61 protein-coding genes, 1 tRNA gene and 2 pseudogenes (2 of these 64 cut by a window edge) are annotated in these 57,671 nt (G+C 34.7%); 31 read left to right on the top strand and 33 right to left on the bottom strand.

The annotated features are described in order from the left end of the window. The 4 genes from ABWU32_RS00575 to ABWU32_RS00560 form a co-directional block, all read right to left on the bottom strand. Positions 1-138: the 5' portion of an acyl-CoA carboxylase subunit beta gene (locus ABWU32_RS00575; protein ID WP_015589410.1), read on the bottom strand. It extends 1,389 nt beyond the left edge of the window; 138 of the gene's 1,527 nt are visible here — the first part of the coding sequence; it begins with the start codon at positions 136-138; its stop codon lies off the left edge, out of view. Positions 139-245: 107 nt separating this feature from the next. Beyond that, positions 246-548, bottom strand: a complete 303-nt coding sequence (locus tag ABWU32_RS00570) for a hypothetical protein (RefSeq protein WP_231115838.1) — start codon at positions 546-548, stop codon at positions 246-248. A gap of 24 nt (positions 549-572) precedes the next feature. Continuing rightward, positions 573-929 (bottom strand): hypothetical protein, encoded by a 357-nt coding sequence (locus tag ABWU32_RS00565; RefSeq protein ID WP_227738564.1) that lies wholly within the window; start codon positions 927-929, stop codon positions 573-575. Between the two features lie 32 nt (positions 930-961). Next, positions 962-1,096, bottom strand: coding sequence for a hypothetical protein (locus ABWU32_RS00560; RefSeq protein ID WP_255324782.1), 135 nt, complete (start codon positions 1,094-1,096; stop codon positions 962-964). A 154-nt stretch (positions 1,097-1,250) separates the two neighbouring features. Between ABWU32_RS00560 and ABWU32_RS00555 the strand changes: the two are divergent. Next, positions 1,251-2,394, top strand: a pseudogene (locus ABWU32_RS00555) (transposase). A gap of 9 nt (positions 2,395-2,403) precedes the next feature. On the opposite strand, the gene ABWU32_RS00550 reads toward ABWU32_RS00555, so the two are convergent. After that, entirely contained in the window at positions 2,404-2,613 is a 210-nt protein-coding gene (locus tag ABWU32_RS00550; protein WP_015589377.1) for a hypothetical protein, read from the bottom strand. 131 nt (positions 2,614-2,744) lie between these two features. On the opposite strand from ABWU32_RS00550, the gene der reads away from it, so the two are divergent. Genes der through ABWU32_RS00535 form a run of 3 tightly spaced genes read left to right on the top strand, consistent with a single transcriptional unit; the run spans position 2,745 to position 5,105 of the window. Then, positions 2,745-4,070 carry a ribosome biogenesis GTPase Der gene (gene der, locus ABWU32_RS00545; protein ID WP_010963041.1) on the top strand — a complete coding sequence of 442 codons (1,326 nt, stop codon included), beginning with the start codon at positions 2,745-2,747 and terminating at the stop codon, positions 4,068-4,070. After that, positions 4,067-4,588 carry a disulfide bond formation protein B gene (locus ABWU32_RS00540; RefSeq protein WP_015589379.1) on the top strand — a complete coding sequence of 174 codons (522 nt, stop codon included), beginning with the start codon at positions 4,067-4,069 and terminating at the stop codon, positions 4,586-4,588. The genes der and ABWU32_RS00540 overlap by 4 nt, the downstream gene beginning before the upstream one ends. Beyond that, positions 4,563-5,105 (top strand): demethoxyubiquinone hydroxylase family protein, encoded by a 543-nt coding sequence (locus tag ABWU32_RS00535; RefSeq protein WP_006279362.1) that lies wholly within the window; start codon positions 4,563-4,565, stop codon positions 5,103-5,105. Before ABWU32_RS00540 ends, ABWU32_RS00535 begins: the two co-directional genes overlap by 26 nt. Positions 5,106-5,603: 498 nt before the next feature. Here ABWU32_RS00535 and ABWU32_RS00530 read toward each other — a convergent pair whose 3' ends face one another. Together ABWU32_RS00530 and ABWU32_RS00525 are read right to left on the bottom strand one after the other, a co-directional pair. Beyond that, positions 5,604-6,239, bottom strand: coding sequence for a transposase (locus ABWU32_RS00530; RefSeq protein ID WP_265027790.1), 636 nt, complete (start codon positions 6,237-6,239; stop codon positions 5,604-5,606). Further along, a complete protein-coding gene (locus ABWU32_RS00525; RefSeq protein ID WP_141456678.1) occupies positions 6,223-6,552 on the bottom strand; it encodes a transposase in 330 nt (109 codons plus the stop codon). The genes ABWU32_RS00530 and ABWU32_RS00525 overlap by 17 nt, the downstream gene beginning before the upstream one ends. A 223-nt stretch (positions 6,553-6,775) precedes the next feature. Between ABWU32_RS00525 and mraY the strand changes: the two genes are divergently transcribed. Both mraY and ABWU32_RS00515 read left to right on the top strand, forming a co-directional pair. Further along, positions 6,776-7,756 (top strand): phospho-N-acetylmuramoyl-pentapeptide-transferase, encoded by a 981-nt coding sequence (gene mraY / locus ABWU32_RS00520; protein WP_007548592.1) that lies wholly within the window; start codon positions 6,776-6,778, stop codon positions 7,754-7,756. 6 nt (positions 7,757-7,762) lie between these two features. Continuing rightward, the gene (locus ABWU32_RS00515) at positions 7,763-8,359 is read left to right on the top strand and encodes a ribonuclease HII (RefSeq protein ID WP_015589381.1); all 597 of its coding nucleotides are present in this window, start codon (positions 7,763-7,765) and stop codon (positions 8,357-8,359) included. Positions 8,360-8,362: 3 nt separating this feature from the next. Here the strand turns inward: ABWU32_RS00515 and virB9 are convergent, their stop codons facing one another. The 3 genes from virB9 to ABWU32_RS00500 all read right to left on the bottom strand — a co-directional run bounded on the left by virB9 (position 8,363) and on the right by ABWU32_RS00500 (position 10,103). After that, positions 8,363-9,145 carry a P-type conjugative transfer protein VirB9 gene (gene virB9, locus ABWU32_RS00510; RefSeq protein WP_015589382.1) on the bottom strand — a complete coding sequence of 261 codons (783 nt, stop codon included), beginning with the start codon at positions 9,143-9,145 and terminating at the stop codon, positions 8,363-8,365. A gap of 185 nt (positions 9,146-9,330) precedes the next feature. Next, positions 9,331-9,786, bottom strand: a complete 456-nt coding sequence (mlaD, locus tag ABWU32_RS00505; protein ID WP_007548591.1) for an outer membrane lipid asymmetry maintenance protein MlaD — start codon at positions 9,784-9,786, stop codon at positions 9,331-9,333. Positions 9,787-9,788: 2 nt separating this feature from the next. After that, positions 9,789-10,103 (bottom strand): NADH-ubiquinone oxidoreductase subunit NDUFA12 family protein, encoded by a 315-nt coding sequence (locus tag ABWU32_RS00500; RefSeq protein ID WP_007548590.1) that lies wholly within the window; start codon positions 10,101-10,103, stop codon positions 9,789-9,791. Positions 10,104-10,167: 64 nt separating this feature from the next. Between ABWU32_RS00500 and ABWU32_RS00495 the strand changes: the two genes are divergently transcribed. Genes ABWU32_RS00495 through purF form a run of 3 tightly spaced genes read left to right on the top strand, consistent with a single transcriptional unit; the run spans position 10,168 to position 14,202 of the window. Further along, on the top strand, positions 10,168-11,634 hold the full coding sequence (locus tag ABWU32_RS00495) for a proton-conducting transporter membrane subunit (protein WP_015589384.1): 1,467 nt from the start codon (positions 10,168-10,170) through the stop codon (positions 11,632-11,634). A 53-nt stretch (positions 11,635-11,687) separates the two neighbouring features. Then, a complete protein-coding gene (gene rodA, locus ABWU32_RS00490; protein WP_174516924.1) occupies positions 11,688-12,791 on the top strand; it encodes a rod shape-determining protein RodA in 1,104 nt (367 codons plus the stop codon). A gap of 25 nt (positions 12,792-12,816) precedes the next feature. After that, positions 12,817-14,202 carry an amidophosphoribosyltransferase gene (gene purF / locus ABWU32_RS00485; protein ID WP_353278680.1) on the top strand — a complete coding sequence of 462 codons (1,386 nt, stop codon included), beginning with the start codon at positions 12,817-12,819 and terminating at the stop codon, positions 14,200-14,202. A gap of 21 nt (positions 14,203-14,223) precedes the next feature. On the opposite strand, the gene ABWU32_RS00480 is transcribed toward purF, so the two are convergent. From ABWU32_RS00480 to rsfS, 7 genes are all read right to left on the bottom strand, one after another. Beyond that, positions 14,224-14,730 (bottom strand): DNA-3-methyladenine glycosylase, encoded by a 507-nt coding sequence (locus ABWU32_RS00480; protein WP_141456676.1) that lies wholly within the window; start codon positions 14,728-14,730, stop codon positions 14,224-14,226. A gap of 116 nt (positions 14,731-14,846) precedes the next feature. Then, positions 14,847-15,659: a hypothetical protein gene (locus ABWU32_RS00475; RefSeq protein WP_353278678.1), complete on the bottom strand. Its 813-nt coding sequence runs from the start codon at positions 15,657-15,659 to the stop codon at positions 14,847-14,849. A gap of 77 nt (positions 15,660-15,736) precedes the next feature. Further along, on the bottom strand, positions 15,737-16,717 hold the full coding sequence (gene ruvB, locus ABWU32_RS00470; RefSeq protein WP_015589389.1) for a Holliday junction branch migration DNA helicase RuvB: 981 nt from the start codon (positions 16,715-16,717) through the stop codon (positions 15,737-15,739). Further along, a complete protein-coding gene (ruvA, locus tag ABWU32_RS00465) occupies positions 16,714-17,295 on the bottom strand; it encodes a Holliday junction branch migration protein RuvA (RefSeq protein WP_141456674.1) in 582 nt (193 codons plus the stop codon). The genes ruvB and ruvA overlap by 4 nt, the downstream gene beginning before the upstream one ends. A gap of 862 nt (positions 17,296-18,157) precedes the next feature. Next, the gene (locus ABWU32_RS00460; protein WP_007548583.1) at positions 18,158-18,487 is read right to left on the bottom strand and encodes an SWIM zinc finger domain-containing protein; all 330 of its coding nucleotides are present in this window, start codon (positions 18,485-18,487) and stop codon (positions 18,158-18,160) included. Positions 18,488-19,450: 963 nt separating this feature from the next. After that, the gene (gene tyrS / locus ABWU32_RS00455; protein ID WP_007548582.1) at positions 19,451-20,701 is read right to left on the bottom strand and encodes a tyrosine--tRNA ligase; all 1,251 of its coding nucleotides are present in this window, start codon (positions 20,699-20,701) and stop codon (positions 19,451-19,453) included. Positions 20,702-20,932: 231 nt separating this feature from the next. Further along, the gene (gene rsfS, locus ABWU32_RS00450; RefSeq protein WP_015589391.1) at positions 20,933-21,250 is read right to left on the bottom strand and encodes a ribosome silencing factor; all 318 of its coding nucleotides are present in this window, start codon (positions 21,248-21,250) and stop codon (positions 20,933-20,935) included. Positions 21,251-21,423: 173 nt separating this feature from the next. Between rsfS and ABWU32_RS00445 the strand changes: the two genes are divergently transcribed. From ABWU32_RS00445 to ABWU32_RS00435, 3 genes are read left to right on the top strand one after another with little or no spacing between them, the layout of a single operon-like run. Beyond that, positions 21,424-22,041, top strand: coding sequence for an AAA family ATPase (locus tag ABWU32_RS00445; protein WP_141456671.1), 618 nt, complete (start codon positions 21,424-21,426; stop codon positions 22,039-22,041). Continuing rightward, positions 22,034-22,522 (top strand): RNA pyrophosphohydrolase, encoded by a 489-nt coding sequence (locus tag ABWU32_RS00440; protein ID WP_006279569.1) that lies wholly within the window; start codon positions 22,034-22,036, stop codon positions 22,520-22,522. Before ABWU32_RS00445 ends, ABWU32_RS00440 begins: the two co-directional genes overlap by 8 nt. Continuing rightward, complete coding sequence (locus ABWU32_RS00435) at positions 22,519-23,286, top strand: TatD family hydrolase (protein WP_006280340.1); 768 nt, start codon at positions 22,519-22,521, stop codon at positions 23,284-23,286. Before ABWU32_RS00440 ends, ABWU32_RS00435 begins: the two co-directional genes overlap by 4 nt. A 27-nt stretch (positions 23,287-23,313) precedes the next feature. On the opposite strand, the gene mdh is transcribed toward ABWU32_RS00435, so the two are convergent. From mdh to ABWU32_RS00400, 7 genes are read right to left on the bottom strand one after another with little or no spacing between them, the layout of a single operon-like run. Beyond that, complete coding sequence (gene mdh / locus ABWU32_RS00430; protein WP_007548577.1) at positions 23,314-24,264, bottom strand: malate dehydrogenase; 951 nt, start codon at positions 24,262-24,264, stop codon at positions 23,314-23,316. Positions 24,265-24,267: 3 nt separating this feature from the next. Continuing rightward, positions 24,268-24,840, bottom strand: a complete 573-nt coding sequence (locus ABWU32_RS00425; protein ID WP_007548576.1) for an NADH-quinone oxidoreductase subunit C — start codon at positions 24,838-24,840, stop codon at positions 24,268-24,270. After that, the gene (locus ABWU32_RS00420) at positions 24,833-25,339 is read right to left on the bottom strand and encodes a NuoB/complex I 20 kDa subunit family protein (protein ID WP_006279574.1); all 507 of its coding nucleotides are present in this window, start codon (positions 25,337-25,339) and stop codon (positions 24,833-24,835) included. Before ABWU32_RS00420 ends, ABWU32_RS00425 begins: the two co-directional genes overlap by 8 nt. Before the next feature lie 3 nt (positions 25,340-25,342). Further along, complete coding sequence (locus tag ABWU32_RS00415; RefSeq protein ID WP_006279576.1) at positions 25,343-25,696, bottom strand: NADH-quinone oxidoreductase subunit A; 354 nt, start codon at positions 25,694-25,696, stop codon at positions 25,343-25,345. Positions 25,697-25,714: 18 nt separating this feature from the next. Beyond that, positions 25,715-26,083 (bottom strand): HIT domain-containing protein, encoded by a 369-nt coding sequence (locus tag ABWU32_RS00410; RefSeq protein ID WP_015589394.1) that lies wholly within the window; start codon positions 26,081-26,083, stop codon positions 25,715-25,717. A gap of 3 nt (positions 26,084-26,086) precedes the next feature. After that, positions 26,087-26,344, bottom strand: coding sequence for a hypothetical protein (locus ABWU32_RS00405; RefSeq protein ID WP_006279579.1), 258 nt, complete (start codon positions 26,342-26,344; stop codon positions 26,087-26,089). Between the two features lie 16 nt (positions 26,345-26,360). Next, positions 26,361-27,140 (bottom strand): hypothetical protein, encoded by a 780-nt coding sequence (locus ABWU32_RS00400; RefSeq protein ID WP_015589395.1) that lies wholly within the window; start codon positions 27,138-27,140, stop codon positions 26,361-26,363. A gap of 183 nt (positions 27,141-27,323) precedes the next feature. Between ABWU32_RS00400 and ABWU32_RS00395 the strand changes: the two genes are divergently transcribed. Beyond that, entirely contained in the window at positions 27,324-28,853 is a 1,530-nt protein-coding gene (locus tag ABWU32_RS00395; RefSeq protein WP_015589396.1) for a UDP-N-acetylmuramoyl-tripeptide--D-alanyl-D-alanine ligase, read from the top strand. A 50-nt stretch (positions 28,854-28,903) separates the two neighbouring features. Continuing rightward, on the top strand, positions 28,904-29,854 hold the full coding sequence (locus ABWU32_RS00390) for a complex I NDUFA9 subunit family protein (protein WP_015589397.1): 951 nt from the start codon (positions 28,904-28,906) through the stop codon (positions 29,852-29,854). 8 nt (positions 29,855-29,862) lie between these two features. On the opposite strand, the gene ABWU32_RS00385 is transcribed toward ABWU32_RS00390, so the two are convergent. Next, positions 29,863-29,936 (bottom strand) — tRNA-Arg (locus tag ABWU32_RS00385). 1,080 nt (positions 29,937-31,016) lie between these two features. Between ABWU32_RS00385 and terL the strand changes: the two genes are divergently transcribed. The 3 genes from terL to ABWU32_RS00370 all read left to right on the top strand — a co-directional run bounded on the left by terL (position 31,017) and on the right by ABWU32_RS00370 (position 36,426). Further along, positions 31,017-32,468: a phage terminase large subunit gene (terL, locus tag ABWU32_RS00380; protein WP_015589398.1), complete on the top strand. Its 1,452-nt coding sequence runs from the start codon at positions 31,017-31,019 to the stop codon at positions 32,466-32,468. A gap of 391 nt (positions 32,469-32,859) precedes the next feature. Beyond that, positions 32,860-35,310 (top strand): type I DNA topoisomerase, encoded by a 2,451-nt coding sequence (topA, locus tag ABWU32_RS00375; RefSeq protein ID WP_141456668.1) that lies wholly within the window; start codon positions 32,860-32,862, stop codon positions 35,308-35,310. 57 nt (positions 35,311-35,367) lie between these two features. Continuing rightward, on the top strand, positions 35,368-36,426 hold the full coding sequence (locus tag ABWU32_RS00370; protein ID WP_353271520.1) for a leucine-rich repeat domain-containing protein: 1,059 nt from the start codon (positions 35,368-35,370) through the stop codon (positions 36,424-36,426). Positions 36,427-36,467: 41 nt separating this feature from the next. On the opposite strand, the gene ABWU32_RS00365 is transcribed toward ABWU32_RS00370, so the two are convergent. Continuing rightward, entirely contained in the window at positions 36,468-37,274 is an 807-nt protein-coding gene (locus ABWU32_RS00365; RefSeq protein WP_265027903.1) for a rhodanese-related sulfurtransferase, read from the bottom strand. A gap of 129 nt (positions 37,275-37,403) precedes the next feature. On the opposite strand from ABWU32_RS00365, the gene ABWU32_RS00360 reads away from it, so the two are divergent. Beyond that, entirely contained in the window at positions 37,404-39,002 is a 1,599-nt protein-coding gene (locus ABWU32_RS00360) for an ABC transporter permease (protein WP_015589402.1), read from the top strand. A gap of 10 nt (positions 39,003-39,012) precedes the next feature. Here the strand turns inward: ABWU32_RS00360 and ABWU32_RS00355 are convergent, their stop codons facing one another. Together ABWU32_RS00355 and apaG are read right to left on the bottom strand one after the other, a co-directional pair. Continuing rightward, the gene (locus ABWU32_RS00355; RefSeq protein WP_015589403.1) at positions 39,013-39,906 is read right to left on the bottom strand and encodes an Rpn family recombination-promoting nuclease/putative transposase; all 894 of its coding nucleotides are present in this window, start codon (positions 39,904-39,906) and stop codon (positions 39,013-39,015) included. 234 nt (positions 39,907-40,140) lie between these two features. Continuing rightward, the gene (gene apaG / locus ABWU32_RS00350) at positions 40,141-40,542 is read right to left on the bottom strand and encodes a Co2+/Mg2+ efflux protein ApaG (RefSeq protein WP_174516854.1); all 402 of its coding nucleotides are present in this window, start codon (positions 40,540-40,542) and stop codon (positions 40,141-40,143) included. Positions 40,543-40,641: 99 nt separating this feature from the next. Between apaG and ABWU32_RS00345 the strand changes: the two genes are divergently transcribed. Continuing rightward, positions 40,642-41,706, top strand: a complete 1,065-nt coding sequence (locus ABWU32_RS00345; RefSeq protein ID WP_141456665.1) for a 5-(carboxyamino)imidazole ribonucleotide synthase — start codon at positions 40,642-40,644, stop codon at positions 41,704-41,706. Between the two features lie 964 nt (positions 41,707-42,670). Here ABWU32_RS00345 and ispD read toward each other — a convergent pair. Further along, on the bottom strand, positions 42,671-43,864 hold the full coding sequence (ispD, locus tag ABWU32_RS00340; protein ID WP_015589406.1) for a 2-C-methyl-D-erythritol 4-phosphate cytidylyltransferase: 1,194 nt from the start codon (positions 43,862-43,864) through the stop codon (positions 42,671-42,673). A 263-nt stretch (positions 43,865-44,127) separates the two neighbouring features. Between ispD and ABWU32_RS00335 the strand changes: the two genes are divergently transcribed. The 6 genes from ABWU32_RS00335 to ABWU32_RS00310 all read left to right on the top strand — a co-directional run bounded on the left by ABWU32_RS00335 (position 44,128) and on the right by ABWU32_RS00310 (position 49,742). Then, complete coding sequence (locus ABWU32_RS00335; RefSeq protein ID WP_141456664.1) at positions 44,128-45,192, top strand: AI-2E family transporter; 1,065 nt, start codon at positions 44,128-44,130, stop codon at positions 45,190-45,192. A 129-nt stretch (positions 45,193-45,321) separates the two neighbouring features. Beyond that, a complete protein-coding gene (locus tag ABWU32_RS00330) occupies positions 45,322-45,957 on the top strand; it encodes a DnaA ATPase domain-containing protein (protein ID WP_006280257.1) in 636 nt (211 codons plus the stop codon). 365 nt (positions 45,958-46,322) lie between these two features. Further along, positions 46,323-47,309 carry a tyrosine recombinase gene (locus ABWU32_RS00325; protein WP_174516851.1) on the top strand — a complete coding sequence of 329 codons (987 nt, stop codon included), beginning with the start codon at positions 46,323-46,325 and terminating at the stop codon, positions 47,307-47,309. 55 nt (positions 47,310-47,364) lie between these two features. Next, a complete protein-coding gene (locus ABWU32_RS00320) occupies positions 47,365-48,090 on the top strand; it encodes a lysophospholipid acyltransferase family protein (RefSeq protein WP_010963063.1) in 726 nt (241 codons plus the stop codon). 51 nt (positions 48,091-48,141) lie between these two features. Then, positions 48,142-48,411: a 30S ribosomal protein S20 gene (gene rpsT / locus ABWU32_RS00315; protein WP_012673338.1), complete on the top strand. Its 270-nt coding sequence runs from the start codon at positions 48,142-48,144 to the stop codon at positions 48,409-48,411. Between the two features lie 80 nt (positions 48,412-48,491). Beyond that, positions 48,492-49,742, top strand: a complete 1,251-nt coding sequence (locus ABWU32_RS00310) for a citrate synthase (RefSeq protein WP_015589409.1) — start codon at positions 48,492-48,494, stop codon at positions 49,740-49,742. 189 nt (positions 49,743-49,931) lie between these two features. On the opposite strand, the pseudogene ABWU32_RS00305 reads toward ABWU32_RS00310, so the two are convergent. After that, positions 49,932-51,075, bottom strand: a pseudogene (locus ABWU32_RS00305) (transposase). A gap of 296 nt (positions 51,076-51,371) precedes the next feature. Next, the gene (locus tag ABWU32_RS00300; protein ID WP_010963040.1) at positions 51,372-51,764 is read right to left on the bottom strand and encodes a TraR/DksA family transcriptional regulator; all 393 of its coding nucleotides are present in this window, start codon (positions 51,762-51,764) and stop codon (positions 51,372-51,374) included. A 106-nt stretch (positions 51,765-51,870) separates the two neighbouring features. Between ABWU32_RS00300 and ABWU32_RS00295 the strand changes: the two genes are divergently transcribed. Continuing rightward, positions 51,871-52,518: a heme exporter protein CcmB gene (locus ABWU32_RS00295; RefSeq protein ID WP_015589376.1), complete on the top strand. Its 648-nt coding sequence runs from the start codon at positions 51,871-51,873 to the stop codon at positions 52,516-52,518. Between the two features lie 476 nt (positions 52,519-52,994). Here the strand turns inward: ABWU32_RS00295 and trmB are convergent, their stop codons facing one another. Beyond that, entirely contained in the window at positions 52,995-53,660 is a 666-nt protein-coding gene (trmB, locus tag ABWU32_RS00290; protein WP_012673367.1) for a tRNA (guanosine(46)-N7)-methyltransferase TrmB, read from the bottom strand. A 139-nt stretch (positions 53,661-53,799) separates the two neighbouring features. On the opposite strand from trmB, the gene ABWU32_RS00285 reads away from it, so the two are divergent. The 3 genes from ABWU32_RS00285 (at position 53,800) to ABWU32_RS00275 (ending at position 56,159) form a co-directional block, all read left to right on the top strand. Beyond that, the gene (locus ABWU32_RS00285; protein WP_015589375.1) at positions 53,800-55,452 is read left to right on the top strand and encodes a 30S ribosomal protein S1; all 1,653 of its coding nucleotides are present in this window, start codon (positions 53,800-53,802) and stop codon (positions 55,450-55,452) included. 29 nt (positions 55,453-55,481) lie between these two features. Beyond that, complete coding sequence (locus ABWU32_RS00280) at positions 55,482-55,760, top strand: HU family DNA-binding protein (RefSeq protein WP_010963035.1); 279 nt, start codon at positions 55,482-55,484, stop codon at positions 55,758-55,760. A 72-nt stretch (positions 55,761-55,832) separates the two neighbouring features. After that, complete coding sequence (locus tag ABWU32_RS00275) at positions 55,833-56,159, top strand: cell division protein ZapA (RefSeq protein ID WP_010082086.1); 327 nt, start codon at positions 55,833-55,835, stop codon at positions 56,157-56,159. Here the strand turns inward: ABWU32_RS00275 and ABWU32_RS00270 are convergent. Next, the gene (locus tag ABWU32_RS00270; protein WP_006279484.1) at positions 56,134-56,412 is read right to left on the bottom strand and encodes a succinate dehydrogenase assembly factor 2; all 279 of its coding nucleotides are present in this window, start codon (positions 56,410-56,412) and stop codon (positions 56,134-56,136) included. The genes ABWU32_RS00275 and ABWU32_RS00270 overlap by 26 nt on opposite strands. Before the next feature lie 99 nt (positions 56,413-56,511). Here ABWU32_RS00270 and rseP point away from each other — a divergent pair, with 99 nt between their 5' ends. Further along, positions 56,512-57,630 (top strand): RIP metalloprotease RseP, encoded by a 1,119-nt coding sequence (gene rseP / locus ABWU32_RS00265; protein ID WP_265044538.1) that lies wholly within the window; start codon positions 56,512-56,514, stop codon positions 57,628-57,630. Between the two features lie 8 nt (positions 57,631-57,638). Then, a protein-coding gene (gene bamA / locus ABWU32_RS00260) for an outer membrane protein assembly factor BamA (protein WP_015589374.1) crosses the window boundary here: on the top strand, positions 57,639-57,671 show its start. 2,304 nt of this gene lie beyond the right edge of the window; only the first 33 of its 2,337 coding nucleotides appear in the window; it begins with the start codon at positions 57,639-57,641; its stop codon lies off the right edge, out of view.

Raw genomic sequence — 57,671 nt, 5'->3', positions numbered from 1 at the left:
ATCGAGCAATATACTGAGCCTTTCTCTAGCAGTTAATTTCCCTTTTTCATGTTGTTTGGTAATCCTGTCAGAACCGCCTCCTTTTTCAGCTTCTAGTGCTTTGGTTTTTAGATTTTCTAGTATTTTAAAGTCTTGCATACAATAAAGTAGTTTTCAAATTAGTTGTAGACTTTATTAAGTTTACAAACCCTACTAACTATACACATACACTATTGCTATATGCAACAATGTATGTATGATAATTGTTAATGCTCTGGTGATTCATGGTCACTACTTTGAAAATGTTGCGATGTGTCAACACTTTTCATATTAGAAAGAGGTGGACTAACTGCACTGCTTTTTGTTTGTGCAAAACTTTTAGCAGCTTCAACAACCTTGCTTATACGAGGTTCTTTTTCTAGCTCTTTTAGGTACTTTGAGAAGATTTCACAACTTTTGTCATCCATATGTACCATTATTTTACCAAAACTTTCAGCTTTTTCAGAAGATAAAATCATTTCGATCTTTTCATCGCCTACCCTAAAGGTCATTTTTACTTTGCCTTGCATATCATGATATTGCCAGCTTTTTATTCAGATTAGATTATCTCCTTCTCCTATTCGCAATGCACCATATTCTAAGTCCTTAAATTCCGGGGAGTTCATAAATTTTGCAGGAGTGATCACACTTTTTTCTGGACACTGTACATAATAAAATTTATTATCTCTTTCTACTACAATTTCTTTTTTTTTGTCATTTTCAATACTATCACTTACAATTTGTTTTAGACGTGACAAATATTCGCCGCGTTCTTTCAGTATATCTTCTGGCAATAATCTCCGAACTTCTTGGCTCACATCAGTGCCTGTTGAAACTAGATTAAACATTTCTAACATAAGAGGCCGTAGTTTTTCTTTTCCAGTCTCAGTAACATTTTTATCTTGCTCCATGAGGTGGTATAAGATCAGTATCGAATAATCTATTATTGATGACTTTTTTCTCCTTGGAATACATCAACACTAAACATGACCTTGTGCTTTTTTGCATCGTCTATAGATTTTTGAAGTCTCTTTGCTATGTTTTCGATAGCTTCATCATTAGGTAAGTGTTCAGGCAATGGCGTCAACTTAAGGAAAAATATCAGCGATAGTGTATAAAATTTCTCTCTAAATTTTTTATCATTAAATTATCCAAAGAGTGCAAGGGACAGCACTTTTGTTTCTGTTTTATTTCAACAAAGAAGTCTAAAATGTGTCCTTTTTAGGTGAAATATGCAAAAAGGAAAAAACCTTATTCTACAAATTAAAAATATAATATACTCGAAAACTTTTCAGAAAATCCATTGTGTTGAGTTTTACACGAACAAGAAAACTTCCTTTTTCGACAGTATTTTCTATGATTTTAAAGTTAGTTAAAAAAAGTTTGGGAATAGAATGTGAACTTATGGAGCCATTGACATGTACCCTCAAAGCAAGCTTTTTCTAAAGCAAGGTATAAGATTTGCCATACAGGCTTTCAAGAATTTAAGCATCCAAACAGCCTATCAGGATGAACCTGAGTTGGAGAGGCTATAGACTTATTGCAGAAGATGGTTCTGGTATGAGATTACCCAGCTCTGGGGAAATTGTATCCGAGTTTGAACCAAATGGAACAACAGGCACCATTGGCAATTTGTTTGTTGATTTGTGTACTTCGCTAATTTGTAGTGCTCGTCTTGCAGCTTGGAATATAGGTGAACAAACGTTGGCGGCAGAGCAATTACCCGAAGTTATCACTCAAATGCGTTTATTAAATCAAGAGAAATTATTATTTATCTATGATCGTCTTCAGTAAAATTCATTCAGCAGCATTATGATTTGGAAGTAGATTTTATTTTTCGCTTGCAAAAAAGAAATTATAGTAAGCTATGGGAACGCTGGCGAATTAGATTTTGATTTTATATTAGAAAATGAAAAGCTAAAAAATAAAATGAAAGGACAGAAAGTAAGAGTTATAGTGCTGACATTAGCCAACTGAGAAACAGAGTTTTTGACCGAGACTTTGGAGCAAAGCTTATGTGTTAAGGTGGCACATAGAGGAGTGCTATAAACGACTCAAAGTAGGAGCAGAGTTAGAGAATTTTTCTGGAGAGGCTGTATTACAAGAATTTTGGGCAAACTTGGTCATGTGCAATATATTATCGCTTCATATGTGTGATGCACAAGGGCCTTGGAACCCAGATCAAATTACTGAGTATCGTTTAAATTTTTCAGTTTTATTTGGTGTAATGAGGCAGAAACTCTATCAGGTACTTATTGCGCCAAAAAACTTTCAAGCCCTTTTTAAGTATACGCGCTAAAGTTAAAATCCGACCGGGACAGCCGCAATAAAGTAGATAAGCCTAAACGCCATCATGTCTTTAGGAGAGTTTGCTAATGAAAGTTCTTAAGTTGACGTCATTGACTGTTCCGATTCGTTATATGACATAAGAGCATCATATATTTCATGCAATGTATTTGAGATGTTTTTTTCCATATGTTGATTAATATGCCCATATATTGTCGTCTCTTCCGAACACTCTGTATCTTTATGTATATGATTTTGTTGCTTTAATTCTTCTCTATCTACACTCTCTATTTGCTCTGACACTAGCATAACTACCCCATATTTTACATAACGAAATAAAAAAATTCTAACTGTAGTATGCTTATATAATCTACGAAGTCAATAGTTAAATTGAAAAGTTTCGGTTATAATTTACTTCATATAGAACATGCCCTTGAATTATGCTAAAAATCGCCATAGTAGGCCTACCAAATGCTGGAAAATCGACCCTATTCAACAGATTAGTAGGAAGAAAAGCAGCAGTAGTGAGTAACATTCCAGGAGTGACAAGGGATAGGCGAGAGGGAATGGGGAGAATTAGCGATTTGGAGTTTAAAGTTATAGATACAGGAGGATGGAACGACCAAACTAATTTTTCACTACAAGTTATTGAACAAATCGAATTTTCTTTATCCAATTCAAACATAATTTTCTTTCTTGTTGATGCAAAAGTGCAAAATGAGCGAAATGAAGAGTTTGCAAAGTGGCTGAAGAGAAAAATAAATAAACCTGTAATACTAGTAGCAAATAAATGCGAGAGTCATAAATCCGAAAATGTTGATTATTTGCAGTTTTTTGATTTTCTTGGCCCGGTGTATATCTCTGCCGAGCATAATCTTGGCATGGTTGATCTTTATGATGCATTAGCTGGTGTTATTGAAAATTTTAACGAGAACACTGAGTTACCTAACAATGAACTGAGTAGGCTGAGGATCGCGATCATCGGCCGTCCGAATGTTGGAAAATCAACTTTTTTAAATGGTTTACTTGCAGAAAACAGACTAATAACAAGTTCAGAGCCAGGTACCACACGTGATTCTGTGGATATTACATATGATCATGATGGAGAGTTAATTACTCTAATTGACACTGCCGGAATCCGCAGAAAGGCGAATGTTGTAGATGGCTTAGAATCAAGATTTGTTGAGAAAAGCATGGAATCAATCAAGCGCTCTCATGTGGTAGTTTTAATGCTAGACTCCCTAGTTGGTATTGAGCAGCAGGATTTATCAATTGGTGAAGCTGCAATTAAGGGAGGGAAAGGGATTATTGTTGTTTTAAATAAGTGGGATTTAATAGGTAAGGATGACAGAAGCAGGTTAATAAAATTTGTCAAACAACAGGAAGTAACCAGGTTATTCTTGGAAGTGCCAACTATAACAATTTCTGCGTTAAAAGGCATGCGCTGCGGTGATGTGATAGATAAGTGTCTTGAAGTGAGTGAATCCTTGAACAAGAAGATCAGCACTGCAAAACTGAATAAGTGGCTCATAGATGCTGTAGGAAAACATTCTCACCCTCTTGTAAAAGGCAAAGCAGTTAAAATGAAGTATATCGCTCAAATTGGTACTAAACCTCCAGCTTTTTCTTTGATATGTAACATACCTGAAAGTGTTGATGAAAGTTACAAACGCTATTTAATTAACGATCTCAGAAAAAATTTCTTTGCAGACGGTGTGCCAGTTAGATTGCTTTTGAAAAAAAATAAAAATCCCTATGTAAAATGAATACTCTGCTTTATACTTTCAGGGATAATTTACTTAAAGTTATGTGTAATAATTCCAGAATTCCTGCAATCTTTCTGCTGTCGAGTGCCGCTGCTCTAATTTTTGCATATGTGCTAGAATATTTTTTCAACATGCTGCCATGCAAGTTATGTACATACGAGCGAATAGTTTACTATATCGCCGGATTACTTGCAGTAGCGTGCATGCTTAAAGACAACAAAATTCTAATCTATGCAATGTTTTGCAGCTACCTCATAGGTGCAGTAATATCTTTTTATCATATAGGTCTTGAACTCCACTTATTTCATGATGTTTTAGGTTGTACAGAGCAAGCAAGTGGTAACGTTAGTATAGAAGAGCTCAGAAATAATCTACTAAATCCTAATTACTCTCCATCTTGTGACAGACCTCATTACGTTCTAGGTGTTTCCTTAGCAACATGGAATCTAATTTATCTCATAGTAGCTCTGTTCGTATCAGGTAAGGTGTATTGTGGAGAAAGAAAGAAATCTAAATAATTTAAGGTACAGCAACAATCAGTTCTTGCAACAGGCAATTAGAGTAGATCACGCTGGAGAATATGGAGCTATTTGCATTTATTCTGGTCAAAAATTTATTCTTAAGAAATCTTCTATAATCAATGAAATAATTGAAATGGAAGAGCAGGAAAAAAAGCATTTTCACTATTTTAATGAGAAAATCAAAGAGCAAAAAGTTCGTCCTACTGTTTTGTTGCCTGTTTGGCGTGTTTTAGGAGTGTCGCTTGGCGTTGCAACTGCCATTATGGGCAAAAAAGCTGCTATGGCTTGCACTGCTGCAGTTGAAGAAGTTATCGGGGAGCACTACAAAGAGCAAGTTTCACATTTAGAAGATGGGGAATTAAGAGAAACTATAAGTAAATTTCGCGACGAGGAGTTAGAGCACAAAGATATTGCAATTCAGCACAATGCTGAAAGCGCATTTGGCTACAACATTTTATCATCATTCATAAAAACAGGCTGCAAAACTGCTATTTACTTGTCTAAGTTAATTTAACTAAGCAGCTTTCTTAAAGTGTTTTAAATGTTCTGATAACAACAGAAACCAGGAAGGAATTCAAGTGTAACAATTATTTTATAACTATATTTACATATCACCATTATTAATAAATAATTAGTATTTGTAAATTAAATACATCTAAAGTATAGACTGCAAAGGAGGCAAAAGTGCGTTTTAATTTAGAAGAGGGAAATGCTCTTATGTAATACCTGCCACAGGTTCACAACTGTACGAACATTCATTTTTGAAGGTAAATTGCACAGCAAATGGTGTCATTCCAGTCTGGAATCCAGAAATTTTGCTTATAACTGAGCTGATAAGCTAAAGGTAATTGTCTTACACTAAAACAAACGTTTTTAATTAAGTTGCATAGAACCAGTGTCTGGGCACTGGGATGACACCCCACTGGTGGTCCAAACTACAACGTTCGTACAGTTGTGGATTCCAGACGGCTTTGTTGCATCACACTTTATGAGATGGTGATTTATGGTAAATTCATGTAACTATCTCAAATTTAGCCATACCAATATCAGTGAATTTATTAAGCAAATAGCATTTGATTAGCAGTTCTTTTTCTCGATTTATCTCAGATTTATTCCTCAAACTAAATCCGAATATTTGCTTTAATCTTGAGAAAAACCCTTCAATATAAGATCTTTTCCCATAATTTACTTCTTTTTTCCATTCTTTCATGCCATCTTCACCGTATAATTTTATTAACCTAATAGCAGCATTCCTGTCAGACATATAATCTATTTCTGGATGTTCTGCCGCATTGTTTATTGGTGGAATTTTTGTCTTTATATCATATTCGTTACACAACTTATAAAACTTGTGCCTATCACATGCTCTATCTGCATATAGTGCTTTTATGGCATGCTGAAAATCAACTTCTTTTAGCAAATCACAAGCTCCATAGTGATCAGAGTAGACACCGTTACTGTATTTTACAGCTATGGCTTTTTTGTTGTTTATATTCAACATTACGTGCAATTTTCTCGTTTGCTCATAGCCACGATATTTTCTGTCAGTGCTATTTTCCTTGCTGTGACCAGGAGTGTTGTTGTATATACTAATTCCTGTACTGTCTATAGCAATTTCGATATCTTCCATATTATTTTCTGCAATCATTTATCTTAATATTAAGTTTCTTAAACCTTCTTGATGCTTGTGAATAGCTGATAACTGCCAAATCTCTTCCTATTTGTTGCAAATACCCTTTTATAAACCCGACTGTTTGTCTTAAACCAATTCTAAAGAAACTGACGATTATATGCACCAAAATCACAACTTTATCACTATAAATATAGTTGCCGCCCTGCATTTTTGGACAATTCTCGTACCAATTTTCTATGGCGTCATTGATATAACAAAAAATGCTTCCTCTTTCTTGGAGAAATTTGTTATATTCATGGCAGTTACTGACTCTCATTTTTTGTGGCATATTTTTTCTTCAACAGTTAAATGGCTATTTATAATGAATTTTGTCAGTAACTGCCAGTTCTTTTCACTTGAGCGATGCAACAAAGCCATTCCAGACTGGGATGACACCCTACTGATGGGCCCAAATCACAATGTTCGTACAGTTGTGGGTCAGGCTATAGGATGACAGAAATTGACTTTATTAGCTATAGGTGGTATGACACTCAGTCAATTTAAGTAAGCAGATGATCTTAGCTACAAAAGTATTTTTTACCTCATTTGTTTTTGGGTTTATTCTTTTTCCCTATTTTATAAAGCTTCTAAAAAAAATAAGCAAAGATGGGCAACCAATTAGATCATGTGGACCAGAAAGTCATTTAATAACAAAAAAGAATGTACCACCTATGGGCGGAATAATAATACTGACTTCTTCTTTATTACCAATTTTACTCTGGGTTCAGTTAACACCAGAAATTTTGCTGCTGATATTGATAACTCTATTTTTTGCTCTACTTGGATTTATTGATGATTATTTAAAATTGAAGACAAATCACTATCGAGGTTTAAGTGCAAAAACCAAAATACTTATTCAGTTTATTGTTGCTCTGGTTGGTGTGTTTATACTTAAGCTATACTCTGCTGAATGTTTTACAAAAACGTCCCTATTTAAAGGAGTAATAATAGATTTTGGCTATCTATATGTTCCGTTTGCTGCGTTTGTAATTGTCGGCTCTTCTAATGCTGTGAATCTCACAGATGGTTTGGATGGCCTTGCTGCAACTCAAGTCATCACTTCCTTTGCTTTTTTGGGGCTAATTGCATATATAACTCAAGCAGATATGAATATTACTTTATTCTGCATTGCATTTATAGGAGCTATTCTAAGTTTCTTGTGGTTTAACACACATCCAGCAAAAATATTTATGGGTGATGTTGGTAGCTTGTCGGTAGGCGCAGCCTTAGGGTTAACTAGTGTCCTAATTAAAAGAGAAATGCTTTTTGCCGTTATTGGAATAATTTTTGTAATAGAGACTCTATCTGTTATTATTCAGATATCATATTTTAAATATACAAAGTTTAAATATGGAGAAGGAAAAAGAGTTTTCCTTATGGCACCAATGCATCATCACTTTGAAAAGAAGGGATGGTCAGAAAATGTAATCGTTATGAAATTTTGGATAATTTCTATTATCTGTTCAGTTTTTACTATAACTTTCTTATTATAAAAACCTATGAAATACCCAGACTTTACATTAGAAAATAAATTATCAGGAGTGATAGCAGGAGTGGATGAAGTTGGAAGAGGTCCGCTAGCTGGTCCAGTAATATCCGCAGCCGTAGTGTTTATTGATAGAAATACAATTATTGATGGAATCAACGACTCGAAAAAGTTGACTCCTCAATGTAGGCAAGTCCTATATGAAAAAATAATATCCGTTGCAAAATTTGGTATAGGAATGGCAAGCGTAGAAGAAATAAATTCATACAATATCTTGCAAGCAACAAAACTTTCAATGAAACGTGCGTTGATAGACTTGGACCTAGAATTAGATTATGTGCTAGTTGATGGTAATCAACCACCTGAAGTGAAATGGCAAGTGAAATCCATAGTAAATGGTGATAATTTGAGTACATCAATTGCAGCAGCTTCAATCGTTGCAAAAGTTACGAGAGATCGGCTTATGCAAGAATTGCACAATAAGCATCCTGAATATAATTGGTATAAAAATAAAGGATATGGGACAAAAGAGCACCTTAACGCTATTGGCCTTTATGGAATTACAGAACATCATAGAAAAAATTTTGCACCCATATCTCGGGCATTATAGCCTTTACCCTTTTTTGAAAGGTATGGTTTCATTAAATAGGCAAACTGTACTCGATCCATTCCTTAAGGTAAACACTGAACTTACCCTTTCGATTATCAGGTAGTTATCAACTGTACGGAAATTTACTAAAGACTCATATCCTGCAGAATCAACCATAAAAACTGCCGGAAAATCAGAGTTTATTTTATTGAATTGTAGATATGTAAATTTTCCGTCATCAAAAACCTTAATTGGTATTATTGACTGACTACCTTTGACGTGCGAGATGGAATAATTAAAATTTAATCCCTTCTTTACAACTTCAATATCATTGATATCAGGAATAATGGTATGACTAGCTTGTTCGAAGATATCACCGTTATTTGTTGTGTAAATCTCATCACTGCTAAATAGTGGATAAAGAAACCTTACTTCATATGCTAATCTTGGATCATCTAGTCCAGTTGCTTCTTCAGCATGAAGTTCAAAGTAATAAACTCTTTTATTGGTAATTATAGTTGCATTAGTATCAGCAATATCATCTATGGGCTTAATAAACAATCTGTTACCTTGAGGAAGAAGTTGCCAACCAGTTGAATCACCCATTGAAAGGTTTTGTATTATCTCCCCTGGTTCAAACAATATACTGGACTGATAACCATAAAAACCCGTATACTTATGTATAGCCTGTGGGTTATAATTTATTACCTTTATGTGATTATCTCCAGCTATTGAACGTGGCTCCTGTTTTGCAAGTGCATCACTACCACAGAGGAACAATAGTACGGCAAACAGTAAACCAATCATAATATCAAAATGAATTAATCTTCATTTTATCATTAATAGACATGCACTGCAACTGTTAAGGCACTTTCTATACTATAAACCCCAAAGCAAGCGGTAGAAAAGGCAAGAAATAAGGTAAACTCCTTAAATACTTTAGAACTACAGGAGGCTTCACCTGAACGGTTACACTTGGAATCCTGCCATTTTCACTTCGTAAACATACCAAGAATTCTGTCCATTATTCCACCCATGTTTGCTTCAGCTTGAGTATACTCTATTTTACCACCATGCAAGATTAGTTTAATATCTGATCCAGGTGATATATTAACAAATTTACTGCCAACAACTCCACTGCTAGTGATCAGAGCTGAACTATCAATTGGCAATTTTATGTCTTTGCTTATACACATATCGATTCGTGCTACGTAGGTAGCTTTGTCAAGTGATACACCAGTTATGCTTCCAACATCTACACCAGAGATCTTGACACTATCACCAACTCCTATACCGTTAGCGTTAGCAAAAAGACCATATATTTTATAGCAATCCTTATAGTTTTTCTTTATGTAAGATAGCTTATCAATAGCAAAGAAAATCAGAAAAATAGTAAAAATTAATACAAATAATCCAGCGGTTATTTCAAGTATATTTGACCTTCGCATCTTTAGTTATCAGGACTCCAGCTTTTATAGTAATTTTTCACTTTTTGGTTTGGATAGTATGCATCTTTTGTACCCGTTAAATTAGGAGTATGTTTTACTTTTCTTTTTTTATTATTAACTGGTACTACATTATCAGTATAGTGAAGCCATATATGCCATTCCGGAGGCACTGTTGTAGGCTCAGAAACACTGCTATACATAACCCACCTTTTTCCTTTACTTGATTCATAGTAAGAATTTCCATTTTCATCTCTTCCTACAAATTTATCTTCTCTTCGTAATAGGCGTTTTATTGCATTACAAATTTTAGATAACATAAGGGTATTAAAACAAAAAGTATTATATATACTAATACTTTAACGATATATTAACAACAATTTAATGCAATTACCAATCTTACAAGTTATTATCCCAATAATTGCATCAATGTTTTGCTTTCTTGCCAAGAAACACAAGGTATCTTGGTTTATTTCTTTTATTGCAACAACAATCACTCTTATCATTTCATCAATACTACTCATTAAAACATATAAAGGTGAAATTATAACTTATCACCTTGGAAATTGGGCTCCTCCGTATGGAATAGAGTTAAGAATCGACGTGTTAAATTCCTTAATTCTAACCCTAGTGAATTTTATAGCGCTGATTAGTGTGCTTTATAGCTTTTATATTAACGAAAAAGAGATTAGCAAAAACAAAATCACTGGTTTTTACTCTCTATTTCTACTGTGCTTAAGCGGACTGCTCGGGATTCTAGTAACAAACGACATATTTAACCTTTACGTTTTCTTGGAAATTTCATCTCTTTCTTCTTATGTATTAGTTTCAATGGGAAGGGATAAAAAAGCCTTGGTTGCAGCATTTGAATGTCTAATTAGTGGAACAATAGGTGCAACATTTTATTTATTTGGCATCGGGCTCTTGTATTCAATGACTGGAACGCTCAATATGTCTGACATGGCTGAAAGAATAGTTCCATTATACGATAACAACATCATAAAACTTGGCACGTTGTTCATTTTTGTTGGTCTCTCAATCAAAATGGCACTGTTTCCATTAAGCAGGTGGCTGGTTAATGCATATAGTGAGGCGCCAAGTTTCATTAGCATATTCTTTTCAGGCACAGTGACAAAAGTGATGATATATGTTTTCATCAGAATCTTTTATACTGTTTTTCATCAAAATTTTTTCTTGTTTAAGCCGCTACTGGACAATGTGATAATTATCCTCGCACTTTGCGCTATTGTATTTGGGTCGATATTTGCAATAACCGCAAAAGACATAAAAAGACTGCTTGCTCACTCTAGTATTAGCCAAATTGGTTATATAATTTTAGCACTGAGTTTTAACTCAAAAACAGGTGTATTTGCAGCAATTCTTCACATAGTAAACCACAGCATAATAAAAACATCTTTATTTATGGCTGCAGGATGTATTTCTTACAAATTTGATACAACAAAAATAGAGAATTTATCGGGACTCAAGAAATCAATGCCTTATACAGCACTTGCGTTCACTCTATTCAGTTTAGCATTAATCGGTATGCCTTTAACAAATGGCTTTATAAGCAAGTGGTATATAATGAAAGCAATTATCGAATCTCATGCGTGGATTTCCCTTGTAACATTTGCTGCTGGCTCTTTCCTTGCATTGATATATATGTGGAAGATGGTAGAGAAAATGTATTTTGAAAATGATGCAACGTCACGCACTGGAATGACACCGGACAAAATTAATGATGTGCCATTTCCTATGCTTTTCTGTCTATTGTTTATGGCAGCTTTAACAGTAGTAACTGGAATATATAGTACTTCAATTCGGTTAGTAGTTGAGAAGTTGGTTTTTTGATTTTTATCTTTGTTTCATATTTTACTATACTTTAAGGTTATAAGGTCTTTATTGTGGATAGGCTGAAGAAGATTCATTGGTTGTTAGTCATTAACGTGATAGCGCTGTTTTGCGTTGGCATTGTTGTTCAATACTCTTCTGCTGGAGGAAAGTGGGTGCCATTTGCGATTCACCAACTGGTCATATTCTCCTTCTTTTTCCTATTCGCTATAGCTATGTCATTCATAGAGCTAGATTTTTACTTGAAGTACGCCTACTTTTTTTATATAGCAGCAGCGATTTCGCTATTAGCAGTAAATTTTTTTGGCTCACACATAATGGGTGCAACAAGGTGGATAAGAATTGGATCAATTAGTTTGCAGCCATCAGAATTTGCAAAAGTAGGCTTAATACTTGCGCTTGCTCGCTATTTTGATAAGCAGAGTGTATATAAAATGATGGAATTTAAAATATTGCTTAAGGCACTTATAATTATTTTCTTACCCGTGTTCTTGGTGTTAAAGCAACCTAATTTAGGCACAGCTGTGATAATGTTATTTATAGGGATATCAATTATATTCACAGCAATAATAAAAAGATCTCATTCGGTAATATGTGGAACGCTTGGCATTTTTGCAGTACCGGCTATTTGGCCTTTTTTACGTCCTTATCACAAGCAAAGGATATTGTCGTTTTTGGATTCATCAGTGGATCCACTTGGGATAGGTTATAATGCGCAGCAATCTCAGATAGCTATTGGTTCAGGAGGTTTGCTTGGTAAGGGCTTTGTTAACGGAAGTCAAACTCAACTTGGATTTTTGCCGGAAAAGCGTACAGATTTTGCTTTTGCAGTGCTGAGTGAGGAGTGGGGCTTTTTAGGTAGCATGGCTTTAATTTTGCTTTATACCTCATTACTTGGCATAATTTTCTCTATCGCTTATAGGTCGAAAAATTATTTTTCTAAGTCGTTATCTATCGGCATTTTCGCCTTTTTTAGCGCTCATTTTTTTATAAACATCGGAATGACAATGGGCCTCTTACCTGTGATAGGCGACCCATTGCCATTTCTTTCCTATGGAGGAAGTACAACTGCTGCAAGCTTGATATGCATAGGATTATTGCTGGCAATAAAAGCAGATGAACAACAAAATGCTTGTATTTTACCTATGCTAAAGTAAAATTAAACTTTACTTAATAGTTTTTATGCTAGATGAAATGCGTGAGGAGTGTGGGGTATTTGGCATAAGTTGCAACCAAAGTGCTGCTTTTAACTCTATACTTGCTCTCCACGCTTTGCAGCATAGAGGTCAAGAGTCTTTTGGCGTAGCAACCAGTAACAACGATAAGCTGCACTCTTATCACTTTCAAGGTCAAGTGAGCAGCGTATTTGATGATATAGATGAAATAAAGAAATCCTTACCTGGAGATTGTGCAATAGGTCATGTTCGATACTCAACAAGTGGTAGTAAATTTGGAGTGCAGCCCATGTTTGGCAAAAGTGGCAAATTTGGGGGTTTTGCCATAGCACATAATGGTAATTTAATTAATATTTCTCCGATACGCAAACAATTAATTAAACAAGAGTGCGTTTTTCAGTCAGATATTGATACAGAAGTAGTAGTGCATCTGACAGCAAGCGGTGAAAAAGATAGCTTCTTAGAGAGTTTTATATATGCATTAAAGCAAATACAAGGTGCTTATTCTTTTGTGGCAATCAATCAAGAAGTAGTTATTGGAGTACGTGATCCGTCTGGAATCAGGCCTCTTGTTTTAGGAAAGTTAAACGGTTCTTACGTTCTTGCATCTGAAACTTGTGCTCTTGATATAGTAAATGCAGAGTTTGTTAGAGAAATAGAACCAGGTGAGTTAGTCACCATTGATCGAAATGGTAATCTAGCTTCAGCATTTCCTTTCCCACAGCAAAAATCAAGTTTTTGTATTTTTGAATACGTTTATTTTTCAAGACCAGATAGCATAATGGAGAATAGGTCCATATATGATATAAGAAAAGAAATAGGAAAAATACTTGCAGAAGAGAGCCCACCAAAAAACAATGTAGATATGGTTGTACCAATACCTGATTCTGGAATACCTGCAGCTATTGGATATGCAAAGCATTCAGGATTACCTATGGAACTGGGAATAATTCGTAATCATTACATAGGAAGAACTTTTATACAACCAACCGCTGAAGTACGTAAAGTTAGAATAAAATTAAAATTCAATGCTAATAAGCACACTTTGAAAGGTAAAAACATAATTTTAATAGATGATAGTATAGTGCGTGGTAGTACGTTAACAAATATAATAGTTATGCTAAAGGATGCAGGAGTAAAAGAGATTCACCTCAAAATTTCAAGCCCACCAATTAAGCATTCTTGTTTTTATGGAATAGATACACCAGAGTGCAAAGATTTAATTGCTGCAAATAAATCTGTAGAGGAAATTAAGGAAGTTATAGGAGTAGATAGCCTAGCCTTCTTGAGTATTGATGGACTATATCAGGCTGTTAAAGGAGAGGTGCGTAACAATGCTACACCACAATATTGTGATGCTTGTTTCACTGGTGATTATCCGATTGGCAAATAATCTACGTAAGATCACTGGAGCTCAGATCTTAAACCGCCAAAATTTCTCTTGGCCTTTACTAATTCCGATTCTCGGGGTGCAAATATAATCTGGTTTGAGGTGAGATTCATAAACACAAAATTTGTGGCTTATAGTAAGGTCCTGTTTGTTATGTTCTTTTGTAATATTTAATCTTTTACACAATATTCCTGGCCCACCTAAATTTGCTTCAAGCGGTTCAATGAGCTTTAATCCTCGTATTAACACTGCTGCTGGGAATCCTTCTGCTTCTGTTACAATATTTAGACAATAGTACATCCCATATATAAAATATACGTACGAAAATCCCGGCATACCAAACATTACTGAAGTTCGATTAGTATAGCCTCTTGCCGCGTGACAAGCTGGGTCATTCATTCCTATATAGGCTTCAACTTCGGTTATTACTCCACTAAAGTTAGAAAATTTAAGGACTTTTCCCAATAACTCTCCAGCTACAGTTAAGGTCGGCCGCTCGTAGAAATTTCTTGGTAGTATTATGTTGCTCATTATAAGAGTATAAGTTACTTGCAGGTGCAAGCAACTTATACTAATTATTACTTTTGTTTTTTCTTACTTACTCATTTGAGCAGCAGGAGCTTGATGCTTTTGTGTTGTGCTCTCTGTTACATCTGTTGAAAGTTGCTCCAAGATTTTACTTCTTCAGAACTTTGTTGTAATTGTGTTTGTGGCAATTGTGATGCTAATGCTTCATGTAAAGGCTTTGCTTCATATTGCCTTCCCACTTTTACTTCTTGGTTTGCACGTAACTGTTCTTCAGTTACGCCATTACCCTCGATGGGCTTTATAGTACCATCATCACTAATGAGGATTTTAATTTTGCATTCTTGTCCATCAACATACCACTTTAGAGCCATTTGATATGATCCATTAGCCACTTCATAAATTCTTGCCCCATCCTTATCAATTTGGCAACGTACCCCCCTTGTTTTTTGGCCAGGTAGTAGCAACGTAACTGTCTTTACATCGTACTTTTTGCACATATTACCACTTAGAATATCATGCAAGTTTACTTCTTTTATATAATCGTTCAGCGCAATTCTTATGACAGGCTTAACACTGTTATCTATATTTTTAGTTTCTCTTAATTTTATAAGCTTTGCATCAATATTTTTAGATATCTCTTCTTCAATTTGTTTAGCAGCTTTGCCTACAATTTCCCGACCATGATATTTGGTCTCCTCAGCAGTATATCTATACATACCATCGCTATTCTTATGAACATGAGGTTTCACTATTACTTTATTAGTAGTATTCGTAGAAGGGTTGTTCTGATCTACAAAGAACCTCTTCCATGTTTCTTCATCATCAAGAGTGACGTACCTACATTTATCCTTATTCGGTATTGACCCAGATACGCTACCAGCAGCAATATTTTGATCAACAATCAAAGATACAGTTTCATTACTATCTAACATATATGCCTCCATTATCCTTAATACACAAATGTCAACATACGAGCATTATCTCAATTAGTCAATATAAATTATGACGTTTAATGTTGAAAGCTCAAATACTCCTTTGCTTGATCGGTTAGAACGCGCCCTCTTGGTGTGCGCTTTACAAAACTAATTTTGATTAAATAAGGTTCTACTGTTTCTTCAATATTGCCAACATCTTCGGATAGCGCAATAGATATGGTGTCAATTCCAACAGGGCCTGAAGTGTTGAATAAAAATCTTAGATAATTCATATCAAGTTTATTGAGTCCCATTTTATCTACACCTAATTTTAGTAATACAGAATCAGCGACTTCATAAGTGATTTTTTTATCATCTTTCACTTCAACAAAATCCCTTATTCTTCTGAGTAACCTCAAAGCAATTCTTGGAGTACCGCGCGCACGGCAGGCAATTTCCCGTGCAGCACCCTCTTCAATTTCAGCAGAAAGAACTCTTGCGCCTCTTTTTATAATATCGACTAGCTCCTCAAAAGAATAAAACTCAAGATGCAAAGGAATGCCAAAACGATCTCTGAGTGGCGCAGAAAGTAATCCAAGCCGTGTAGTTGCTCCAATTAGCGTAAATGGTGGTAGATCTATCCTTAAAGTGCGAGTAGATGGACCTTCACCTACTAATATGTCCAAGCAAAAATCTTCCATAGCAGTATATAAAACTTCTTCGATGCTGCGATTTAATCTATGGATTTCGTCGATAAATAGGACATCTTTTGCATTTAAAGTGGTAAGCACTGCGGCCAAATCTCCAGCTTTACTGAGCAATGGACCAGAAGTTGCGCGGAAGCTGACCCTTAATTCTTTAGAGACAATTTGTGCTAAAGTTGTTTTGCCAAGTCCTGGAGGACCGTATAATAAGACGTGATCTAAGGCTTCAGTTCTCGTCTGTGCAGCGTTTATAAACACTTTTAAATTTTGTATTAAGTCTTTTTGCCCGACAAAATCATCAAGTTGCTCAGGCCTGATGTTGATATTGCGCACATCTTCAGTATATTCTTTACCGCACGATATTGATTTCATAGTATTGAAAGCTCCTTAAGCGCTATGCGAATAATATCCTTAGTGTCCAGATTTGACGATTTGTCTTGTATTTTCTTTATCGTATCATAAGCTTTCACTTTTTCATATCCAAGATTGATCAATGCTGAAAGGGCATCTTCATTAATTGGATTAAAGTTATTGTTATTTATTTCTAGTTTACTCACTTTGCCACTCAATTCAGTGATGATTCGATTTATGAGTTTCAGGCCAAGTCCACTCATCTTGAGTGCTACTTTATCCTCATTCATAATTGCCAAAAATAGCTGTTCTGGAGTTAATTTACTCAAAATTGACATTGCAGTTTTATAGCTAACGCCGCTTACTTTGACAAGCAACCTCAAGCACTGCTGTTCTTCTTCGCTTATAAAACCATATAGCTGAGTAGTGTTTTCTCTGTTATTTGCATAGGTTTCGATAAGTAATTTGATTCTACTTCCAATTGCACAAGCACTTAAAGTTTTGGCTGAAAGATACACCATATAGCCAACATCATTCACATTCAGGATTATGTGATCACTGCGCACTTCATCAACTATTCCGCTTAGATTTCCTATCATTTTTAACACTATATAGAGTTCAGTTTAAATACTCCCGGATCTTAGGTCAAGCAAACGAACATTATAACAGGGAAACGTGGCTAAAAAACCACTTGACAAACTCCGCCAGCCCCCTTATCATAAACACTGAAGCTATTTATTTATCTTCTCTGTACAGATTAAATGACAAAAAAACTCACGTATCTGGCGTATCATGTTTAATTTTTTGCACTATGTGCACCTTATGTCTTATAAAATTTCTACCTACATAAGCTGAAACGCGCTTATAAAGCGTTTAAAACATAAAAAAACGCCAACTTAAAAAATGGATAGTGAATAACTAGCTACCCTAGGGTTTCTTTTGCCTTTTTTTCTGTTTAGTAAATTTCTTAACGTTTATAATTTAGATTAGTTGCGGTTTAAAAGTAGCTGAATCGCGGTTATTAAGTGTTTAGAATAAAAAAACGCCATACTTGAAAGTATAATGTAAGTAATTAGCCAATCATGGGGCTTTTTTTGCCTTTTTTTTCGTTTGGTAAATTTCTTAATGTTTATAGCTAAACGACAACCGTCATCCCGCTGCTTGTTAGCGGGATCTATGCTAAGAGATACCGCGGATGAATCGCGCGGTATGACGGTTCGTGGTGGCATCTCGTCATCCCGCTACGTGTTAGCGGCTAAGAGATACCGCGGCGGTATGACGTCTTAGCCATAGATTACCTGATCTCACCATCTTTCCGGTTGTTTTATACATAATTCTCGGATTTTGAAAGTTCACTTTGAATAAATTGCTCATATTCTTTATCCTCTAGTTCTTCAAAAATCTCAGGATAATGTTTACTGGAACGAGTAATTATTGAAATTAGCTCTTGCTTTGTTTTTCTTAGTAAAACCTTTCAAAGAGAGTCTGTTCATCTGGGCGCGCAGACGATCGATACTCCTTTCTATCAAGTGCAACCAAAGCAAAACCTGTTGCAGCCATATGCTTACATGGACCATAATACACAAATGCAGGACAGGAACATGTTCCACTCAAAAGAGGACCATCGTGCTTTAGTGTTACTCGATATACATTTGATCCAACTACCTTTGATTTAGCTTGAGATTCATTAACAGATATAATCTGTACCTTTCTTTTGTCAAAATAATCCCTTCCTCTGGAGCGGTAGGGTTCTTTGATAAGACCTGTGATATCTTTATAATACAGTCTCATTTTTACCTCCTTTAAAACCCTCAATTTTCTAATATATCCTTTCTTCCATAAAAATTTATTAACTCACCACAACTTTTATATGGCCCTGCGGACAATTTTATAGTGCTATAGCTAACTCAAGAAAGGTTTCCCTACGTCATACCGCGATTCATTCCATAACTGTATGAACATTCATTTTTGAAGGTAAATTGCACAGCAAATGGTGTCATGAAAGTAGCTGACACTGGAATCCAGCCTTGCCGTAATCTCATCAAGAACGTTGTGTTTTAACATAAAACGGCTACTTTTATACTTACCAACTTAATAAAATTCCTGGATCCCAGTGGGCTTTGTTGCATCGCTACTTATGAAAGGCTAACTATAATTAGGATTATAAGCAACCTATTGAAAATCTTGTTTTTTTGCAATCAATCTGATCAAATTTAAGAATAGTAATTTATTATTTATATTAATAAATTTAATTCTATTGAAAATAGCTAAAGCATTGAAATTCTTGAATTTTAGCCGGATTAGTGAGTGGTAGTGAAATTTCTTTTACTCAAATTTAGGTATTCACTGACCGTTCTTGTTATAAATACCAGAATAATAAGCTACTGATATTCTCCACCTTTTTTATCTTTAATCCATTATAGCTAGCGATGCAACAAAGCCATCCCAGTGCTTGACACTGGGATGACAAGAAGAGGGTACTTGGATAAGAGGCATTGCCCTCCTGGTAGGCCCAAATTGCAATGTCCGTACAGTTATGGATTCATTCGCGGTATAGATTCCGCTAATGAGTAGCGGAATGACGAATTTGTTGTTTTTCAAATTGTAGGTAAACCTAAGCCACTTTAGCTATATATAATAGAATTTCGCTTTCTACTATCTTTCCAGTTGTTTTATACATAATTCTCGAATTTTGAAAATTTGCTCCATATCTAATTTCTCACTTGTATAAAATTTGTTTTCTTACTTCGAGACCTAATCTACCACAACTTTTATATGGCGTTTCTTTCCTGCAGATAATTTTATAAATGGCTGATCTTTAAAGCTTTCGAAATTTATTACATGATCAATATTGTTTACAACATTATCATTAATCTTGCATCCGTTGCCCTGTATTAAACGCTTTGCAGCGCCTTTTGAAGGTTCAAAACCGGTGTCATGTAGTAGGTCTACTAAGGATATGCCGCTTGCAACTTGTTCTTTTTTTATGATGTAATCAGGAAGTAGTGAGCTATCTTCATTCTCAAAAGCAGAAATTGCAGCAAATTGTGCAAGTTCCGCTTCTTTGTCACCATGACATATTTTTGTCACTTCTGTTGCCAAGACCTTTTTTGCTTCATTTATTTCTTGATCCTTTAAAGACTCTAATTTTCTAATCTCATCAATTGGCACATCAGTGAGCAATCTTAAAAAACGTCCAACATCTTGATCATCAACGTTGCGAAAATATTGCCAGTAGTCGTAAGGCTTTAGCATATTATCATCAAGCCACACTGCTCCACTTTCAGTTTTGCCCATTTTTTTTCCTTGTGCATTTAATAAAAGAGGCATGGTAAGGCCAAATAGCTCAGGTAAATTCAACTTTTTTCCAAGTTCAATTCCGTTTACTATATTTCCCCACTGGTCTGACCCTCCAATCTGCAGACGACAATCATATTTTTTGTTTAATTCAATAAAGTCGTAAGCTTGCAATAGCATGTAATTAAATTCCAGAAAGCTTAAGGTTTGCTCTCTATCCAGCCTGGTTTTCACACTATCAAAACTTAGCATACGATTTACAGAAAAATAAGCTCCTATATCACGCAAAAAATCTATGTATTTTATGTTATCCAACCAATCTGCGTTATTTACTATCATTGCACCAGTCTTGCTGTCATTAAAAGACACCATTTTCTCTAATATTCTCCTTATACTGGATGTATTTTGATTGATGTTCTCTACAGGCAAGATGCTTCTTGCTTTATCTTTGAAGGATGGGTCACCAATTTTTGTTGTGCCACCTCCAAGTAAGACTATCGGCTTATAACCAAATTTTTGTAGGTGACAGAGCATCATAATCTGAATTAGGTGACCAGCATGAAGACTTGGTGCTGTGCAATCAAACCCAATGTATGCAACTATATAATTGCTCTGCAATAATAATTGATCTAGTCCTTCAATGTTTGTGCATTGGTATAGGTACCCTCTTTCTTGGATGAAATTTAAAAATTCAGATGCGTGTTTCATTTTATAAACCCCAGTCTATCCTGTCATTAATGCTGAAGGTAACCCTAATAGAGAAGCCAGTGCCCAGACACTGGAACTTAATTATAAACAAGCACACTATACAACGTTTTCGATGAAATTGCATGAAAAACTGGATTCCAGTGTCAGCTACTTTCATGACACCACTACCTGTGCAGGAGTTGCCTTCAAAATTACAACGTTTGTGCAATTGTGTACCAGCTATCTGGATAATCAATTCCATAACTCTTCTATTTTATAATACTCCCTTACTTCCGGCCTGAATATGTGAACCATTATGCCTTGAAAATTCAAAACCACCCAATTGCCTTCATCCATACCTTCTACATCTATTTTATCATGTGGCTTGAGGCTTTTTATTACGTGCTCAGCTAAAGCTTTAACGTGACGGCTTGAATCACCAGATGCAATAATCATATATTTTGCAATAACGGTTTTATTCTGCACATCAAAAGTTACTATATCATGACCTTTATTTTGATCTATTATCTCTTCAATTGTACTTCTTATCGATTTCATATCGCTAAGCATTGTTTACAGGTTATATGATTCATTTATAATTATATACTCAAAATTTCTAAATATGAACTATTTTCAACCGTTAAAAAGGTGTTACCTGCATCTATTTTATCATCATGTTTTTAGCATGTACAATGTATATACTTTTATGTATAATTGAGAATAGCTTTTTACTAGTATTCATTATGGGCAAGACTCTCATCTACTTAATCGGCTTTCCAGGTAGTGGTAAGTTTACTACTGCAAAGGAACTGTGTAAAATCATTGATGCGGTGATAGTAAGCAATAATCTATTCAATAATATTATATTTGATATTGTTAAATTACAAAACGCTGAAGTTCCAGATGACCTATGGGAAAAAATTTTTGCAGTTAGGGAAAATGTATTAGCAATACTGGAAAAACACTACGTAAAATCAAAACATTATATATTTACAAATGAATTGATAGAGGGTGATCCCTATGACCAAAGATTATATAACTCAGTGGTAAATTTAAGTAAAAAAATGGACATGGAAATTTTTTCTGTAGTATTACATTGTAATAATGAAAAACTAGTAAGACGTGTCCAATCAGAAGAGAGATATCAGGAAAATAAAATTACTGATCCGGATTTTGCTATAAAGAAAATTGAAGGGAAAAGGCTATTTATACCTGAGGGTTCGCTTGAAATTGATAACTCGAACTTGAGTGCAAAGGAAGTTGCAAAGAAAATTGTTGAAGAGATGAAGAAAGAAAAAAATGGAAAATTAATTAAAACTTCTGTAACAAATCATTTAAAAACAGAGCGTACTCGTGGTTGAGCAGAAAGATAAGTACCGTCCTTGTGTTGGCATAATGCTATTTAACAGACAAGGACATGCCTTTATTGGAAAACGCTTTGATAGCGATTCTTACTGGCAGATGCCACAAGGAGGTGTTGATGATGGTGAGGAACTGGAACAAGCAGCGTTACGTGAGTTGCTAGAGGAGGTTGGTACTAATAAAGTAAAGGTTATAACTAAAAGCAAGGATTGGATATACTACAACTTGCCTGAAGAAGTTATACCAATATGCTGGAATGGAAAATATTCTGGTCAAAAGCAAAGGTGGTTCTTAATGAAGTTTTGCGGAGAGGATGAGGACATTGATATTAATTATACTGGTCATCCAGAGTTCAAAGAGTGGCGTTGGCAAGGTATAGATAGTTTAGTAGCCAGTGCTATATCATTTAAAAAAGAAGTTTATAAAACAGTGATAGAAGAGTTTTCTTCTATAATAAAAGCCTCAACAATAAGCTCATGATAGTAGATTCTCATTGCCACTTGATTTATTTTTCTGACGATGAAATACCAAAAGTAATTTCAAGGGCAGAGCAAAATGGTGTAAAGGTTTTGCATAACATATGCGTAAGCATTGACGATGTTCCTAAGTTATTAAAAATTTCTTCATCCTATGATCAGGTCTACTCCTCTGTTGGTATACATCCGCTTGATGCTGCTATAGAAAATGGTGAGTGTATACATGTTGATGAATTAGTTGAATTTACCAAGAACCAAAAGGTAATTAGTATCGGTGAAACCGGGTTAGATTTTTATAAATCTGACAACAAAGACAATCAGAAAAAAAGTTTTGCATTACATATAGAAGCGTCAAGAATAACTGGACTACCTTTAGTTATTCACACAAGAAGCGCTGATAATGAGATGATCGATATGTTAAGGTCAGAAATGAAAGCCGGTGCTTTTAGTGGAGTAATGCACTGCTTTGCTTCCTCTAAAGAACTTGCTTATCAATCTATAGATTTGGGGTTATGTATTTCATTTTCTGGAATTATTACTTTTAAAAATGCGAGCTTACTCAGAGAAATTGCACAAAATGTACCACGCGAGCGTGTTTTAGTCGAAACTGATGCACCATATCTATCACCTGAGCCTTATAGGGGAAAAAAGAATGAACCAGCAATGGTGAAATACGTTGTTGATTGTTTGGCAGAGTTGTGGAATGAGTCACCAGAACAAGTAGCGAAGGTAACCACAAGCAACTTTTTTAGGCTGTTTGAGCTATAAAGAAGTTCTATAAAACCATTAATTTGCTTATGAACCTAAAGATTTCACCAGCTCTCTCACCGAGTTTACAGACTTATTAAACATTTCTTGTTCACTATCATTCATTTTAACTTCTAGGATCTTTTCAATTCCGTTTTTTCCAATAATTACAGGAACACCAATAAACAACTCTTCTACACCATATTCACCATTAAGGTAAGCAGCACATGGTAATATGCGCCTCTTATCTTTTAAATATGATTCTAACATGCATATAGCTGAAGATGCAGGAGCGTAGTATGCAGATCCAGACTTAAGCAGATCAACTATTTCTTTACCGCCATTGCGAGTGCGTTCAACTATTTCATCGACTTTTTTCTGTGTGATAAGACCCATATCGATAATTTGAGTAAGTGGAACTCCAGCAACTGAAGCACAATTGATTAGTGGTACCATAGTGTCGCCATGTCCTCCAAGCACAAAAGCAGATATATCTTCAACTGAGATATTTAACTCACTTGCAAGAAAGTAACGAAAACGGGAAGAATCAAGCACTCCTGCCATGCCAACAATCATATTAGTTGGAAGGTTTGAAAATTTATGCACCACTGAAACCATGGCATCCAAAGGGTTGGTAACCACTATTACAAACGCGTTTGGAGAATATTTTTTAATATTTTCGCCAACCTCCTTCATTACTTTAGCATTGGTTTGCAGGAGGTCATCCCTGCTCATTCCAGGTTTTCTAGCGATGCCAGCGGTTATTATAATTGCATCGGAGTTTTTTATATCTTCATACCTATTTGTGCCAGTAATATTGACATTAAATCCATCAATAGGGGATGATTCTGCTATGTCGAGTGCTTTACCTTGTGGTATTCCATCACTAATATCAAGTAAAACAACATCACCGAGTTCCCTTAGTGCAATCATATGGGTGAGAGTTCCACCGATATTTCCTGCACCGATTAAAGATATTTTTTTTCTTTGTACTGTCATTTTCTACTCCTTTGTATTTACTTTTATGGTTTTACCTTCCCAAGGCGATAAGCTATCAAACATACGAAAATCTTGCGGTAAATCTATAGGATTATACACAACCTTTTTTGTCTCTATATCATATCTTACTTCCTCATAACCAGTGAGAGGGAAATCTTTTAACATTGGATGACCTTTGAATCCATAGTCTGTTAGAATCCTACGCAAATCAGGGTGATCAGAAAACTCTATTCCATACATATCAAACACTTCACGCTCAAACCACAAAGCCGTACTAAATATCTTCGCTACACTTGGAGGCATGTCGCTTTCACATAACTGAAGCTTTATGTGTACTCTAATATTATGCACAATGCTGAGCAGATTGTATATTAGCTCGAAACGCTTCTCTCTATTTGGATAGTCAACCCCAAAAATATCAACTAATAGTTCAAACCTACACTTTTCATCATCACGTAGAAAGAATAGGTGCTTTTCAATTTCATCTAAAGTTGAATATATTACAATAATGCCATCATCTTTTTGAATGCACTCGCATTTGGTCTTTTTTTGTATATACTTTGCAGTTTTATCCATTCCGAGTCCGTTTTATTTTGTTTTGTAGGCATAGCATTCCATATAGCAACGCCTCAGCGGTTGGTGGGCATCCAGGGACATACACGTCAACTGGCACAATTCTATCACAGCCTCGGACCACTGAATAAGAGTAATGGTAATAACCACCACCATTTGCACAACTTCCCATGGAAATAACATACTTCGGGTCTGCCATTTGATCATAAACCTTGCGCAATGCTGCTGCCATTTTATTAGTTAGTGTGCCAGCAACAATCATCACATCTGATTGACGTGGGCTTGCACGAAACATTATACCATATCTATCAAGATCATAACGGCTGGATGCAGTATGCATCATCTCAACTGCGCAACATGCAAGACCAAATGTCATTGGCCACAATGAACCAGACCTTGCCCAATTCATTACATAATCTGTTAAATCACCAAATTTAGTGACAAGAAACCCTTCTTTTTTATAACGACCCCAGTCATCATTAGATAGAATTTGATTTGTCATAAACTACTCCCACTCTAATGCACCTTTACACCATTCATAGATAAAACCTATAGTGAGTATTGCAAGAAATACCATCATAGACCAAAATCCACCATAGCTTATCTTAGATAAAGAAACAGCCCAAGGAAAAAGAAAAGCAATTTCTAAGTCAAATATTATAAATAATATTGAAACTAGATAAAATTTAATGTCAAAATTTTTTCTTGCACTGGATAGTGGATTGAAGCCACACTCATATGTGGAAAGCTTTTCACCATCTGGCTTACTCACTGCAAGAAACATAGGCAATATACCTAAAGCAAAAGATACTACAATTGATACGCAGATAAAGATTACTATGGTTAAATATTCGCTCATTTAACAAAACATATAACACTATGAGTTTACATGCTTTCCTAACTTTTTACCACCTAAAATATGCACGTGAAAGTGTGGTACAACCTGCTCTCCATTTTCACCGTAGTTAGTGACTAATCTATATCCTGTTTTTTCTAGATTATATTTGTGTGCTATCTCTCTTACAGTTTTGAAGAAATCCGCTATTTCCTCTTCAGGAGCTTTTAGAATGAAATCATCATATGAAATATATTGATTTTTTGGTATAACTAAAATATGAACTGGTGCGTCAGGGTACTTATCATGAAAAGCTAGTACATTTTCATTTTCATGTACCTTCTCACAAGGTAACTCACCTCTTAATATTTGAGCAAAGATGTTATCGCTATCATAAACTTCATTGCTCATATTTTAAGAGCGACCTTTCCCTCTTTCTTCGTTTTTCTCTACATTAGGTGTAGATAGTGGTTTTATCGCTTCACCAGAAGCATCTTCAAGATTTAAAGAGCTTACAAGTTCCCTTACTTTTACCATGTCCTGCTGTTCTTTCAAAAAGGGTTCTATTCCACTTACCCTTTTTCCAGTAATAACTCCTGGTTGTAAGTGATACATATCCCCAGGAACAGTTAGACTATGATGTCTTTCCTCTATTTTTTTAGCTTCACTCATAATACTCCCCTATAACTTATTTTTGCATTCCACAACTTTGCGACTTACCTGGCTTTATAGCTTCTTGCGCCCATTTTTTCTCACCTGAAGCTATAGTTTCTGAAGGCTGACCAACATCAGACTTCACAACTTTGTCTGATGACTGCTTTTGATTATCATATTCCTTATACAATTTTTCTGCAATACCATTCAGCAATTTTAAGTCTGTATGAATTTTAAATTCTCCACCAGTAATTCCTGCCAGCTTCTTAAGGTCGCCATTAATGCTATCAGCAATTCCTTGAAGAGCAAGCTTTTTTATCTCCTCTGGACTCTTTCCTTTATTTTTAGAGTCAGTTTTAATGTCTTCAATTATTTTTTTAACATCAACTTCAATTACAATTTTATTTTCTTCTCTAAAAATAGTTACATTCGGTAAATCTTTTTTTATTTTATCTAATTGCTCTGGGCTCAAATAAGGTATATCTCCCGTAAGAGTCCTTGATGCTAAAAAACTTACCTTTCCTGTCCCTTTCTTTTGCTCTGTTATTTGTACGCCAAGATCCTTACTAGCTTGTGTGGTTTTTATGGGTGGATCATATTCTTCATGTGGGTTGCCAATAATAGAACGCCCGCCATTTTTTATGTCGTGCCGCATTTCATCCCAGGACTTAAACCAATTCTTTGGCCATATAGGGTATATTGCACCCTTGACTAGGACTTTTACACCTCTACCCAGAAAACTCCCTACTCCCGAAGCTGCATTACCAACTTTAGCTAGTATAGAAGTAGATTTTTCATTTTCTCTTGTTAACATACATACCTCCAAGGTACTTTCTATAACTAAATACATTTTAATTATAGACGAAAAAATTTAAACTTCTATATCCATTATAAGATAGAATTATAGGGATTGCAACCATTATTTGCACATTGTCTAAAACATGTAGTATTCTCGCTACTTTTATTGTTCAATTTATTATAAAGAATACTCTAAATTATGTTTAAATGGAACACAAATAATATCATTGATGCAACTGGCGGAAGAGACGTAAATGGTTGTAATTGGATACATAGCTCAAATATTTCAACGGACACAAGAAGCATAAAAAAAGGTGATTTATTTATTGCACTCAAGGGAAGGAATTTTGATGGCCATAATTTTTTGCATGAAGCGTTTTTAAAAGGGGCTGTCGCTGCAATAGTAAGTGAGGGTAAATATAAAAATTTCCCTCTCATTATTGTACAAGATACCCTGAAAGCTTTGCACGATATGGCATCATACTACATTAGAAATGTTCTTATTGACGCTAAAGTTATTGCAGTTACAGGCAGTGTCGGAAAAACCACTACAAAGGATATGCTACACACTGTTTTATCGCAATATGGAGTGTCCCATGCAAACGAAGGTAACTTAAATAATAATATAGGGTTGCCTTTGACAATTCTAAAAGCTCCAAAAAACTGCCAGTACTTAATCCTTGAAATGGGAATGAATAAAGCTGGTGAAATAAAAGAATTATCAAAGATTAGTAATCCAAATATTGCAGTTATTACCAACATCGAACCTGCACATACTGAAAATTTTTCATCACTATTTGACGTTGCACAAGCGAAGTTAGAAATTCTGTATGGTATGAAAAATAACGGTACTTTGGTTTTAAGCAGAGATAATAAATATTATGATTATCTCTCATCACACGCCAATAGAAATGTAATAAGCTTCGGTAAAGATAAAAATGCTGAAGTTTGTTTACTAAACTTAATAAGAAACGATGAATCTTCTGTCATTTCAGCACTATCTTCTGTCATCCCAGTGCTTGACTACTTGGATCCAGGAAGTTCAATTGCAAATGAGCATATCAGACGGTTGTATAATAAAGACTGGATTCCAGCGTCACGCGCTGGAATGACATCAAACCGAGTTGCTAATAGATTAAGTTTAAAAATCAGGCTGAGTGATAATCAAATTATAAACTGTAATTTACGTGTACAAGGTGAGCATTTTGCTTATTCGCTACTTGCTGTTGCAGCAGTTGTGCAAAGCCTCGGACTTGATTTATCAAAATTACCACTTGCACTTAAGAATTTTAGTGTAGCGAAAGGTAGAGGCAATATTCATAAGATCAAATACAATAGAAAATATATACATTTAATTGATGACTCCTATAACGCCAGCCCTGCTTCGATGAAAACTGCAATAAAAACTTTGAGTACATATTCTAATCAGAGAAAAGTAGCTTTGCTTGGTGATATGTTGGAACTTGGTGATGAAAGCATAGAGTTTCATACAGATTTGGTTAAGATTATCACAGAAAATAATATAGATAAAGTTTATACAGTTGGTAAATTTATGTTAGAATTGCATGAGCTTTTGCCAGATAATATAAGAGGCACGCATTTTAATGATTCTAATCAATTGAAAAGTGATTTAGCTAACATTATTCAGAATAATGACGCAATTCTAGTTAAAGGCTCACGAGGAATGAAAATGGATCTTATTGTACGGGAATTCGTAATAAAATATTAAGCGAAATCATTGTATTAATTTACAGTAACAAATTATTAGGAACTTTAATTGTGACAAAACGTGTAATTATTTTTGGTGGAACGGGGTTTATAGGGAAACACATCGTAAGACGCTTGGCAGCAGAAGGATATTTAATAAAGATATTCACTCGTAATCAGGAAAAAGCTGCTTGTTTAAAATTGTGTGGCAATTTAGGACAAATATCAATATTTAAAGGCGATTTTTTTGATGAAAAATCAGTTCTGGATGGTATGGAAGAATGTGATGTAGCTATAAACTTAGTGGGAATATTATATGAAGCAAAAAAGCACGATTTTTACGCTGTTCACGTTAAAATAGCTGAAAGGATAGCAAAAGCTGCAAAAATGAAAAATGTACCTATGATGATACATTTTTCTGCTATGGGAATAGAAAATAGCAAGTTGTCAAAATATGCCAAAAGTAAATTGGAAGGTGAAAAAGCTGTAACTTCAGCATTTCAAGAAGCAATAATAATTAGGCCAAGCCTTGTATTTGGTAAAGAAGACAACTTCTTTAATAAATTTGCAAGATTAGCAACTATTCTTCCTTTCTTACCACTAATTGGCAATGGAACAACTAAATTTCAGCCAATATGTGTAACAGACTTAGCTGAAGTGGTATATCGTATTATCAGTTTTAATAAGCAAGACAAGAAAATTTATAACATGGGTGGACCAAAGGTTTACTCTTTCAAAAGCTTATTGAAGTTTATTCTGAATGTTACTAACAGAAAGTGTTTGTTGGTCAATGTATCTTTTCCAATGGCAAAGTTAATAGCTTTCTTTTTAGAAAATAAAATTATTTCTATGCTGCTAAAACCAATAACCGGAGATACGAACCCTATGCTTACTCAAGATCAGGTGAAAGTTATGATGAATAGTTCAATCGAAAAGTCAGTTGACCTTGAAACAATGAAGGTTCGACCATTAGCAATTGAAAATGTGGTGCCAGAGTACTTGAAGATTTATAGAAAGTATTGATAAAAGAGTGTGCCCGGTGGGATTCGAACCTACGACCCACAGCTTAGAAGGCTGTTGCTCTATCCAGCTGAGCTACGGGCACACAACATATATAAAATGCTTCTTAGTACAAGTGAAGTCAAGTACTTCGTGTGAATATGATGTTTATCTTGCGACACCTTGTCATTGCAGTTGTGTGTCGCGCGCTGCCAAAATTGGATGCGAGAAGTCTATTTATTTTAGAAAATATTATATAGAAACTTACTTGACACCCTTCGCCAGCGCCCTTATCATGATAGTGAAGCTATTGTATTTGCTTTCGCCAATCTGCAGATTAAAAGGTAAGGATTACTTAATGTATCGGCGTCTTATGTTCAATTTTTTGCAGTATATAGATACTGTATGTCTTTACAAAACTTCATCTACATCTAGATTTTTATCTAAATAAGCTGAACGCGCTTATAAAGCGTTACAAGACATCAAAAAATGCCAATACTCGACAGAGATAGTAAAAGACTAGCTAACTCGGGGATTCTTTGTCTTTTTTTCTGCTTAGTAAATTTCTTAAACATTTGCAGCGTAAGTTAGTTGCAATTAAAAGCGGCTGAATCTCGCTTGTCAAGCGTTTAAAACATAAAAAACGCCAATATTTTAAAGCGGATAATAACCCCAGGGTTTCTTTTGCCTTTTTTTTCATTTGGTAAATTTCTTAATATTTATAGCTAAACAACAACCGTCATCCCGCTACGTGTTAGCGGGATCTATGCTTTGAGATACCGCGAATGAATCGCGGTATGACGGTGTAGATGATGGTTAAGTAATTCGTCATCCCGCTGCTTGTTAGCGGGATCTATGTTAAGGTATAGTAGGGGATCTATGCTTTGAGATACCGCGAATGAATCGCGGTATGACGGTGTAGATGATGGTTAAGTAATTCGTCATCCCGCTGCTTGTTAGCGGGATCTCTTGTTAGCGCCGCGGCGGTATGACGTAGGATTGTTGTCATTCCGCTACTTGTTAGCGGCTGAGATACCGCGGCGGTATGACGGTTCGCGGCGGCATAGTAATTCATCATCCCGCTGCTTGTTAGCGGGATCTAGAGATACCGCGACGTCTCACCTATAGCCTTCAGTGCTCCTTTTTTTGTCATCCCAGCGTCACGCGTTGGTTTCAACATTATATCATGAACTTTCTAAAATTCATTGAACTGTGCTTTCAAACGGTAGTGCCGGGGTGTGAGTATAACGATTATCAGTATATAAAAGTCATAGCAGATAGGCTGGAAGCAGCGAGCGCTGGTGAAGTGAAACGAATAATATTCAATATGCCTCCGCGCTCGATGAAGTCCATGTGCATAAGCGTTGCGTGGCCCGCATGGATACTGGGAAACCAACCAACTGCGAGAATAATAGTTGCAAGTTATTCTCAGCGGCTCAGCGAAAAGCACTCGCTCGACACCAGGTGCGTGATGCAGTCTAGTTGGTATAGAGCGCTATTTCCAGAGATAGAACTATCCAAAGACCAGAATACCAAATATAAATTTCAAACAGTGCAGAGAGGATACAGAATCGCAACATCAGTTGGTGGAACACTAACTGGTGAAGGTGGTGATTTTATCATTGTGGACGATCCGCTCAGTTCTGCTCAAGCTTTGAGTGAAACGCTTAGAAAGCGTGCCACAAACTGGTTTGATCAGACTTTAGTAACCAGGCTGAACGATAGAAAAAAAGGAGTCATCGTTCTTGTAATGCACAGGCTACACCAGGAGGACTTAACTGGACACCTTCTCTCCAAGCCAAAAAACATATGGCATCATATTTGTTTGCCAATGATTTCTGAAAATAAGCAGGTTATTTATTCAATCAAAAAGCCAATACCTCCCGTTCCTATCATCCGAGTAGCTCAGCACTGTGCGACCAGGCGATTATATAATAAACCAGCGTCACCTGTAAGGATATTATATTCAAGAGAAGAAGGTCAGTTGTTATATCCCCTCGATGGAGGAAAAGAAGAAGTTGAGATAATAAAAGCTGAACTTGGGAGTTACGCTTTTGCTGCTCAATATCAACAAAACCCTCTGCCGCTTTCAAGTGGTATAATTAAACCAGAGTGGTTGAAACGCTATAAAAAATTTCCTGATAACCTCTCGCATATAACACAAAGTTGGGATACTGCGGTTTCAACAAGTAACATGAGCAACTTTAGTGTCTGCACCACCTGGGCAAAAATAGATAATAAATTCTATTTACTCGACGTATATCGCGCAAAGCTTGAGTATCCAAAGCTTAAAGAACAGGTTTTGTCACTAGCTGCAAGATGGACGCCACACGCAATTTTAATCGAAGCAAAAACAAGTGGTCAACAATTGGTGCAAGAGCTAAAGACAAACAGTGATTTACCGATTATTGAAATAGTGCCACATGATGACAAGCTCACTCGATTTCATCAAATTGTTCCGATTATAGAGTCTGGCAAGGTTTTTCTGCCACATCAAGCAGTATGGCTGAACGATTTTGAGTATGAGATTTTAATGTTTCCTGAAACGCGCCACGACGACCAAGTGGACAGTACCGTGCAATATTTGCAGTGGGTGAGAAACAGTACCTCCAGGGTTGCAGTTATACGAGCATTGTGATTTGAGTCTACCAGTACTGGGATGACAGCTAGGAGACAACCGTCATCCCGCTACTTGTTAGCGGGATCTATGCTAAAAGATACCACGGCGGTATGACGTAGAACTGCTGCTTGTTAGCTGATGAGATACCGCGAATGAATCGCGGTATGACGGTTCGCGGCAGCATGACGGTAAGCTCGTCATCCCACTACTTGTTAGCGGGATCTCTTGTTAGCGGATGAGATACCGCGAATGAATCGCGGTATGACGTAGGACTGCTGTCATTCCAGTGTCAGCTACTTTCATGACACCGTCTACTTTGTAAAATTCACAAGAACCATTAAAATATTTTTTTACTTTTCATTGTATATTTCTCAACATATTATCTTTAAGTACTAAAATAATTAACAATATGGCATTATTAATAGTTGAATCACCTGCGAAAGCAAAGACAATAGGTAAATATTTGAGTAAAGAGTTCAAAGTAGCTGCATCCTTTGGACATGTGAGGGATCTTCCAGCAAAAAACGGTTCTGTCGATCCGGATAATGATTTTGCTATAAAGTATGAAACCATTGAAAAAGCAGAAAAGTATATAAAAGAGCTAGTAAAAGCCGCAAGCAAAACATCAGATATATATCTTGCAACAGACCCAGACAGAGAAGGGGAAGCAATGGCTTGGCATGTGATAGAGACATTAAAAGAAAAGAAAGCAATCAGTAATGAAAACAACATTTATAGAGTAGTCTTTAATGAGATAACAAAAAGAGCAGTACAAGAAGCAATAAAAAATCCACGTGAAATTAATATGGATTTAGTGCGTGCACAACAAGCACGTAGAGCTTTGGATTATCTAGTTGGATTTAGTTTGTCACCACTGCTGTGGACAAAATTGTCGGGAAGCAAGTCTGCAGGGCGAGTGCAGTCTGTTGCATTAAAGATTATATGCGAACGAGAAGATGAAATTAGTAAATTTATAACACAGGAGTATTGGAGCATAAAAGCAGAAATGCAAAATAGCAAAGATGAGGCTTTTTTTGCTATGCTAAGCCACTATGACAATAAAAAGCTAGAAAAATTTGATATTAAGAATGAAGAAGAAGCAAAGAACTTAGTCAGGGAGATTGAATCAAGGCAATATGCTGTAAGCACAGTAGAACGCAAGCAAGTTAAGAGAAACCCGCTTCCTCCGTTTATTACTTCAAGTCTTCAGCAAGATGCAGTGAATAAACTGTATTTTAATGTGAAAAGTGTTATGCGCATAGCGCAAAATTTATATGAAGGTATCGATATTGGTGGTGAAACTGTAGGGTTGATAACTTACATGCGTACAGATGGGTTTCATATTGCAGATGAGGCTATAAACTCAATTAGAGGGTCAATTAAGTCATTATATGGTGATAAATATTTACCGCAGTCTCCTCGTAAATATGTAAAAAAGGTCAAAAATGCTCAAGAAGCACATGAAGCAATTCGTCCAACTGATATCAATAGAACGCCGGGTAGTATTAAGGATTACTTAACGCCAGAGCAATTTAAATTGTATGATTTAATCTGGAAAAGGACCATTGCAAGTCAAATGGAGTCGGCGATTCTTGATCAAGTGGTAGTCGAAATTAGTTCTACTGACCAGAAAGTAATTCTGCGAGCAAGTGGATCAAGTATATTCTTTGATGGTTTTTATAGAGTCTACCAAGATAACATAGAAGCCGAAAATGAAGGCCTGCTACCTGCCATGAAGGAAGGGGAAGCGTGTAAGCTGATTTCAGTTGAGCCAAAACAACATTTCACTCAACCGCCACCTCGTTATAGTGAAGCAAGTATCGTAAAAAAAATGGAAGAAATCGGTATAGGTCGACCATCAACTTATGCAACAATTATTTCGGTATTACAAGATCGTGAGTACGTTTCATTGGATAGCAAAAGGTTTATTCCAAGCAGCCGCGGTAAAATCGTTACTATATTTTTAGAAACTTTTTTTCAGCGTTGTGTAGAGTATGATTTCACAGCACAAATGGAAGAGAAGCTTGATTTAATTTCAAATGGACATGCAGATTGGAAAAAAGAATTAGGCCACTTTTGGGTGCCATTTTTTGGTCATGTAAACTCTGTCAAGCAAATGACGCATGATGAAGTTTTCAGCGGCATTCACGATTTGGTAATCGATTGGTTTTGTTCAGAAGAAGGAAAAAAAGAGGTGAATACAAAATGCCCTGCTTGCTCTGATGGCATATTGAAATTGAACTTTGGAAAAGCCGGGGTGTTCCTTGGATGTTCTAATTATCCTGAATGCAACCATACAAAAGAAATTACGGGCAGTAACGACAATTCAGAATATCCAAAAAGTTTAGGTATAGATGATATAACAAACCAAGAAGTGATGATCAAAAAGGGTCCTTTTGGACTTTATCTGGAGTTTAATAACGAGTTAAAAAAGAAAAAAACGGTTTCCATACCAAAAGATATAAATGTTAATGAGATTGATCTGAGCACCGCTACTCAGTTACTTTCCTTGCCAAAAGTAATCGGAGAACACCCTGAAACCGGAAAGGAAGTAAAAATAGGCCTTGGGCGATTTGGGTACTATATTTTCTATGATGGTAGATACTTTTCTCTTAAGAAAAGCTCCAAAGAGGTGCTGAATAGAGAATTGAGCGAAGTTGTACAAATTATTGCAAACAGTCCATGCAAAGAGTTAAAATCTCTCGGGGTTAATGAAAAGGGAAAAGAAGTTTTTATCTGCAACGGTAGGTACGGATTCTATATAAAATGCGGTAAAACAAACGTTGCTTTGGGCAAGAGTGCAGATATTGAAAGTATAGATCTGGAGAAGGCTTTAGAGTTGATTAAGAATAAGAAGTAGACTTTTATTGAAATATTAGGTAAAGTTAAAATATACTCTAATAATGCGGTGGGATAAATGATATTTTACACACAGGGCGACACTCCAGCTTTATGTAGGTTAGATTACACGGATGTAAGTAAGTTAGTAGGCATACCAAATATCACAAGACTTGATTTAACTGAGTGCAAGATTAGTGTTGAAATTGTAAAAGAATTAGCTGAGCTTATAAATCTTACTTCACTTCATTTAGGTAAGTGCAAGATTAGTGTTGAAGTTGCAAGAGAATTAGCTAAGCTTATAAATCTTACTTCACTTGATTTAAGTGAGTGCAAGATTAGTGTTGAAGCTGCAGGAGAATCAGCTAAGTTCACAAATCTTACTTCACTTAATTTAGCTGGGCACAAGATTAGTGTTAAAGATGCAAAAGAATTAGCCAAACTTACAAATCTTACTTCACTTCATTTAGGTAAGTGCAAGATTAGTGTTGGAGTTGCAAAAGAATTAACCAAACTTACAAATCTTACTTCACTTCATTTAGCTGGGTGCGAGATTAGTGTTGAAATTGTAAAAGAATTAGCTAAGCTCAAAAATCTTACTTCACTTCATTTAGCTGGGTGCGAGATTAGTGTTGAAATTGTAAAAGAATTAGCTAAGCTCAAAAATCTTACTTCACTTCATTTAGCTGGGTGCAATATTGGTGTTGAAGTTGCAAAAGAATTAACCAAACTTACAAATCTTACTTCACTCAATTTAATTGGTTGCAAGATTAGCAATGAAGTTGCAAAAGAATTAGATAAACTCAAAAAAAATCTTCCTTCACTTAATATAATTGGTTACAAGATTAGCGGTAAAGGTGCAAACGTAAAATTGCAGGATGAGGTATCAAACTCGCAAGAAAAACTTAAAAGCAGTAGCAAATACTATATTTGTGGAGCAACAGTTGGTTTAGTTATTGGTCTAGTTGCAGCATATTGTTTAGGGGCTGCTGCTTTAACTCCTGTTGGTGTTTCTGTTGCAGCGTTTATTGCATCTGCTGTGGTTGGCGCGTTACTCGGAGCTGGGGTGGGTTATGCTGTGAGTACATATCTTGAAAGCACTGAATTAAACAATATGCAACCACGAAGGAGTTGTTGAAGATCCGTGTTAAATTCTAGTACAGGAGCTTTTTTCTAATGCTAAAGTTTACAGTTGAAACAAACCACCTGGCCACGTGGAACTGATTTCAGTTTATCAGTTGAAACTTGATTTGAGCAGAGTATGCATTTTATTGTGTTGCTTGGAGTAAGTGAGTTATCAACAGCAATTCTATCATCAAAAACAAAACACTCACCTTCCCAATTATCATTTTTATTATGAGTTTTTTCGAGGTAAGAAAGAATGCCGCCTTTCAGGTGGTACACATCGTTAAATCCAAGATTTTTCATGTACGCTGTTGATTTTTCGCATCTAATTCCACCAGTGCAGTACATAGCTACTTTCAGGTCTTTACTCTCAGAAAATGACTCTGTCCACTGAGGAAACTCACGGAAACATTGTGTGTGTGGATTAATTGCATTCTTAAACTTGCCTAATTTCACTTCATACTCGTTTCGTGTATCTATTACTAAAACGTCAGGTTGAGAAATAAAATCATCCCAATGCTCTGGATCAACATATTTACCCTTCAGGGAAATATCAAGATTGCTTACACCAAGATTCACAATCTCTCTTTTTAATTTTACCTTCATCTTGCTAAATGGTTGATATTCTGCTGCACTCTCTTTCCATGTAAGGTCCCTTAGCCTATAATCAGAACGTAGAAAATCGAATATTTTATCAATTGCGTTTCTTTCACCAGATATTGTTGCATTAACACCCTCTTCTGCAAGGAGTATAGTGCCCTTTAACTCAACGTTGTTGCATGTAGCTTTTATTTCGTCTTTCATGTCATAATAATTAGAAAGTTCTACAAAATGATAGAAAGTTGCAATGACGAAGCTCATGATTATTCACTTATCAACTAAAAACATGATATACAAAATTATAAAGATATTCAATAGTACGGCTGTTAATTACTGGATATCTTCAGTTTTTACATATAACATTTTAATATAAAATATAGATTCAAATTAATGTTTTTAAGAGTATTTAAAAATATATTCTTATTTCTAGTAAGTATATTATTCGTCTGTCCAATATTATCATTAATATCAATTCTATTTACAGATACAGCAAATTCCGGATGGGTAATCAGCACACTTTTCCCTGAATATATACTGAGTACGTTAATTTTGATGATAGGAGTGGGGGGAATATCTTTCATATTTGGAGTAATTCCAGCGTGGCTCACCACATTTTTTTCATTTCCTGGAAGTAAAATTTTTGAGATTGCTTTGTTCTTTCCGATATCGATTCCTGGATATATAGTAGCGTTCGTCTATGTAAATACACTAGAATTTTCAGGTCCAGTGCAGAGCTCATTAAGAGACATTTTAGAGTGGAGCAAAGGTGACTATTGGTTTCCTGAAATAAAATCCCTAGGTGGTGGAATATTAGTAATGGGATTTAGTTTATATCCATACGTTTATATGTTAGTCCGCTCAAGTCTAAAGAATGTTAGTAACTCAGTCACTATTGCATCAACACTTGGGTTCTCCTCATTGAAGAGCCTGTTTTCTGTCATCATACCCTCCATACGCCCATCGATTATAGCTGGGTTGTCTTTGGTACTAATGGAAGTAATTACAGATTTCGGCACACCACAGTTTCTTGCTATCGATACTTTTACGACGGGAATATATCGCACCTGGTTTTTACTGCATGACAAATATTCAACTACTGTTTTAGCAGTTGCAGAATTAATTTTCGTTGTGATACTAATAGCTATCGAAAAAAAACTACAAAAAAAAGGAATATCTTACTCTTCAATCAATACCAATTCAGATTATCACAATAAACGGAGTATAAGTGGCGCTATACCGTTGATCTTTGCTTATCTTATGTGTGTATTGCCGATATTAATAGGTTTTATTTTGCCAATGATTCCGCTCATATATTGGAGCATAGAGAAGGGGTTTTTCATATACGAAGCAAGATTCTATAACATAATAGCAAATAGCATTAGTTTATCATTTATCACCGCATTAATCTCAATTAGCATTGCAATAATGATTGGATATACGGCGCGTAAAAATAAGGTAATCAACAATATAGCGCGTCTCATTTCTTTAGGCTACGCAATTCCAAATGCAATTATCGCAATTAGTATAATAATATTTTTAAGCAGAATATCCTCTTTCATTACTCAATATGTTGTGGAAATTAGCTTAGTAGGAACTATTGGCGCATTAGTTTACTCATATTTATTCCGTTTTTTTGCTATATCTTTCAAGGCGGTAGAGTCAGGGCTCAAAAAAACACCAAATGAAATTGAGTGGACTGCATATACCATGGGTCACGGACCTATTTCCACATGTTTGAATGTTCATATCCCTCTCATCAAGAAGAGTATATTATCGGGATTTTTGCTCGTATTTATGGATACTATCAAAGAGCTCACAGCAACACTCATTATAAGACCATTTAATTTTGAAACTATATCAACTAGAATATATGAACTTGTAAGCGATGAGCGCTATAGAGAAGCTGCCCCATTTTCGTTAATAATAGTTATAATAGGCTTAATCTCTACAATAACCTTATTTACACTTGATGATAAGGATAAAAAATAAACGTAACTGTTCACAGATTTCCACTTAATTCTTCAATCTCACTAATAGAAAGGCCAGTAAACTTAACAATAGTGTTGACATCAACATTATTAGCCAGCATTGCTTTTGCGACTTCAATTTTCCCTTCAATTTTCCCTTTCTCTATACCTTTTTGTATACCTTTCTCTTCAGCAAGATCAAGTCTGTATTCAAGAATAGCTTCTTCTTTGCGTAGATCCATTATCCTTTCTTCATAGGCTACTAAATCTTTTTCGTTCCAACGAAACTTGTCTAATTCATCATATGCTAGCTTTATTATTGGCGCTTTTTCTGCTATCTCTTTTAAGTCCTCTTCTGTTGTTTCTTCTGCGTATTTAAAAAAGAAACACCACCTTTCTACTATACTTTCTAACTGCTCTACTTTATTTTTTGCGAATTTAGGCAACTCAATAAAGACAAACTGAAAATCTTTTAAGTAATGGCCGTTAGTTTTTATATCACGTATATTGTGAGTAGAAATATAATCAACTTCTTCAGGAAGTAAGTTACAATTTGATATAGCAATAAAGAAGACTTTCTTTAAATCAATGTAGTTGCCAGATTTATCTAATTGTCTTGAGTAGGCTTTAGCAGCATAGAGTTGTGCGCGCTTTTCAAAGCCCTTGTCTCTAGCGAGCTGCATTTCTGCTATATATCTATTTCCGTGAGAATCCTTGCAGAGAACATCAACAATACTTTGTTTATCAGAGGCAACTTCGGGATCCATAATAGTGCTAAGAAACTCAACTTCTTGTATTGCATTTATCTCAGTAAACCCTAAAATATCGTTCAAAAAGTGGGTCAGGATATTCTTATTTTTTTCCGTTCCAAAGATTTTTTTGAAACACAAATCATTGCGAGGATCGAGAAATTTTGAAAGAGCCATAGCCAAAGTGCTTAAAAATATTAATAATTATACACTATTATTAACAATTATTCAACCATATTTTTGAAGATAGCTATAGCTAACACGTCATAACCGCCACGAACCGTCATACCGCGATTCATTCGCGGTATCTTAGCATAGATCCCGCTAACAAGTAGCGGGATGACGATTGTGTATCGTGCTTTGCTAAAAATCACAGAATGCAGTCTGGTTACAAATAAACTATTTTGATAGTTAATGGGGTCTAGTTTTGACGTATGGACTATCCAAAGAAAAGGGTGGTATCATAACCTCAAAAATTTTTATGCTTTCTTCATTCAGAAATTCATACTTACCCTGCATTATTCCTGACGGTGCATTTAAGTATGTTCCACTTGTGTATTTGAATACCTCTCCAGATTTTATCACAGGTTGTTCTCCGATAACACCAACTCCGGCAATTTCATTTACTTTTCCCTTATAATCTATTATTTGCCAATGACGACTTAACAATTGAATAGTTGATTGGCTTTTGTTTTTTATCTTAACGTTATACATCCATACATAGCAATTTTCATAAGGAATGGATTGCTCTTCAATATAAATTGGTAAAACTGTAACTTCAACAAAGTTGGTAGTTAGTGTGTATTCTAGAATCATTATAGAATATTCATGATAAAAAGATAGTATCCTAATTATATACTTTTTTCATAGATTTTTCAAGTATACTCTAATTAGGAAATATCAATTTATAGTATGAATGAACCAGATGCGCTTAGCAAAAAAGTAATAGGAATAATAGGTGGTGGACAATTAGGTAAAATGACTGCTATCGCTGCAACAAAACTTGGACAAAAAACACATGTTTTTGCCAGTGCTAAAGACGATCCGGCTTGCTCTGTTGCTGATGATTTCACAATAGCAGATTTCTCTGATAAGAAAGCGCTTGAATCTTTTGCACAGAGTGTGGATTTGGTCACTATTGAGTCTGAAAATATTCCATGTAGTGCAATTAATATCGATGTAAATTTTTATCCGGGTAAAAAAGCGTTACACATTGCGCAAAATAGGCTTAGAGAGAAAGATTTCATTAGAAGCTTGAGTATAAAAACTGCTGAATACAAAAGTATACAAAATTATAATGAGCTACTGGAAAGCAGTAGAGCTTTTGGCTATCCAACAAGGCTGAAAACAACAGAAATGGGTTATGATGGAAAAGGGCAATATGTGCTTGAGAATGATTCTGAAGTGAAGCAATTTGCTTCCTTTGATTGGAATACAGAGTACATTCTTGAAGCAAGTGTTGATTTACTGAAAGAGGTTTCAATAGTCGTTGCAAGAGATAAAAACGGTAAAGTAGCTTTTTTTCCTATAGCAGAAAATTACCACGTTGATGGAATACTTGATACTTCAACAGTGCCAGCTAAAATAGATAGCAAATTAACTCAAGAGGTACAACGAGCTGCAAAGAAAATAGCAAATGCGCTTGATGTAATAGGAATTCTGGCTATTGAATTTTTTGTTACTAAAGATAACGAATTGTTAGTTAATGAACTAGCTCCCAGACCTCACAATTCTTGCCACTGGAGCTTGGATGCATGTAACGTTAGTCAATTTGAACAGCTGGTTAGGATAATATGCGGGCTACCTATGCAGGAAGTAGTATTACGCTTTCCTTGTATGACGAAAAATATAATAGGTAATGATATATATGATTCTCATAAGTATTTGAGCAACGAAAAAGCTAGTTTAACCATATACGGGAAAAAAGAGGTTAGAGATAAGCGTAAAATGGGACATGTCAATATAGATTTAAGTTAACAGTTTTTCTACGTTATACCGCCACAACTGTACGAACATTGTGATATGATGAGATGTTACATAGTAAACGGTGTCATTCTAGCACCTCTTTTCCCGTCATCCCGCTGCTTGTTAGCGGGATCTCATTTCACTTTGTGAAGGTGTCATCCCAGCACCTCTTTTCCCGTCATTCCGCTGCTTGTTAGCGGGATCTCATTTTACTTTATGAGGGTGTCATCCGAGTAGCCCCTTTCTCGTCATCCCGCTGCTTGTTAGCGGGATCTCATTTCACTTTATGAAGGTGTCATCCGAGTAGCCTGACTACTTGGATCCAGGAATTTTATTAAGTTGGTAAGCATAAAAGTGGCTGATCTTATGTTAAAACACAACGTTCTTGATGAGATTACAGCAAGGCTGGATTCCAGCGTCAGCTACTTGAATGACAGCAGTCCTACGTCATGCCGCCGCGGTATCTCTAGATCCCGCTAACAAGCAGCGGGATGACGGTTGTCGTTTAGCCACAAACATTAAAAAATTTACCAAACGAAAAAAAAGGCAAAAAAAGCCCCGTGGTTGGCTAATTACTTACATTATACTTTCAAGTATGGCGTTTTTTTATTCTAAACGTTTAATAACCGCGATTCAGTTGCTTTTAAGCCGCAACTAATCTAAATTATAAACGTTAAGAAATTTACTAAACAGAAAAAAAGGCAAAAGAAACCCTAGGGTAGCTAATTATTCACTATCCATTTTTTAAGTTGGCGTTTTTTAATGTTTTAAATGCTTTATAAGCGTATTTCAGCTTGTGTAGGTAAAAACCCAGAAATTTGATAAAGACATAAGGTGCACATAGTGCAAAAAATTAAACATGAGACGCCAGATACGTGAGTTTTTTTGTCATTTAATCTGTACAGAGAAGATAAATAAATAGCTTCAGTTTCATGATAAGGGGGCTGGCGGAGTTTGTCAAGGAAGTTTTTCGTTTCTATTTCCAATAAAAGTTTGTATGCAATAACACAGAAGCATGTACAGCTATTCCTTCATTTCTTCCAAGAGAACCTAATTTTTCTGCAGTGGTTGCTTTGATATTTACAAATTCATCATCAATTTCTAATGCTTTTGATATGAATTTCTTCATTTCTACTTTGTAAGGCGATATTTTAGGCTCTTCACAAACTATAGTAATATCTAAATTAGATACGCTGTACCCTTTTTCTTTTGCTTTTTTAGCAGCAAAGTCAAGGAAGTGAGATGAATTGCAATCTTTCCATTCAGAGGAACTAGGAGGAAAGTGCTCTCCTATGTCGCCATATCCCAGTGCTCCGAGTATTGCATCAACGATTGCATGTATTGCAACATCACCATCAGAGTGCGCTTCTATTGCCATGTTGTGTTCAATTTTCACACCGCAAATTTTTATAAAGCTTTCAGCACCGTTTTGAACTTTAATGAACTTATGTATATCATAACCGGCTCCGACACGAAATTTTGGCTCTTCAAAAAGAAGCTTTGCCATATTGATATCCTCTTTTGTGGTTAACTTAAAATTGCTTTTCTCACCTTTAATAATCGCAACATGTTTTTTGTGCTCTACCATTAGTGATGAATCGTCAGTAAATTCTTTGACTGATTGATGGCATGATAATAATTCTTTGAAATTAAAAATTTGAGGGGTTTGTATGGCTCTGAGCTTTCCTCTTGAAATCGTAGATTCAATAAAACTATTACTCACCAATGACATAGTGTCTTCAACTTCTATTGCTGGAACTACTCCTGTATATTGATCATTAATCATAGATTCAACCAAGTTATCTATCAGAACATCTGACACAAAAGGCCTACAAGCATCGTGTATAACTACAAAATCTGGGTTAACTTTTTGTAAGCTTTCAAGCCCTAGTTTAACTGAACTTTGCCTGTTTTCTCCTCCGTATACAGGGCTTAGTAATTTAGTGTCTGTAATTAGTGATATAGCTTTCTCATAGAAACTTTCATGGTCTCTATTAATTGCTATTCTTATGTAATCTATATATTGGTTAGCCAGAAATCTTTTAATTGTATGAAATAAAACAGATTTACCTGCCAGTTTTATATATTGCTTAGGAATCGTAGAATTGCATCTACTGCCTACTCCCGCTGCAACTATTAATGCTGCTATTTTGTATTTCTTAGCGCACATATTTCTTTTTGTAGAAGCTTTCCTCTCTATCCAAGATTCTTTCCGAAAAATAAAATTTCTGACATCATATAAAAGTTACTTCCCCTATTAACTAGCATAATTATAATAGCAAAAGAGATATTTAGAGAGCTCAAAATCTATCTTTGCCTGCGGATTAAACAACTAAATTTTAGTAAAAAACGATAGTATTACAAATCGTAAAATACTTTCAACATAGGAAAAATAAATTACATATTTTTCAGTAAATTAGCTATGCTAAACACATGCAAAAACGTCATATAACTATTTGTTTCATACTGCTTTTTATAATAGGGATGTTATTCCTGATGCGTCCTATGATTTTTCCATGTTTAATATCTATTATTATTGCATATTTGTTTAATCCGCTAGTAGTTAAGTTTGAAAAGTATAGAATACCGCGTTCATGTTCTGTAATTTTTATAATACTTATTTTATTAATAGCTTTTATACTAGTCATAACATTTGTTTTACCTATTATATATGTTCAAATTACTTCAATATTAAATTTCTTAGTGAGTAAAGTGCCTTCATTAAAGCTTAAAGTAATCCCCTCTGTATTAGAATTTCTTAATATAAAAATCGAGGATAGCTTATTTGATCACTTATCTAAAAATCTAGCAGAAAATTACAGCAACTATGTATCTTATTTCATGAATGCTCTTGATATTGCTAGTAACTTTATAATCCAAGTGTTAAGTTCAAGCTTTAACACGGTATCATTAATGGTGATTACTCCTGTAGTGTTTTTCTACATATTACGTGATTGGCCTTTAATTATAGAAAAAGCTAATAAATTAATCCCTATTCCTTACAGAGGAAAAATTGCAGATTATTTTTCCAAAGTGGATTTCATTATATCTAATTATCTAAAGGGGCAGGTAAATGTATGTATTGTCATGATGGTCTTTTACTCTGTGAGCCTGAGCATAATCGGATTGGAACACTCTATTGTTATTGGAATTTTATCAGGAATGTTAACGTTCATACCTTACGTAGGGCCATTATTATATACCATTATTGGGTTTTTGAGCGCTATCACTCAATTTAGTGGATGGTTTGAAAGTGCTGCCGTTTTGCTATTATTTGGTGTTGGACAATTAATAGATTCAAATATATTAGTTCCTTTATTAATAGGAAAAAAAGTTCATATACATCCAACTGTAATTATTCTGGGAATTACTATATGCGCTTCATATTTTGGATTTACAGGTATATTACTTTTTATTCCAATAATAGCAATGTTCAATGTATCAGTAGAATATGCAATCAATAAATATTTTAAAAGTGAGCTTTATAAAAACGGCTAACAGACCTTTTGCATAATCAATTTATGGTAAGAGGAGAAATGAGCCCAGAATACCTGACACATTTGAGGAGCGTAAGTAAATTTCTGCGCAAAAATTACTACCAGAAAGAGGTTACGTAAGAGGTTCAACGTGCAATTAAATTTATTTAACAACAATCAAGCTGATTATAGCCGGCAAAATTACATCATCTTAGATGAAAATAAGCACGTATATAATTCGGTAGTTAATGATTTATCTTGGAAATGTCTGATTCTTTTTGGACCTAAAAGCTCCGGTAAAACTCATCTTGCTCATATTTGGCAATCAATAAACGATGCAATCTTTATCAATGTGAATAACTTCGTAAGCGAGATTAGGTATAGCGATGCTTTTATTTTAGAAGACGTACAAAACATTAAAGATGAAGCAATGTTATTACATTGTTACAATTACATGAAAGAAAACGACAAGAGGCTGCTAATCACTTCTTCAATTTCACCAAAAAAGCTTAACTTCAAACTAAGAGATTTAAGTTCTCGAATATTATCAACTATCAGCGTAAAAATTTTGCCTGCAAGCGAGGAATTATTAAGAATTATGCTAATAAAACGATTTTCAGATAAACAGTTAAAAATTGATTTAAAAGTGATTAATTATATTTTAGCAAGAATAGAACGTTCTTTCTATAGCATTGATAAAATTATAGAAAAGATAGATAATGAATCTATAGGGTCAAATGTGACCGTTCCTTTTATTAGCACTTTATTAAAAAAAGATGCCATTTGATTTCTTCTTTTGTAAAGGTGTATATTAAAAATTTATTAACACCCATAACACTAACGTAATTGGAATCTCTATCTGTCCATGTTAGAATTATAATCAATGTTATGTTATAATAAATATAGATAGATACAGCTAAGAAGTATTCTATATTTATAGTAGAGCTCACTTTATAAGGTGTTTTTTATAGATTTAACGTTATAATTTAACTATGATAAGAGTAAGATTAAATTTAAGAAAAAGGTTAAAGCAAAAGTTTGTGATGTTCACTCTATTGATAAATGCTTTATTTGTCTCATATTTTCTCATAAGAAACACAGGGAACACTTCTAATCAAATTATAGCCAAAGAAATAAATATAGGAACTGATAATGAAAAATAAACAGTCGCAAAATAAAAAAGAAAATCTTTACATAACATATTACATAGATGCTTTAGCTTCAGAGAGGTTCGCTGCACAAAATACTCTGGAAAGTTATCGTTCGGATTTACACCAGTTTGAAGAATTTTTATTGGAAAGCGGCACTACCTTGGTTGGTGTAAACAAAACCAATATTAAAGATTATGTGAAATCTTTATGTACACAAAAAAAATATAAAAGTAGCTCTATATCAAGAAAAATATCCGCTATGAAAAATTTTTACAAGTGTCTATTTAATGACGGAATAATAGATTTTAATCCAGCGCCGGCTAATGATGCTGAATTAAAGAATCCAAAAGTTTCTCGTCCTTTGCCTAAGTATTTAAGTGTCGAAGAAATATTTTTGCTAATGGACACAGTGAGAAAATCAGCAAGCGAATCGAATAAAGAGATAAGCAGTAAAAGGCTATGTGCGATTTTAGATATCCTTTACTCTTCTGGAATGCGTGTTTCTGAACTAATTAGTATGAAATTATGTGAAGTGTCACATTTAATAAACAGTAATAACAAAGAATGCTATATAATAATAAAAGGGAAAAGTGGTAGAGAGAGGCAAATTCTTTTTAATGAACAAGCATTGCAGAGCCTTAGAAATTATTTATCAGTTCGTGATAATCTGATCTCTAAAGAAAAGGAATCCGATTGGCTATTCCCAGGTGATAAACCTAATAAACCAATTACAAGGCAGAGGCTCGGTCAATTAATGAAGGAGTTGGCAAGAAAATGCAATATTGATGAAAATAAGATCTCTCCACACGTGATTAGGCATTCTTTTGCTACCCATCTACTAAATAGCGGAGCAAATATTGTGTTGATACAGAAAGTTCTTGGCCATACTAACCTTTCTACAACACAAATATATACTCATATTGCTAACGAAAAGTTAAAGGACAAATTAGCTGATTCGCATCCTATTACTCAGATGATCAATAATTAAATTTATTGTTTTTAATTTGTAATAAAGTTAAATTTAAATAAATTTATGTGAGTTTGTGATTTCAAGTTTATTGTTTAATTTCTTTCTTATATTATGGGAGGTATTCTATACTTTCATTACTCTCCCTGTAATTTTCTTTTCTGAGTGTGTAATAACCATTTTCCTCGTCTGTTCGGTGAGAGTTGTATTATTCATGCTGCGTTTATTATGTGGCATTAAATATGAAGTGAGGGGAATGGAAAACATTCCTAAGCAACCTTTTATCATTGCATCTAAACACCAATCTCCATTTGAAACATTTATTTTTATACTACTATTTAGAAAAGCGGTTTTTATTTTAAAACGTGAATTGAAATGGATTCCATTCATTGGTTTGCATCTTATAGCGCTGAAAATGATTTTTATTAACCGTTCAGATGGTATCAGTTCTATACGCCATATAATCAAACTAGCAAAAATGCGTATAAAAGAAAATAGAAGCATAATAATATTTCCTGAAGGTACAAGAACAACTATAAACCAAAATATAAAATATCAACCAGGTATTGCTGCTTTATATAGCGTATTATCTGTTCCTGTGTTACCGGTTGCTTTAAACACTGGTTTGTTTTGGCCAAAAAGCATACTTTCTCTGAGAAAGAATCCCGGAAAGGCAGTAATAGAAATATTGCCCCCAATATATCCTGGGTTAAACAAAAATGAATTCTTGCAAAGTTTAGAAAAAATTATTGAAGAGAGAAGCAGTAGATTAACCATAGGAAAAACTGATATTGCAAATTAACAAAAAAACTTTATAATTAAAAGAAAAGTACAGTATTTTAGGTATTAATATATGGCAAATCATAAGAGTGCTAAAAAAATGATAAAGGTAATAGCAAAGCGCACTTTAATAAATAAGATGCGGAAAAGTAAAACTCGCACCTCTATTAGAAAATTGGTTGATATAATCAAGTCTGGCGACAAAGAAAATGTTGTTCTGGCATTTCGGAATGCTGAATCTAATTTACACAAGTGTGTGAATAAAGGTGTTATTCATAGGAATACTGCTGCGCGTAAAATAAGTCGCTTAAATGCAAAAGTAAAAGCATTGATGACCGCTTAATACGGTTAATGTAAAGTTAACTGTATTAATATATACTCCTCAGTTTGTATATTCTGTATAAAATTTAAGTAGCTTAAGTGATGGATAAAAAAGTGCTATTAGAACTAAGTAATGGATTAAAAATCGAGCTACCTGTATTAAGCGGAACAACAGGTCCTGATGTGTTAAATATCAAGGATTTATATAAGATGACAGGATTATTCACTTACGATCCAGGGTTTGTTTCTACAGCTTCATGCTCTTCTACAATTACATTCATTGATGGAGATGAAGGAGTTCTTAAATATAGGGGACATAATATAGCTGATTTGGCAGAGAATAATAATTTTACTGCTGTGATTTATTTATTGCTCTATGGTGAATTACCCAGTTCAGAGCAACACAAAAAATTTCTTCTCAAAATACAAGAATCATCCAAAGTATCAGAGCAAGTTACAAATGTAATTAAAGCATTTCCAAAAACTGCTCACCCTATGTCAATCTTAGTTGCATGTTTTGCAAGTTTGTCAGCATCTTATCATGAAAAGCATGGCAACAATGTCAATGGTGAAGACCTAGATTTTGGAATTTCTGCAATAGCGCAAGTTTCCACAATTATTGCAATGATTTATAGGCATATCAACAATCAGGAATTCATAAATGCTAACAATGAATTAAGTTACAGTGAAAATTTCTTAAAGATGATATTTGGCGATGCTGTTGATAATGATAAAAGCGCCCTTTTTGCAAAAGCTCTGGATAAAATATTTACTCTCCATGCTGATCATGAACAGAATGCTTCTACGGCGGCTGTCAGATTGGTGGGATCGGCTGGTTCTAATCTGTTTGCAAGCCTCTCTGCAGGAGTTGCTACACTTTGGGGACCAGCACATGGTGGAGCTAATGAGGCAGTTATAAATATGCTAAAAGAGATAGAGCAAAGTGGAGATATAGATAAATTCATCGAAAAAGCTAAAGATGATAAAGATCCATTTAAATTGATGGGATTTGGACATCGTGTTTATAAAAATTATGATCCGCGCGCGCGTATATTGAAAGGCGCTTGCCATGAGGTTCTAAGTAAACTAGAACAAAATAATGAACTGCTTAAAATTGCAAAAAAACTTGAAGAAATAGCTTTAAAGGATGAATATTTTATCGTGCGTAAGTTATATCCAAATGTTGATTTTTACTCAGGTATAATAATGAATGCTATTGATATCCCCTCAAATATGTTCACGCCTATTTTTGCACTTGCAAGAACCACTGGTTGGGTTACTCAGTGGTATGAAATGATAAATGATAAAGAAACTAAGATCTGTAGACCAAGGCAACTCTATTTTGGTAAATAAATTTATTTTCACTTCATTAGACTTCTTGCATAACCCAAACTAAGTAGAAAAAAGGTGTCATCCGAGTAGCTGACACTGGTTCCTTTACGACGGAAGTGTCCAGAGGTGTCATTCCAGTCTGGAATCCAGAAAAAAGGATGGTGTCATTCCGTATCCGTTCAGCCAATGGCGTCAACTTAAGAACTTTCATTAGCAAACTCTCCTAAAGACATGATGGCGTTTAGGCTTATCTACTTTATTGCGGCTGTCCCGGTCGGATTTTAACTTTAGCGCGTATACTTAAAAAGGGCTTGAAAGTTTTTTGGCGCAATAAGTACCTGATAGAGTTTCTGCCTCATTACACCAAATAAAACTGAAAAATTTAAACGATACTCAGTAATTTGATCTGGGTTCCAAGGCCCTTGTGCATCACACATATGAAGCGATAATATATTGCACATGACCAAGTTTGCCCAAAATTCTTGTAATACAGCCTCTCCAGAAAAATTCTCTAACTCTGCTCCTACTTTGAGTCGTTTATAGCACTCCTCTATGTGCCACCTTAACACATAAGCTTTGCTCCAAAGTCTCGGTCAAAAACTCTGTTTCTCAGTTGGCTAATGTCAGCACTATAACTCTTACTTTCTGTCCTTTCATTTTATTTTTTAGCTTTTCATTTTCTAATATAAAATCAAAATCTAATTCGCCAGCGTTCCCATAGCTTACTATAATTTCTTTTTTGCAAGCGAAAAATAAAATCTACTTCCAAATCATAATGCTGCTGAATGAATTTTACTGAAGACGATCATAGATAAATAATAATTTCTCTTGATTTAATAAACGCATTTGAGTGATAACTTCGGGTAATTGCTCTGCCGCCAACGTTTGTTCACCTATATTCCAAGCTGCAAGACGAGCACTACAAATTAGCGAAGTACACAAATCAACAAACAAATTGCCAATGGTGCCTGTTGTTCCATTTGGTTCAAACTCGGATACAATTTCCCCAGAGCTGGGTAATCTCATACCAGAACCATCTTCTGCAATAAGTCTATAGCCTCTCCAACTCAGGTTCATCCTGATAGGCTGTTTGGATGCTTAAATTCTTGAAAGCCTGTATGGCAAATCTTATACCTTGCTTTAGAAAAAGCTTGCTTTGAGGGTACATGTCAATGGCTCCATAAGTTCACATTCTATTCCCAAACTTTTTTTAACTAACTTTAAAATCATAGAAAATACTGTCGAAAAAGGAAGTTTTCTTGTTCGTGTAAAACTCAACACAATGGATTTTCTGAAAAGTTTTCGAGTATATTATATTTTTAATTTGTAGAATAAGGTTTTTTCCTTTTTGCATATTTCACCTAAAAAGGACACATTTTAGACTTCTTTGTTGAAATAAAACAGAAACAAAAGTGCTGTCCCTTGCACTCTTTGGATAATTTAATGATAAAAAATTTAGAGAGAAATTTTATACACTATCGCTGATATTTTTCCTTAAGTTGACGCCATTGCCTGAACGGATACAACTTAATTTTTAATCTGCAGGAGTCAAGTTGAGAATGTCCAATTTTCCACTTTCTTTATAGCATAACATACTTCAGCGCCTCTTGCTCTTCTTGAAGTCCAATGGGCTCACCACTTATGTGTAAATTAATCGTTAATGTTGTACACGTTCTTTTCTTTTTCTACTCTCTCTTGCTCTTCAATACAATATATAGCAAGCGGATTAGCTTTAAGTCTTTCGACTCCTATTTCTTCTCCTGTTCCATCGCAGTAACCATAAGTGCCTAATTTTATTTTTTCTAACGCCTCCTTAATTTTTTCTTTTCTATCTTTTCGACGCTTGATTAATTCCTCGTTTCCACTATCTTCATCAGAATAGTATGTATCAATACTATTATCTTCTAGTTCTTGTTTCTCTAACTCAGCGAGTATTGATTGTAACTTTAAGCTGAAGTATTCCAGTTGTTTTACGCTCATATATTCTTCATCTTCTGAAGGAGTGTAATCTTCTGGTGACTTTATTTTTGGTAACTTTTCCATAATTGCATTATCAAAAAAATAATAAAACCTATATAATTTATGAACAAAAAATTATACTACCTCAAAGTAAACACTATAATTTATAATAAACATTTAAAAGCCTAGTATGATCGACTCAGTAAAAAAATTAGTAATAGATGATAAGAACTTTACCTATATAGTATGTATTTTTATCATAATGTTAAGTTTATCTTCATTTACACTTAAAAACAACAATAAACAAGAAGTTATGTTAACATTAACATGGATATGTGCTACATTTGTTTTGCAGATTTCTACAAATAATTTGTTTACATCTGATTATCATGATGGAATATTAGAGCAAATCTTTGTACAGCCACTCTCTTCTAGGCTTATAGTTGCTTATAAAATTTTCGCTCACTGGTTATTATTTGGGTTACCGATTTCAGTAATTTCTTCCATATTCAGCTTTGCAATTCTAGGCAATAGTATTGAACACTCAATAGCAGTTGGAGTGTCTTTATTATTTAATACGCTGATAATCACTAATATTTCAGCTACTGGAAATGCATTGATGATTGGTCAAAACAACTTAGCATCAGGAGTATCGCAAATTCTTGTTTTGCCAATGATAATGCCAACCTTTGTGTATTTTAAAATGCTAACTCAATTTGAAAATTTATCCTTGAATATTTATACACTACTAATCACCATCTTAGTTTTTGTTATTTTGATTGTTAACAGCACTGTAACTACTCACATGGCACTAAAATTTGCTGTGGAACAGGATTGAAAAATCTTACTGTTATTCAGTAGACTTCTTGCATAACCTAGAAAAAAGGCAAATAGTTATTATAGATTTAGGTTTATCGACAATTTGAAAAACCTTCATTTCAGCATCCTTCCCTGTCATCCAAGTAGCCCTTCGTTGTCATCCCAGTGTCAAAAACTGGGATAACAGCTAACCTGACAACCGTCATCCCGCTACTTGTTAGCGGCTAAGAGATACCGTGACGGTATGACGGTTCGCGGTGGCATGACGATAAGCCTCATCATCCCGCTACGTGTTAGCGCCGCGGCGGTATGACGATTCGCAGCGGCATGACGAGAAAGGGGCTACTTGGATGATACCTTTTTTCTACTTAGTTTGGGTTATGCAAGAAGTCTATTCCTTCATAAGGAGAAGTAGTTAAAGGAATTTACTCTATTTCTCCCTCTTTTTTTATTATTTTTAATCTATAGTTAACGTAAAAGAGATATGCAAAAACTCTATTGATCCATAGTCTGCAAATTATTAATAACACTTACTTTAAAGAACCTCACTTTACGCTGATCTTTGAGCGCTCTTCTGTGGTATTTTGTAAGAGTATAACTTGTGAAATCGTCTTCCCTATAGATTAAAGAGTTACACTGCTTTATATGTGATGCTATCCACTCTGCATAGTCCTGATGATCGGTTGCAATGAATATTTCCCCTGTTATAAGTATTTTTTTTGCTAATAAATTTAAAAATTCCGTATTAATTAATCGTCTTTTATTGTGACTTCTTTTTGGCCATGGATCTGGAAAGAGAATAAAGAATCTTTCAACACTGTTATCAGGAAAATTTGCAATCAATTCTCTTGCATCTTCTGTCCACATTAAAATATTTTTTATGTTCTGTATTTCTATGTTTGTCAGCAAGCGAGAAACCCCCTTTAAGTAGGGCTCACATCCTATAAATAATAGATCAGGTTCATTGAGCACCTGGTAAAGCATATTTTCACCGTTGCCAAAGCCTATTTCTACCCATATTCTTTTTTGTGAATTTACAATTTTCTCTATAGATTCCTTGCTGTTTTGAATAGAATATTTTTCCAATATTTCATCAACATCAGGTTTTAGCCTGGACCTTCTGGAGAACGATCTAATCCACTTGCTATTCTTAAATAGCATATTCTTGATACATATATAATTTTCTCACTATATTTTATATAGCTTAAACAATTCTCGAAATGAGTTAATGAAAAATTACTTGTCAATAATTGTTAATATTATATAATATATGAGTTCTAATAAAGTTTAAGTTAAAGGTATGAATAATAATAATCCAGTCGTAAATCTACCGGTTACTATCAGAAAGCTATCATCAAACAAATTTATAGAAGAGATATGTCAAGGCCAATTTGAGGATCAAGATAATACCTTGTTTGAAGATTCTTTTGTTAACAAAATTAAAGAAGGAGATGTGGTAGAAGGTGTAATTACAAGAATAAACCCTAACGACGTTGTGGTTGATATTGGTTTAAAATCTGACGGGAGAATTCTGATCAAGGAACTCGGTTGTAATGATGAGGTCATTATTGGCTCGAAAATCAGAGTTTATGTGGAAAGAATTGAAGATTATCATGGTAATGTTGTTCTTAGTCGTGAAAAAGCAATTAGGGACGAAAAATGGAATAAGTTGGAAGAAGATACAGTTACAAGGGCTGAAGTAAGCGGAGTTATTAAACGCTCAATTAAATGTGGCTTTATTGTTGATCTTGGTGACGGAATAAGCGCTTTTTTACCGCTGAGTCATGTGGATTTGAAGCAAGTAAAAGATGCGAAGCACCTTATTGAAACTGAACAAAAGTTCATCGTGCTTAAAATGGATAAGAAGCAGGGCAATATTGTAGTATCAAGAAAGCTGGTGTTAGAAAAATTGCACGCTGGTGAAAAAATTAAATTTTTAGAATCTTTAAATGAAGGCGATATAATAGAAGGGAAAATAAAAAGTATCACTCATTACGGTGTATTTGTCGGTATTCATGAATCAGATGTAGTGGGAGTTATAGATGGATTGTTACATATTACAGATATCTCTTGGAGTAGGGTAAGTCATCCGTCTGCAGTTTTTACTTGTGGTCAGACTATAAAAGTTAAAATTATAAAAATAGATAAGGAAAATGCTAAAATTTCCTTGGGTGTGAAGCAGCTAGAAGATAGCCCTTGGCAAGATGCAGAGTCAAAATATCCAGTTGATAGTGTGAATAAGGGTTATGTAACAAGCATAGAAGATTATGGATTATTTGTTGAGCTTAGACCTGGAATTGAAGGTTTAGTGCACTCGTCAGAAATAACTTGGGTTAAGAGTAATTTACCAGTTAGTAGTCTCGTAACAAGGGGACAAGAAGTATATGTAAAAATTCTCAGTATTGACATTGCTAAGAGTAGGATGAGTTTAAGCATGAAAAGGTGTGTAGACAACCCTTGGCAAGTATTTATCAATAAATATCCTCCTGGTTCTATTGTTTCTGGTGAAGTGAAGAATAATACCGGCTCATATGTATCTGTTGCTTTCGGTGATTCTGAAATAGATGAGAACGTAGAAGGGACAATATATGTGAAAGATTTTAGTTGGTCTAAAAATGGTTCAGATGAGATAAAGAAGTATAATGTAGGTGATAAAATAGAAGCAAAAGTAATAAGGGCTAACGTGAATCGGGCAAGAACTTATCTTGGAATAAAACAAATAGAGTATGATCCTCTTGAAGAACTGATAAAGAAAGTTAAGGTAGGTGATAAAATACAGGTTATTGTAGGTAAGAGAGAAGATAATGGACTAGTCGTTGAAGTTGAGAACGATGTAACCCTTCTAATAGATCAAGAGCATTTACCAGAGAATAAAAAATTCTCTATATCAGAAAAAATAGAAGTTGAAGTATTGGGTGTTGAAGAATATAACATAGCATTATCTGCTAAGTGATAAGGTTTACTTATTTTGGCTTCATATAAATGGCAACAAAGTCTGATATAATAGCGAGGGTAGCAAAAAGACATCCTTTTTTAGATAAGATTGTTATAGCAGCTATAGTTGATAGATTTTTTGGGATACTTTCAAGCACATTGAAACATCATAATAGAGTTGAAATTAGGGGGTTTGGTTCTTTTTCAGTTAGAAGTTATAACTTGAAAGAAACAAGCCATTTAATGTTACAGAAGTTTACAAAGAATCAATACTTTAAAACATATTTTCGTAGCAGTAAAAAATTATCTGATTTGATAAATGAATAAAAATTTATACCATAAATAAGATGAAAGTAGGGGTTTGAGTTTATACTGTACGATAGAAATTTTTAGCACCATATGCAAGTAGTAGAAATAGTTATACGTAATAACACATATAAAATATCTTGCGAAAGTGGGAAGGGGAATCATTTATTACGCCTTGCTAATAGTTTTGACAAGTTAGTTAGTTCTGTATCTCAAAAAACTGGAGGTAAGGGTTCGGATGCATTAAATTTCTTACTTGCAGCACTAATTCTTGAGGATAAAATTTTAGAATTAACAAAGCGATTAGATGAAGTAAATCAAGAGCGCGAAAAGTATAGAAACGAGAAAAGAATAGAATATACTGAGGTACTAGATAAGGTAAATAAGATTATCACTAATCTTGAGTGCATAAAGGATTAGCTTCAATAAAGCAAGCAATTAAATTGACTATCTGACTATTCAAGCCAGGAGGGAGGTTTGTCTTACGAGTTATGTAACAATATAATTCGTAATCATCAAGATCAACTATTTTTTCGTATTCGATTAGTTCGCTTAAGGAAAATTTATCAAGATATTTCAATGCGAAATGCCCTAAAAGTATATCGGTTTCTTTGCAACCCCTATGCCAGCTTCTATATATTAATTTTCTTCTGAGTAGTGAGGTATCTGTCATTACAATTAAACTTTTTTTAATTTAAAAGTTAAACTAAATACTTGTCAAGCGAGGCGCATTTTAATATACTTAACATTTTGTTAAGATCTAAATATACAGGTGGAATTAATTTCTAATCTTATCCATCAATTTAGCGATGGAATATATTATTTTTTATCATTTTCTTTAATAATTTCTGTCATAGTATTCGTGCATGAATATGGGCATTATGTTGTTGCCAAAGCATGCAAAGTTAAAGTTGAATCTTTTTCCATAGGTTTTGGTCCTGAAATTTTTGGTTTTAACGATAAGTCTGGAACTAGATGGAAATTAAGCGCTGTTCCATTGGGTGGTTATGTTAAAATGCTAGGAGATACTAATGCAGCGAGTGTCCCAGCTGATCAACAAGAATTAACGGAAGAAGAAAAATTGTATTCATTTCATACAAAACCGCGTCATAAAAAAGCAGCAGTAGTTTTTGCAGGGCCTTTTGCAAACATGGTATTTGCTGTTATAGCTTTTACAATATTCTTTAGCATAGCAGGTTATTATCGCACTCCACCGGTGATTGAAAATGTAATCGAAGGTAGTGCAGCTAAGCAAGCTGGTTTGTTGCCAGGTGACACTATTACACAAATCAATGAGCATAAAATAAAATACTTTGAAGATATTTCACGTGTGATAATGTCGAATCCTAAAACAAGAATGGAGATTGAGTATAGCAGAAATAATGAGAAGCACAGGACCAGTTTAACTCCATTAATAATCAAGGACAAAGACGTTTTTGGCAACACAATAGAAAGAGAAACTATAGGGATTATTTCAGTCAATACATTAAAGCAGTCGTCTTTTCTTGGGGCTGTGAGCTTATCAGTAAGTGAAACTTACCACACTATGTGCTTAACGATCAAAGCTCTCTTTCACATTATTGTTGGTAAAAGGAGTATCAATGAAATAGGTGGACCAATAAAAATCGCAAAATATTCAGGACAATCAGCTAAAAAGGGATTTATTATGGTTCTATATTTTATGGCAATCATTGCAGCTAATTTAGCTGCAATTAACTTGCTGCCAATACCACTGCTAGATGGTGGGCATTTATTTCATTATATCATAGAAGCGGTTATACGTAGGGATTTAAGCTTGAAATGTCAAAAATATGCAGCTATTTTTGGTGCTTTAGTGTTGTTTTTGCTTATGGCAACTGGAATGTCAAATGATATTAGGGATCTTTTTTGAAATAAAATATGAAAAAGCTATTTTATATACTGGTAGTGGTT

This window comes from Wolbachia endosymbiont (group A) of Udea olivalis (genome assembly GCF_964028365.1).
Lineage (GTDB): Bacteria > Pseudomonadota > Alphaproteobacteria > Rickettsiales > Anaplasmataceae > Wolbachia > Wolbachia pipientis.
This window is presented reverse-complemented; position numbering and strand designations above follow the sequence as displayed.

Coding starts and splice junctions, on each gene's coding strand:
- ABWU32_RS00530 (WP_265027790.1), bottom strand. CDS start 6,239: ATGATTGCAGAAAATAATATGGAAGATATCGAAATTGCTATAGACAGT.
- ABWU32_RS00445 (WP_141456671.1), top strand. CDS start 21,424: ATGGGCAAGACTCTCATCTACTTAATCGGCTTTCCAGGTAGTGGTAAG.
- ABWU32_RS00370 (WP_353271520.1), top strand. CDS start 35,368: ATGATATTTTACACACAGGGCGACACTCCAGCTTTATGTAGGTTAGAT.
- ABWU32_RS00415 (WP_006279576.1), bottom strand. CDS start 25,696: ATGAGCGAATATTTAACCATAGTAATCTTTATCTGCGTATCAATTGTA.
- ruvB (WP_015589389.1), bottom strand. CDS start 16,717: ATGAAATCAATATCGTGCGGTAAAGAATATACTGAAGATGTGCGCAAT.
- ABWU32_RS00435 (WP_006280340.1), top strand. CDS start 22,519: ATGATAGTAGATTCTCATTGCCACTTGATTTATTTTTCTGACGATGAA.
- ABWU32_RS00410 (WP_015589394.1), bottom strand. CDS start 26,083: ATGAGCAATGAAGTTTATGATAGCGATAACATCTTTGCTCAAATATTA.
- ABWU32_RS00565 (WP_227738564.1), bottom strand. CDS start 929: ATGGAGCAAGATAAAAATGTTACTGAGACTGGAAAAGAAAAACTACGG.
- ABWU32_RS00335 (WP_141456664.1), top strand. CDS start 44,128: ATGCAAAAACGTCATATAACTATTTGTTTCATACTGCTTTTTATAATA.
- ABWU32_RS00280 (WP_010963035.1), top strand. CDS start 55,482: ATGGCAACAAAGTCTGATATAATAGCGAGGGTAGCAAAAAGACATCCT.
- tyrS (WP_007548582.1), bottom strand. CDS start 20,701: ATGAAACACGCATCTGAATTTTTAAATTTCATCCAAGAAAGAGGGTAC.
- ABWU32_RS00345 (WP_141456665.1), top strand. CDS start 40,642: ATGAATGAACCAGATGCGCTTAGCAAAAAAGTAATAGGAATAATAGGT.
- ABWU32_RS00460 (WP_007548583.1), bottom strand. CDS start 18,487: ATGAGACTGTATTATAAAGATATCACAGGTCTTATCAAAGAACCCTAC.
- ABWU32_RS00395 (WP_015589396.1), top strand. CDS start 27,324: ATGTTTAAATGGAACACAAATAATATCATTGATGCAACTGGCGGAAGA.
- ABWU32_RS00540 (WP_015589379.1), top strand. CDS start 4,067: ATGAATACTCTGCTTTATACTTTCAGGGATAATTTACTTAAAGTTATG.
- trmB (WP_012673367.1), bottom strand. CDS start 53,660: ATGCTATTTAAGAATAGCAAGTGGATTAGATCGTTCTCCAGAAGGTCC.
- ABWU32_RS00475 (WP_353278678.1), bottom strand. CDS start 15,659: ATGTTAGATAGTAATGAAACTGTATCTTTGATTGTTGATCAAAATATT.
- ABWU32_RS00420 (WP_006279574.1), bottom strand. CDS start 25,339: ATGACAAATCAAATTCTATCTAATGATGACTGGGGTCGTTATAAAAAA.
- ABWU32_RS00495 (WP_015589384.1), top strand. CDS start 10,168: ATGCAATTACCAATCTTACAAGTTATTATCCCAATAATTGCATCAATG.
- ABWU32_RS00570 (WP_231115838.1), bottom strand. CDS start 548: ATGCAAGGCAAAGTAAAAATGACCTTTAGGGTAGGCGATGAAAAGATC.
- ABWU32_RS00400 (WP_015589395.1), bottom strand. CDS start 27,140: ATGTTAACAAGAGAAAATGAAAAATCTACTTCTATACTAGCTAAAGTT.
- ABWU32_RS00365 (WP_265027903.1), bottom strand. CDS start 37,274: ATGAGCTTCGTCATTGCAACTTTCTATCATTTTGTAGAACTTTCTAAT.
- ABWU32_RS00515 (WP_015589381.1), top strand. CDS start 7,763: ATGAAATACCCAGACTTTACATTAGAAAATAAATTATCAGGAGTGATA.
- ABWU32_RS00480 (WP_141456676.1), bottom strand. CDS start 14,730: ATGAGCAACATAATACTACCAAGAAATTTCTACGAGCGGCCGACCTTA.
- ABWU32_RS00310 (WP_015589409.1), top strand. CDS start 48,492: ATGGATAAAAAAGTGCTATTAGAACTAAGTAATGGATTAAAAATCGAG.
- ABWU32_RS00295 (WP_015589376.1), top strand. CDS start 51,871: ATGATCGACTCAGTAAAAAAATTAGTAATAGATGATAAGAACTTTACC.
- ABWU32_RS00425 (WP_007548576.1), bottom strand. CDS start 24,840: ATGGATAAAACTGCAAAGTATATACAAAAAAAGACCAAATGCGAGTGC.
- der (WP_010963041.1), top strand. CDS start 2,745: ATGCTAAAAATCGCCATAGTAGGCCTACCAAATGCTGGAAAATCGACC.
- ABWU32_RS00500 (WP_007548590.1), bottom strand. CDS start 10,103: ATGTTATCTAAAATTTGTAATGCAATAAAACGCCTATTACGAAGAGAA.
- terL (WP_015589398.1), top strand. CDS start 31,017: ATGAACTTTCTAAAATTCATTGAACTGTGCTTTCAAACGGTAGTGCCG.
- mdh (WP_007548577.1), bottom strand. CDS start 24,264: ATGACAGTACAAAGAAAAAAAATATCTTTAATCGGTGCAGGAAATATC.
- ABWU32_RS00405 (WP_006279579.1), bottom strand. CDS start 26,344: ATGAGTGAAGCTAAAAAAATAGAGGAAAGACATCATAGTCTAACTGTT.
- rpsT (WP_012673338.1), top strand. CDS start 48,142: ATGGCAAATCATAAGAGTGCTAAAAAAATGATAAAGGTAATAGCAAAG.
- ABWU32_RS00325 (WP_174516851.1), top strand. CDS start 46,323: ATGAAAAATAAACAGTCGCAAAATAAAAAAGAAAATCTTTACATAACA.
- virB9 (WP_015589382.1), bottom strand. CDS start 9,145: ATGATTGGTTTACTGTTTGCCGTACTATTGTTCCTCTGTGGTAGTGAT.
- purF (WP_353278680.1), top strand. CDS start 12,817: ATGCTAGATGAAATGCGTGAGGAGTGTGGGGTATTTGGCATAAGTTGC.
- ABWU32_RS00355 (WP_015589403.1), bottom strand. CDS start 39,906: ATGGCTCTTTCAAAATTTCTCGATCCTCGCAATGATTTGTGTTTCAAA.
- ABWU32_RS00525 (WP_141456678.1), bottom strand. CDS start 6,552: ATGCCACAAAAAATGAGAGTCAGTAACTGCCATGAATATAACAAATTT.
- ABWU32_RS00360 (WP_015589402.1), top strand. CDS start 37,404: ATGTTTTTAAGAGTATTTAAAAATATATTCTTATTTCTAGTAAGTATA.
- ABWU32_RS00270 (WP_006279484.1), bottom strand. CDS start 56,412: ATGACAGATACCTCACTACTCAGAAGAAAATTAATATATAGAAGCTGG.
- ABWU32_RS00285 (WP_015589375.1), top strand. CDS start 53,800: ATGAATAATAATAATCCAGTCGTAAATCTACCGGTTACTATCAGAAAG.
- rsfS (WP_015589391.1), bottom strand. CDS start 21,250: ATGCTTAGCGATATGAAATCGATAAGAAGTACAATTGAAGAGATAATA.
- mlaD (WP_007548591.1), bottom strand. CDS start 9,786: ATGCGAAGGTCAAATATACTTGAAATAACCGCTGGATTATTTGTATTA.
- topA (WP_141456668.1), top strand. CDS start 32,860: ATGGCATTATTAATAGTTGAATCACCTGCGAAAGCAAAGACAATAGGT.
- ABWU32_RS00300 (WP_010963040.1), bottom strand. CDS start 51,764: ATGGAAAAGTTACCAAAAATAAAGTCACCAGAAGATTACACTCCTTCA.
- mraY (WP_007548592.1), top strand. CDS start 6,776: ATGATCTTAGCTACAAAAGTATTTTTTACCTCATTTGTTTTTGGGTTT.
- ruvA (WP_141456674.1), bottom strand. CDS start 17,295: ATGATAGGAAATCTAAGCGGAATAGTTGATGAAGTGCGCAGTGATCAC.
- ABWU32_RS00550 (WP_015589377.1), bottom strand. CDS start 2,613: ATGCTAGTGTCAGAGCAAATAGAGAGTGTAGATAGAGAAGAATTAAAG.
- ABWU32_RS00275 (WP_010082086.1), top strand. CDS start 55,833: ATGCAAGTAGTAGAAATAGTTATACGTAATAACACATATAAAATATCT.
- ispD (WP_015589406.1), bottom strand. CDS start 43,864: ATGTGCGCTAAGAAATACAAAATAGCAGCATTAATAGTTGCAGCGGGA.